The following is a 50,731-nucleotide window of genomic DNA, read 5'->3' on the forward strand; positions in this document are numbered from 1 at the left end:
TGTCGAGTTCTCCAGGGCAGAGGGGCTGGATATCAGCTTTATCGAGGAGATGCCGCTGGGCGATGTGTCCGACCATTCCCGTGCCGAGACCTATTGTTCAAGTGACGAGGTGCGCGAAAGGATCGAGCAGCGCTACCCCCTGATGGCCACGACGGAAGCCACCGCAGGGCCTTCTCGCTACTACCGTATGGAGGATAGCGAGACTCGGGTCGGATTCATCTCGCCCCATAGCCATAACTTCTGTGCTTCCTGCAATCGTGTTCGGGTCACGGTGGAGGGACGCCTGCTGCTGTGCCTTGGCAACGAGCATTCGGTGGATCTCAGGGCGGTATTGAGGCGCTACCCCGGTGACATGGAGAAGCTCAAGGCCGCCATCGTGGAGGCGATGCCGCTAAAGCCTGAGCGGCACCATTTCACCACCGATGGGGATGTTCAGGTGGTTCGCTTCATGAACATGACCGGTGGCTGACAGCGCTTTCGCCAAGTGACCGTTTGTTTCCTTACCTGCGCGGGCGCCTTGGGCGCCCGCTCTTTGTATCCTGGCCGCTGTCTTTTTTCCTCGAGGTGTCAGCGTTTCAACCAATATTGACCGGTCAAGGGGTGACTGGGCTCGTCCAATGAGCTCGCTGTTGACGTATAAAGACCGCCAATATTTCGGTAATTGACAAGGAAAAATCTCCAGCATTTCTTGCCAAGAGTGGCCGGTTGCATATACTTTTCTTCAAGTGAATTGCGGCGTGCGCCGCTTGGTGTCAAAGCTATGGAGTGAGCTATGTCCAGCGAATCATTGGAACGCATTGCGAGAAACAAGAACGTGGCACGGGCAGCGGCTCGTCAACTGAGCATGGAACAGCTGCAAAAACTGGCGGAAGTGGTCGAGGAGGTCATCGATCAGAAGCGCGACGAGGAGCGCCAGCGCCAGGAAGAAGAGATGCAGAAGGCCCAGAAGCTGGCGGAGATCCGTGAGCAGATCACCGAAGCCGGCCTGTCGCTGGATGATCTCGTATCGGAGCAGCCCAAGCGCAAGCGTGGACGTCCGCCCAAGAACGCCAAGTGATTCTGCTGGCGCAGGTGTGGTCACGCGAGTTCGGTTGACCTGACCTTGCACGGACGTGTCGCGTCGCCAGTGCAGCTTGGCCGCTGTGTCACCAAGGCGCGTGCATGACGCAAAGCGCGTGAATGGTGACGGCACGGCCACAAGTACGGCGAACGTCGAGCCGCGACCGGCCCTGGAAACGTCCAGGGCCGGTTGTTTTGTTTATAGGGGGGAGGCTCAGACGTCGCCGGCGATGCCTTCGATATCGCTCGCCATCAACTGGAGTTCGACCTGTGGCAGACGCTGCAAGTGTTCGCCCAGCCAGGCCTGAATACGAGGGTAGAGGCCACGACGGAGCGCCGACAGGGTATCGACGGCCAGGTCGTCGAGTTGTTCGTCGAGCCAGTCGATGAAATTGTCCTCGTCCAGGGGGCTGGTCTGGCTTGAGTCGATCATCAGCCGGCCAATTCTGGCCCAGCCGGTGTCGGTCGCCACCAGGCTGATGGCGAGGAAGAGTACGCCGTGGCGATTGCGCGCATGTGCCGGAGATTGACGCCGGTCGATGCCCCCGCGTTCGATGATGCACTGAGACAGAGGGAAGCTTTCCTCTCGGGTCAGGCCGCCCTGGTCGAAGCGGATCAGATCGCCGTTGCGAGGTGCCAGCGGAGCCTCGATGCCCAGGCGAGAGGCCAGTTCCTGATGCGCTGACTGATGGTTTTCCTCGCCATGGACCGGCAGTAGTCTGGTCGGCTGGAGCCAGCGATAGAAGCGTTCCAGTTCCTGCTGTGCGGGGTGCCCGGAGGCATGCAGTTCGGGGTGGCTGGCGTCATCGATGATGGTGACCTGAAAGCGCGCCAGGCCGCGCTTGAGCCGCTCGATAAGGTGCTCGTTGCCGGGAATGGCCTTGGCCGAGAAGATGACGGTGTCGCCAGTGGTCAGCTCGAAGTGAGGATGCCTTCCCTGGGCAAGGCGCGACAGCGCGGCGCGGGGTTCGCCCTGGCTCCCCGTGGCAATGACCAGCACTTCCTCGGGTGGTAGATAGCCCAGGTCGCTGACGGGCACCAGCGCAGGAAAGTCGTCGAGATAGCCCAGTTGCCTGGCATGGCCCACCATGCGCTCCATGGAGCGCCCGAGCAGGCTGACCCGGCGTCCGCAACGAGCAGCGGCGCGGCCGATGGCCAGGACCCGTGCCAGATTGCTGGCGAAGCAGGAAACGACAACGCGGCCCTGGCAGCGGGAGATGGTAGACACCATGGCCCTTGCGACCTCGCCTTCACTTCGTGAATGGCCGGCCACGTTGGCATTGGTGGAATCACCCACCACCAGATCGACCGGCGCGAGGGCGCGAAACAGATCTTCGTTCACCGGTTGGCCGATCAGCGGCTCTGGGTCCAGTTTCCAGTCGCCGGTATGCAGGATGCGCGAGTTGCCTGCCTGAATGAGCAGGGCGCAGCTTTCCGGGATGGAATGGGTCTGCGGCAGGAAACGAAGGGAAAACCCTGCGATGTCCCTGGCGTCCCCGGGTTCGATGACGTCTATCGCGTCGGTGGGAAGTCCCCGTTCGCTGAACTTGACGCGCAACATGGCGGCGACCAGAGGGGTCGCCAGAATAGGGCAGGCCCAGCGTGGCCATAGCCAGGCGGCGGCACCGATATGATCTTCGTGGCCATGGGTAATGAGCAGCGCCTGCGGACGGATGCCGCGGGTATCCAGTATCGAGGTGTCCGGCACCTGGAGCGGCTCACCTGGAAGGTCCTGGCGAATAAGCATGCCACAGTCGACGGCAATCCAGGCGTCCTGATAGCCGTACAGGCTTAGATTCATGCCGATCTCGCCACAGCCTCCCAGGGGCAGAAAATGCACCGGTGGGCGGCGTCGTGGTCGAATCTGGGCTCGCGGAATCGGCATCATGCTCGGCATCGTGGACGGTGTTCATTTCACTATACGGGATCGACCGCGCACGACTCAACGCGAGAGGTCAAAGGACCCGTGCAGCGGTCGTTCGCCATCTCACTTTTCGCTACAATGCATGCCCCGAATGGGCGTGCTCATCGCCCCTCCCCATGGTGGTGCAAGGTTGGTCACCGAGAGTTGGTCCAAGGATACAGGTGTTATGTCCCATTTCTATCGTCTGGTCGTGTCGTGTCCCGATCGACTGGGTATTGTCGCCAGGGTGTCGAACTTCATTGCTGGCCACGGTGGTTCCATCACCGAGGCCAATCAGCACTCGGACCTGGCCTCTGGTCGCTTCTTCATGCGCTACGAAATCCTGGCCGACTCCATCGGCATGTCGAAGGAAGCCCTGTGCGAGGCCTTTGCGCCGGTAGCGCGTGAATTCGAGATGGACTGGGCGCTGCGCGACACTCGTCAGAAGCGGCGCGTCGTGCTGATGGTTTCCAGGGAATCTCATTGCCTGGTGGATCTGTTGTATCGATGGACCGCTGGAGAGCTCGATTGCGAGATCGCGGCGGTGATTTCGAACCATGACGACATGCGCAAGATGGTCGAGTGGCACGGTATTCCCTACCATCATGTGCCGGTTTCGGCAGACGACAAGAGTGCCGCCTTCGCCGAGGTCGAGCGTCTGGTCGAGGCGTCCGAGGCCGACAGTATCGTGCTGGCGCGCTATATGCAGATTCTTCCGCCTGATCTGTGCGAGCGCTACAGTGGGCGAGTCATCAACATCCACCATAGCTTCCTGCCATCCTTTGCCGGGGCCAAGCCTTATCACCAGGCTTACCAGCGCGGCGTCAAGCTGATTGGTGCGACCTGCCACTACGTCACCGAGGAACTCGACGCCGGGCCGATCATCGAGCAGGATATTCACAGGGTCAGTCACTGTCATACGCCGGATGACCTGGTGCGTTTCGGGCGCGATGTAGAAAAGACCGTGCTGGCACGGGGGCTGCGTTGGCACCTCGAGGATCGGGTGCTGATCCACGACAACAAGACCGTCGTCTTTGCCTGAGCCAGTATCAAGGGCGCCGGCCCTTCTTTCGACGCCCGGCGCCTGGGCGGGAGTGGGGGAGCGCGGGAATGGGTGATCGAGGGAGTGTCGAAAGCCTGGTCCGGTCACTCGCCCAGGCATGCCTACCGAGCCGGAATCGCCCGCACAGGTAGGCAGCAGGAAGAGGAGGGGTCATGTCCTTTGCTCAGGTGATCCTTGCCCCCTGGCTGATCTGGGTTTGCGCGGGGGTGGCGTTGTCGGCCCTGGTGCTTGCCCTTTTCCAGCGTCCCTGGCGCGCCCTCTTTCAAGATACTGGCCTGCAGCATCGCTGGCTGGCGGCAACGCTGATGGTGGCGATGCTGTGGCAACTAAGGGCCCAGGCGGTCGATTGGCTCAGTCTGCACCTGCTGTTCACCACTCTGATGACGCTGGTCTTTCGAGGCCCCCTGGCGCTCTTGAGCTGTCTGCTGGTCAATCTGTCACTGGTGCTGACCGGGCGCGTCGCCTGGCCACTGCTGGGCGTCAATCTGGTGGTCACCGGCCTGGTACCGATGCTGGTGACGGTGCTGATATGGCGCCTGGTTGATCGACGGCTGCCATCTCATCCCATGGTTTTCCTGTTTATCGGCGGGTTCTGGTGCGCGGCGTTGTCGGCACTGGCTTCGGGGCTCGCGGTGCTGGGTTTGACGCGGCTCGGCGCCAGTGACCCGTCAGCGTTATTCCAGGCCAGTGAGTACGCGCGTTTCCTGCCGCTGCTGATGCCGTCGGAGGCCTTTATCAGCGGCATGCTGCTGAGCATTCTGATGTTCTACCACCCACACTGGGTCGCCACCTTCAATGACAGCCGTTACCTGGACGACGATGGTCGCGGTGGCCGGGGCCCGTGAGCTGAGCAGGGCCGGCGACCTTGCCTCAGGCCGGTTTGATCTGGCGTGACGGTTGCGGTGTCGGGTCCGCGTGGCGGGCGCAGTCCGGATTGTAGTGCAGCCCCCGGGATTCTCGCCTTGTGCAGGCGCTGGCGACCGTCAGACTGGCTAGAGTGAGCGCCTGGCGACAGGCGTGCAGCTCGACACTCGCGGCGCCGCCCCGAGTCAGGTCATGAAACTCCGATTCCAGTTGCTCGAGGGTAGTGCGTGCCTCGGCCAGCCCTTCGTCCTGGCGCACGATGGCGACCCTCGCGCTCATGATCTGGCGGACGCGCTGGCGCAACGAGGCGAGTCTCTCGCTGGAAACCTGTCGATCTCCAGTTGTTGCGCTCGGCCGTGGTGTCAAGGTGCGTCCCGGCGCCGGCTCACTCAGGTGGCGAGCGGCGGATCTGGCGTAGACCAGGCACTCGAGCAAGGAGTTGCTGGCCATGCGATTGGCGCCGTGCAGTCCGGTGCAGGCGACTTCGCCGATGGCGTAGAGCCCCGCCACGCGCGTGGCTCCCCGATGGTCGGTGGCGACGCCGCCGCAGCTATAGTGGGCCGCCGGCACCACCGGGATGGCCTGGGTGGTGATATCCAGGCCACGTGTGAGGCAGTGAGCGTGGATGGTGGGGAAGTGGTGACGTATGGCGGCGTCGCCGAGGTGACGGATGTCCAGCAGCACATGGTCGCTCGAGGTGCGCTGCATCTCGGCGTCGATGGCGCGGGCGACCACGTCTCGCGGGGCCAGTTCAGCGCGCTCATCGATGGCGGGCATGAACCGCTCGCCACGCACGTTCAGCAGCAGGCCGCCTTCGCCTCTTACCGCCTCGCTGACCAGAAAGGGCGGTCCCTGTGGATCGAACAGGCAGGTGGGGTGGAACTGCTGGAACTCCAGGTTCATCAGTTCGGCGCCGATCTCCCAGGCCATGACCATGCCCTCGCCACTGGCCGGGGCGGGGCTGGTGGTATGCAGGTAGAGCCCGCTGGCGCCGCCGGTAGCCAGGACGGTGTCCTGGGCGACAAGGTCGTGAGGACGCTGGTGGGCGTCCAGGCAGCGGGCACCGCAGCAGGCACCCAGGTCATCGGTGAGCAGTTCGACCGCGATCAGGTCGTCGCGCAGCGTGATCTGCGGATGGGCGCGCACCCGGGCCAGCAGGGTGTCGGTCACGGCCCGGCCGGTGGCGTCGTCGGCGTGGATGATTCGGCGAGCGTTGTGGCCACCTTCCCGCGTGAGGTGGTAGGGGTAGCCGCTGGCCGCCTCGGGATCCGGCGTGAAGGGCACGCCAAGGCTCAACAGCCAGGCGATGGCGTCGGGGCCGTTTTCCACGGTGAAGCGCACCGCCGCTTCATCGCACAGCCCGTCCCCGGCAATCAGGGTATCCTGGATGTGGGCCTCGATGTCGTCCTGAGGCGACAGCACCGCGGCAATACCACCCTGGGCCCAGCGACTGGCACCTTGCGCCTCGACACCGGGGCGCAGCAGGGTGACCGGCCGGCGATCGGCGATCTCCAGGGCCATCGCCAGACCGGCGACGCCGCCACCGATGATAAGGACGTCAAGAGGGGCGTTTGCCATGCGTGGTTCCTTCCTTGCGGTCGAAAGAGGGGGCTCGGTGGAGCCCGTGTCGGGGGGCGCGGCGGCGCAGGCGCCTGCTGGGTAGTCGCTCGAGTCCGCCCAGGCGGCGGGCGGTTGCTTCGGTCAGGCGGGCCAGTTCCCGGTTCAGCCAGAGATAACCGCTGGGGCTGAATAGCATTCTGCCATCCTCGGCGCGTGCCGTGGAGGCGAGGTCGGCGAAATCGTCCAGCGCGAAGGGGGTGACCTCGAGGGTGACCGGGCGTCCGGTGCGCACCTCGAAGGCGAGGGTGCCGAGATCCCGCGCCAGGGCGTGCTGCTGATCGCGCAGTCCTGCCATGGCATCGATCTGTTCGTGACCGGCGCGCGTAGTCCAGTGGGTCTCGAGCAATAGCTCCAGGGTGGACAGCATGCGTCGCTGGTAGGAGATCAGCTCGTCGACCTCGCCGCGGGTCAGGCGACCTTCGCGGTGGACCGCGTCGGTCAGTCCGCGCTGCTTGACCAGCAATTGGCTGGCGGCCTTGAACAGTGCCTGGGTATCGATGCCCGGTGCCGATGTGGCGCTGGTGTGGGTGTGATACAGCCGCGCCATGCGATCCAGACAGTCGGCCAGCAGGAAGCGCAGCATGTCGGTGGCCTTGTGGGGCAGGAAGACCAGGGTGGCGCCGATGCCGACCAGGGTGCCGAGCAGTACGTCGGCGCTTCGCCAGAGTGCCACGCTGAGCTGTTGCGAGCCGTCGCCGATCACCAGCAGCAGGCTGATGGCGAACATCAGTCCGCTGTAGGCCTGGCGACCGCCGAAGACCACCCAGGTGGCGATGGCGATGCCGATCAGTGCGCCGAGTTGTACCCCCCAGCCTGGCAGCGGGAGGATGATCAGCGCCAGGCCGAGGGCGGCGCCGATCAGGGTGCCGGCCAGGCGCTGGCGCCCCTTGTCCAGTACGCCCCCGATATGGGGAAGGTTGCCCATCACCATGACCGTGCTCACCAGCGCCCAGCCACTGTGCTGGAAGGGGAACGTCTGGACGATGGCAAAGGTCACGATCAGTGCCAGACTGACCCGGAGTACGTGGAAGAGGCGGCGATGGCGGTGATTGATGAAAGGGTCGCGCAGGCGTCCGAGCAGCATGGTTCAGCCTCTCTGTCGGCCTGGGGCCGGCTCTCGAGCCGGTTGAGGGTGGGCGGTGGGAGGCGCCGTCATACGCTGTCCGAGATCGTCGGGCAGGGGATCTCGGGGTAGAGAAGCATTGTCGCTCAAGATGCTGAAGACCGTGCAGTGCTGATGAAAATGGGGGTGAAGTTTACCACGCAGGCTCGCGTGCCGTCCCGAGCCAAATGATGTCTCGAGGGACGGTGTCCAGGTGGCTGACAACGGAAAGGGGCCCCGTCCCTGGGGCCCCTTTCATCATGGTGAGTCATTGTGGTGAGTCATGGTCGCACGTCATGGCCGCACGTCATGACTTGGCAAGGCTCAGCGCCAAAGGCTCAGGCGGCAGCGTCCTCTTCCATCATCTTGTGAATGAGCTCCTTGAGGTCCTCGACCTGTTGCTCGAGGGCTTCCACCCGGTCCTCTTCGCTGTTCTGCTGGGCTTTCTCCTCGATTTCCTGCATGTGCTCCTGCAGGGCTTCCGAATCCATGGCGAAGGTGCTGCCCGCCATCACAAATGCGGCGATCATGGTCGATCCGACTAGCGTGCGTTTCATGTGGCATCTCCTGGAAGTCGTCCCTGAACCCTGTGAAGGCCCGCGCTCACTCCATCGAGGCGATATGGCGCTCTGCCGTCCGTGAACTGAACTGGCACAATTCACTATAGGATGTATTTCTTTATTCGCCATTATTGATATTTCGGCGCAAGCGATGAGCAAGGATGTGGGGAACGATGAGAAGGCGATGACAAAGCGACAAGAGGGCGATCAGAGGACGATGAAAGACGGGGCGGGGCAGGGAAAGCGTCTGGCGTGCAACGCCAACGGCTAGATGGCTAAAGTGGGCTGCGCGACCAGAACGCGACCAGAACACCACCACAAGGCAGGTCATCGAGGGAGTGAGTCACGTAAGACATCGATAGGGTTGGTGCCCGGAGCCGGGCTCGAACCGGCACGGTGTTGCCACCGAGGGATTTTAAGTTCGATCTGATCTAATTGGCGGCCGCGCTTGCAATGCGGTTTTTATGAAAATCAGTCACTTAAAGTTGCGTAATGCTGGACATAGCTGCCTCTCAGGCATTGACTGTGCGACCAAATTGCGACCATATCAAGGTACGGTGAGATTTCTTGGTGACAACGACTTTTACTTAGGAACGGGACAAAGGCGTCTAGCAAAGCATCTGACTGGTATTTTCACAAGCAATGCACTAGAGATCTAGTCATTGCTTAGCTTCTTTTATGAGTTGTCTAGTTGATTTTTATTACTTTTACGGAGTGATTTTCCAGAATTGTGCAGGTGTGAGCAACGTTGTGGTCCTACGAGCTTTGCTATGTCAGCATATACTATATGAATTGCTGAAACAGGAACGCTTTTGTTAGAAGAAACTGATGGTTGCGAGCAAGATGAGCTTAAGGAAAAGTTAGAGCTGCTCAGGGAGATACTGTCTTCTATAGAAATTATATCTAAGTCTACCGATTGGCGAGATGATAGAAACAGGGTGAGAATTGGGCGATTGTCTCATACTGGCATGCTTCTCATCGATGTTATAGAAGACTTCACGTCACAGAGGCGGCGTGATGGTCATCAACAATGATGATGCAGGGAATGGAGATAGTTAAAGATAATGTATTGCCTATTTTTGCGTAGAAATTCCCACTGATTTCATATAAGTCTCAAAGGCAATGCAGGCTGCTTTGCAGCGAGCATCAACCTCACTTTCGAGTGTATCAAGTACATGTCGTTGGGCACCCGGCTTGTACTCCACAATGTCCCACTCGATTTCTGACCCAATCTCGCTGTAATGCGCTTCTACCTTGATGGATGTTGTGACATTCATAGCGTCTCTCCAAGTCTTCTATGTTCCTGAGTGTAACAGTATTTTGAGACATTGGGATGCTCACGCTCGGACCAGCATAGAGAAGTGAAAAAAGATAGTTTTAAGGCCTGGTTGCGGCGCTTTCGAGCACAGGTCAGTGAATTTTGGCTCGCAGGGGTAGGGCTCATGAGAGAAGAAATAATAAGCTTTACAGCTGTAGATGGTGGATGGGAGCTGTTCTGTAGAAACTGTTACACGCTAGAGTTTAACCACTACTCAGATTCTCCGTGGCTCCAATTCGAAATTCAGCCTGAAACAAAAAATGGGGGACGCTACACCGTCAGGTGCCGCGTATGCCGCCATGTATCGCGACGAAAATCGCTGCATCCGGATAGTCTTCGACCATCTTAGATTCGGGTTGCGAGCAAGGTAGTGGCGCTGGCGGAAAGGTTATAGCAGATCGTAGGTTGTGGATCGCACCTCGTACCGCTCTGATCTACGCTGAGCCAAGCACTTTGTTTTCAGGAGACAGGGATGCTCACGCAGATGATCAGTTACCAGGTTGTGGAGAGCGGGCTGGAAATGCGTTGCCTGGTGTGTCAGACCGTCGAATTTCAGGAGACAGGGCGGCAAGGCTGGAGGCTTTTCGAAGTGGTGCCAGACGGTCCTTGGGGCAGATGCTTCATCATTACGTGCAGGGCCTGTGGCCACAAGAACCTGCGCGCCTCTTTGCAGCCTGACTGGTATGGCTGAGGTGGGCAGTCAGCTACGACATCATGCTGTGACGCCATCTCAATGAGCCCCGGTGCTCGTGAGCCTGGTGTCTTTGGTAGTCGGCAGGCCGACGGCTGAGCCTGCGAAGACTTACTCGGCTAGTACCGCTTCGGCACAGAAGCTGACATTATGTTCTACGCTAAGCACTAGGAGGCTAGGCGTAGGATAGTCATGTTGGACATGCCGATGATCAATTTTGCGACCGTGGAGGGCGGCTGGGAAATGTACTGCCTGAAATGCCACTCTGCCGAGTTCAACGTCACGGATCGCTCACCGTGGAGCCAGTTCGAGATCCGGCCGGGTGCCCCGCATGGGAGGTGCTACATCATAAAATGCCGTTCATGTGGCCACGAGGCTATCCGGAACTCACTGCAACCGGATTGAGCGCCACTTTTCGTAGAGCTGACTCGTGCCCGTACTGATTGTCTCGCACGGCCATACCGGCCAGGGGCCAGCAAGACCCAGTGGTGCCAATGAGCGAGTACGAGATCACCCAGTGGCGCAAACGCCTCGAGCGCAAGGGCTGGCTCGGCCTGAGCCGGTCATCGCCGCCGATCGATAGGCTGGTCGAGTACCACGTTGTCTGGCAGGGCTGGCTGATCAGCGGTCGTTGCCGGCTGGGAGACGAGCCCAAGGACGACTGGTGGGAGCCAGGCACACCGCAGTATCTGCTTTCCCGCAAGCACGGCATCAGCGATGGAGTGTGGCGGCTGGCGAAGGATCAGCAGGCAGAAGTGGGGCAGGTGAGGAGGCGATGGTAGGGTAGCGTCATCCCTGGCGCCCCGGTTATTCCCAGCCAATCCCCTCAATAGCCGCGACGGCTTCGTCCAGCGACGGATAGTCGCTTAGCTCCACCGCCTCGATGGCGTCCTTGCGGTCCCAGCTCTGCGCCATCACGCCCTTGTAGTGCGCCAAGGCCGCATTGGTCAGGTCGATCATCTGTGCCGGCGTCAGCCAATGCCGGGCGTTGGATCTACCCCGAAACTCATGCACCGCTCCCGTTTCGCCTGCTGCCATCAAATCGCGGGCATCAATCGCCAGCCCCATCAGGTTCTGGCGGTCACCGGCCTGCATCTGGATAACGTCATTGGTGCCGTCCGGCATGGTGTACTGCAGTCCGTCAGCGAGCGCGGCATCACGGGCCGCGTTGATGCGGCGCGTGGCAGAATTTCTGGCTAGACTGAGGGCCTTCTGCTCGTCAACGCGTATTTCACCCGAGTCATAGTCAACGATCCATGTCGATACATCTGTGTCTGGCAGAGTTACAGGCTTAAATCCCTGTTCAATTAAGTCGTCCTGATCACCTTCTACGTTAAATGCATAAACTTTATTCAATATATCGATATAGTGTTTCATCTTAGTTCCATCCATGTCTCCATTGTATCTTGCGCCGAAGTAGAATAGGCACGGTAGCTACTGCCGTTAGGAACTATTCCACTGACTGCTGTTCTAGTCCCTCCGCCCGAAACCCCGCGAGTTGTCATTTCAATTATAACAACCCCGTCTACTTCAAGTTTTGAGTTGCCCGTGTCGTCACCACTATCAAATGTTACACAGACTGAAATCGGTCGCCCCGTGGTATTTGTGTATATGATGCTTGGTGCCCTGTCCGCTTTAACATCCTGCCAGGCTTGATCCTCACCTATAGAGAGCCCTATGTTCTTTCCGTTGACTTGAGGCATCGTGTCAAAATCGTTCGTCCCCGAAAGCCGCGCATACCGTGCATCAGCCTGCGATGTCTTGGGAACTTCATTCGCACCGGTGCCCACGTTGGCTGCAGCCGCCGTCCCAGCATCCGAGATAGTGCTCAGCGGCTGGTTGCCGGTGTGGTTGGCGCGCTGTACGGCGAAGTCTTTTGCGGCCTGCTCAGCACTGGCGGCTGATCCCGCAGGGTCGGCGCCGACCTGTGCGGGAGTATGAGCAGAGCTTTTTGCCTCGTGTGTCGCGACGGCAGATGAGGCTGTTCCAGCGGGGTCTGCGCCAACGTCGCCCGGAACGAGCGTGACGGCGCCAGTTTTGCCGGCAACGCTGGCCACGCTGTCGGTATTATCGATCTTCGACCAAGTGCCACCACCGCCGCTCTCGTTGGGCGTCCAGAGCAGCATGTCCTTGTTGCGGTACTCGACCCCACCGATGGTCTCGCCATTCGCCGCGCCAGTGACCAGCCAGTAGCTGGCCCCAGTCGGCTCGGGCGGCAGAGAGCCGGTGCTCGCATCCCAAGCGCCTTGGGCGACCATGGCGTTAACAGCACGCTGCCGGGAAACTTCCGCCCAGTGAGCGGCGGAGAACTGGGAGCCGTCACCCTCTGGCACCGGTGTATCGTTCGGGTATTGGGCCCAGTGCTGGGCCTCTAGGGCGGAGTCGCCTGCGGCGCTCTCTGATCCTGCGGCGTTTGATTCGCTGGCCGCAGCGGCGCTCGCCGAGCCCGCCGCGTTCGAGGCAGAGGTGGCCGCACTACCTTCGCTCGCTGCTGCTGCACTGGCTGAACTGGCGGCATTCGCCTCGCTGGTCGACGCGGCGTCGGCACTGTCGGAGGCGCTGGATGCCGATGCGCTGGCAGCGCTGGCCGAGCTGGCGGCATTCTGCTCACTCGTGGCCGCATTTGAGGCTGATTCGCTGGCCGCCGTAGCACTGTCGGCAGCGCTGGATTCGCTTGCGGCCGCCTCACCGGCAGAGGCTCCCGCCTCATCCCGGTACCCGCGGGCTTCGTCCACCAATGCCCGGAACTCGATCACGATGCCAGGCGTCAGGTCCTGTTCGCCTTGCCACTCGACCACCAGTTCATTGAGATCGGTGGCGGTGGAGTCGGCACGCACCTCCAGATTCTTGGCGAGCTCGAGGAATGACCGGCCCTGCATCACACGCACGTCGTAGCGACCCACCTCGACGGAGATGGAGTAGTCGCCCTGGGCGTCGGTGATAGCCTCGGCACGAATGTGGTTCAGGACGGTGGCGGATGTCCTGACGGCGTCAAAGCGGATGGTCGCCCCGGGCAGCGGCTGGCCATAGGGGTCTTTCAGTACGCCGGTAAGCGTCACTGCCATGGTGTGTCTCCCACAAAAAAGCCCGCGCTTGGCGGGCTGTTAGAGTGCGTTGCGAAAGCGGGCCAGGGCCCGGTGCATGTCGGCGGGGGTGCTTGATCGTCGAATATCGGCCTTGGCGGTGATGCGCGCCTCCTCGATGGTGCCGGCACGCTTTTCCCATCGGGTGCGAGCACGCTTGATGCGCTGGCAGACGGTGGTCACGTCAGCGTCTGTGGCGTCCGCCTCGGCTTCGACCATTGGCCCCGCGCCTTGGGCCGCCTCGGCCAGCTTGAGTTGGTAGACGGCCTCTTGGGCGGGTGAAACGCAGCGAGCAGCCTCGGCCTCGCTGTCCACCAATGCCAGATAGTGCCTCTCGGCCTCAGCCCGCGAGGAGAACCGGCGAATGCTCAGCCTATCCATCGATCGCCACCTCCAGGGTTTCATCGAGGCGCCAGGCGGGGCCGACCATCTGGATCTGGACGGTGCCCGGCACGTCGACATCGACCTGGGCGCTGTCGCCGGTGGTGACCATCTGGTGGCCGTCCATCGCCAGCAGGGTGCCAGGCTCCAGCCCGGTGATGGTGGCCGTTAAGCCCTCGACTGCAACCTGAGCATCTCGGCGCTGCTTCGGCTTGATCTGGCCGTCTGCCAGGTCCACGTAGTGGGCGGCATCGTCGAAGCCTGCCTCGACCTCGATATAGCCCTCGTCTTCGCCGCACTGCATCTCGACATGTTCTTCGGGGCAGTCTGTGACGCGCAGGATGGCGCCGGTCAGCTCGCAGTAGATTGCGACGATCATCGCTTTTTGCCCTCTGCAGTCAGAGTGGATTGCGTGGAATTGACGGTGCTGGCACCGCGGCACTGGATGGCGACGGTGACGCCATGGCGGTTGCCGACATCGAGGGTGCAGGCGTGGTTGAGCTCGCCGGTGCCCGTAGGGATTTCGAACCAGACGCCACCGTCGACCACCCAGCGGAAATAGGGCCGGCCGCCACCGCCTGTCGCATTCGTTGCTGCGAAGTTGGCGAAAACTCGGCCGCCCTCAGCATTGAGGTAAACCGACAGCCAGTTGACCCAGTTTCCGTTGCTTGCAGCGCCAGAGGTTCGTGACGTGCCGACTGGGATGGTCACCGCTTGCCCGGCAATCTGCAGCGTGTCGACCTGTGCATTACCAATCTTGGCGGTGGTGATCGCTGCATTGCCGATCTTGGCGTTGGTGATGGCGCCATTGCGGATGTGGGCGTTCTGCACGTCGATGTTGAACAGCTTGCCGTAATCCACATGGAGCTCATCGGCCTGGATGTAGCTGGCCTTGACCTTGCCGTTCTCCACAATGAACGAGCCATCGGACGCTTTCAGCTTGGTGAACGTCAGGTACTGGATCAGCGCTTCTTTGAGGTACAGCGTGCCATCGGTGAAGATGAACGGGATCACCTCGGCGGCGCCGTCACCTGGCTGGGCGATGTAGAACCGGTCCGCCAGCACGCCGAAGTCGAAGATAGCCTGATCTTCGTCGTAGGCCGTGCCGAAGCCCGCCACTCGACCGCCGCCAGTCACGTTCAGCACATAGCTGGAGTTGAGCCCGTCGATGTTCTGGCTCAGGTCCGTGAACAGATCCGTCTGTTTGATCTGGCCGCTGATCACCGACATGATCTTGTCGGGGTCGTTTTCAGTGGTGGCCTGCACCGGGTACCAACTCGAGACGCCGTAGGCGTTGATGCCGCGCACGTAGTAGTAATACGTGGTGTCGGGCTCGAGATCGGTGTCGGTCAGGGTAGGCGCCACACCGACGCGCACTGCATTCGACTCGATCAGTCCTGTGTCGAGTGCGACGTTGGAGCGCCAGAATTCCCACATCTGCCCAGGGTAGAGGCCATTCGGGATCAGCGTGATCTCGAAGGTTCCCGCTCGGATGTCCACGCTATCCGGCGGCGTCGGCAGCAGCAGGCCGGCCACGTTGGTGGTCCGGTACGCCCAGGGCGACACGGAGCCGGTACCAGTGATGCCGCGGACACGGACCTGCCATTCACCCGGCTCTGCATCGAGGATGTCGAACGACGTGCCCGGGCCTGTGAAGGCCTCACCCCATGACACGTCATTCGGCCCCTGCACCTCGGCAATGTAACGGACGACTCGAGCGTCATCGCTGGGCGTCCAACTGACGGTGATCTTCTGGTGCTCGGTGCCGCCGGCCAGGTACTTGGATGCCTCGACGGTAATGGAGTAGGGCGCCGCCACCGGGCCGGTCGGGATCAGCGTGTAATCCTCGTCCGGCAGGTTGAGGCCCTGCTCGACGCGATCGTACTTCGTCGGGTCATGCTCGACGGCGGTGATCTGGTAGATCGCCGTCTCCTGCTCAGCGACGGACAGCACCCGGAACTTGCGCGGCTCCACGTCCTGGCTCGACAGCATCCAGATGGCGCCACGGATCGGCTCAGCTGAGAGCGGGCTGACCAGCTCGACATGATCACCGGCGAACCGGTCGACCTGCCGGCGCTCAATCCCCCCGGTAGGCAGCAGCACGTCCAGATACCAGTCGCTGCCGCTGACCTGCTCGGGCACTTGGTCAAGCACCAGGGCAGACAGCCCAGGGCGAACGATCCGGCCAGAGAGCCGGGCGCCGGCCGTGGTCGGGTCGTTGACTGCGATAATGTCGCCCGGGCGAAGGTCGGCATGATCGACGCTTGCCTGGTAGGTGATCGTCTCGGTTTCAGCGCGCTCGCTGTAGAGCATCCACTTGCCAAGGCGGTGCGCCTGGCCGCGACTGGTGCAGCCTACGGCGGTGACGTCGATCTGCTTCCAGCCAAATTGCTGGATGGCATCGGCATCCTCGACGACCTCGACCTGGAGGCGGTAGTTGTCGCCAGGGTCGTTCCAGCTCACCAAGGCGACTGAGTGCCGGGCCTTCAGCGCGGTACCGCTCGTTTCGAACTCACCGTCGATGACATTGGCCGGCGACACCAGCTTGACCGGATCGGCCGGCATGTCGGCTGTCGCCATGACGGTATTGGCGCCCCAGTAGGTCATTCCACGGAACGCAGTCGCCAGGGTATCGAGCGCCTTGATGGCTTCCTCTCGGCTCGACAGCACGGTGTTGAAGGTGAAGCGCGGTTCTTGGCCGCCGAAGCCATCAGGGATCAGCTCGTCGCAGTATTGGGCGATCTGGTAGAGGCCCCACTTGTCGACGTTCTCCAGCCCGGCGCCGTACCGCTCGCTGGTGGCCAGGTCGAGGAAGCACCAGGCGGGGTTGTCGGTCCAGGCCAGCTTGAACGAGCCATTCCACAGGCCGGTGTATTCGCGAGTCTCGGGGTTGTAGTTGGTCGGCACCCGGACGATCAAGCCCTTGACGTCGTAGCTGCGCGAGGGGATCTGGCTGCCAAAATCCTGGGCATCGACCTCGAGCCCGACCAGTGCGGTATCGGGATACTGCAGCTTGGCGTCGATGATCTCGGTGTAAGTGGCCCAGTACGTCGCGTTGCGCAGGGTGGCGCTGCCGTTGTCGGGCGTCACTCGGCGCACGCGGATGTCACAGGGGCCATCACCGGTGAGCGGCACACGATAGGACCGCTGGTAGGGGCTGGTGGTCTTGCCCTTGATGATGTCGTAGCGCTTCTCGGACCAGCTGCCTCCATTGGGGCGAACATCGACGGCCACCGCCACCTCGGTGGGCAGCAGATCGCCATTCTCGACGTTCTGGTAGCTGAGCGCCTGCACCTGGACGGTAACGCGAGCGGCATCGGCCTCCGGGTTGGTGACGGTGCGAACGACTGGCGTGGCGTTGGTCACCTCGGTCGATACATCGTTGGCAGTCTCCACCGCAGGGAAGCCGGCGATGTGCGACTGATCAGGCTCACCAGTGCGGGTGTGAACGGTCACGCCTTGGAAGTTGAAGTCGCCGCCCTCGTCCTGCAACGGCGCCTCATCCAGATAGATGCTCTTGAGGCCATTGGTCAGGCCGACAATCGGCCCCTCGCCCAGAACGTCAATGATCCTGGCCTTGGAGGTGGAGCGAAGGGTGTTGGGCGCCTCGCGGGGAGTGCGGACTTCATCGCCACCGCCCTTGCCGCCTTTCGCGCCATAGACAACCAGATCGGTCATTCGTCCAGCTCCTCAGCAGTCATGCCGGCAGATGCCACAACGCTGCCGACCTTCACGCGGCCATAGATCACCGGCACCGGCAGGCCCTGGGTGCTGGTGTTGGTGGGTCCATCGAACAGGAAGGAAGGGCGCTCGTCGGGTCGCTCCCGCTCGCCGTAGTCGCCTGTCTGCGGGGTGGGCGACAGCATCTGTGCGACACCACCCAAGGCAAGAGCCAGGCCCGCATTGAACATCCCGGGCCCGAAAACGGGGCCAGCCCAGAAGCTGGAAACCATCAGGACGGCGCCCGCAATGGTCTGCCAGATACCATCGCCCCCAGCCCCGGCGACCGCCGGGAGTAGGTGAATCTCGGTGGCATCATCCATGCCGACCATCAGCCCTTCTTCGTCGAGCGACACGCCGTCATCGAGGGGGCCGCGCACGACATGCCAGTCGCCATCACGGATGACAGCCTCGAAGCCGGGAATCTGGATCAGCAGCGCACGGATGGCTTCGGCAGGATCACGGACGTCCAACGAAAAGGACTCGCCGAAGCGAGCCCCAAGAAAGCCATGCAGATAGAGCGTTTTCATCAGTCCCTCGACGTGTGACGGAGCCAGTGGGTGATGTAGGGGAGCCAGCGGGCGGCAGGGTCTCGGCGCGAGAGCCGAGTGGGGTCGACAGGCTGCCGGCCAGACGGGTGGTGGAGGCATAGCCCGTTCTCCACCAGGACACCGCCATGGTTGGGCACGTCGCTGCGAAGCTGGGCGAACCACATATCGCCGGGCATGGCCTCGTCCGCCTCAATGACGCGGAATCCCGCCTGTTCAAAGCCCTGGCGGTAGAGGTCTTGCCCCTTGAGCCACCATTCCCATGAGCGAGGAAACTCAGGGAGGTCGACGCCCAGTTCTATCGCGTAGTAGTCGCGGATCAGGGCATAGCAGTCGGTCACGCCGTGGACGAAGCCCCTGCCGACCAGCTCGGGCCGGTCGCCGTCGCCCCACCAGCGAATGGGTGTCGTGGTGTTGCCATCGGTGGCCACGATCCCCCACGGAACGCCCGAGGCAATCTGGCCGCGCATGTCGGCCTCGCTGGGGCAGTCCGGGTAGTCCGGGTGTGAGTGAACAATGGCCCGCAGGCCCTGGGCGGCGGCCGCTGCCATGTCGCGCTTGGCGATGGCGAAGGTGGACCGGGGGGCGTCTGCCACATTGGCTACCTGCCGGCAGCCGTGGTCGGTGATCAACCACACAGCCTCATCGGGATAGGCGGCCAGGGCTTCGGCGCGGATCTGGTTGTTGAATCTGCTGAACAACTGCGTCGCCTCGAGGTGCGCCAATATTCCATTCATCCAGACCAGTGCTACATTCGAGTTTCCACACGCGAAGTTTTACTGGAGCAAATGATGCAGGAATGGAAGTTGGCCAGGATTAGTTTTGAGAACCTCAACTACGAGGGATTCCTGAGTGCTCGCTATGTATGCGGTGAAGGGGCGAGCCTCGACGTTTCAATAGACCGCCCAGGCAACCTGGAGGAAATGAAGGTCCAAGACCTCATAGAGTCCCTCGGCGCCGAGCGCGATAGGCTGCTCGGGAGGGGGTAGCCTCGGCTTTCACATCTTGGCGAGCATCCCGCCTGGACGGGTCTCTCGCTCAAGCGCTGTTCGAACGGCCCGGTAAATAGCCCGGGCCGCTTCGCCCCCTGATGTGTCGCTTGGCTTGCATGACAGCGCGTCATAGAGATGCGTCTGCCGAGCTAGCTCCGCAGGACTTGTCGCCTCGCATTCTTTGATCTTGAGGGCGTCATTGACGCTGCTTTGCAGCCTTCGAAATTCGACCTTGTCGATGGCGCCTGCGCTGACGTAGACGTGTCCAGCCTCATCGATGATGAAAGGGATCTTTTCCATGTTCATTCTCCTATCGCACCCGGCCAACGCCGGGGAATGCTCGTGTTGGTAATACGCCGTTCTGCCCGAACCTCAACCGGCAGTCGCTCAACCGCTTGCCGCACACATCGCGCCCCATGCCGGGCAGAGCATCGGATCCGTCAGCCTCCCACTCGCCGGAGCCAGAGTAGGGGCAGGTCACGCCTTCATAGCGGTACTGCGTGCCGTCCCACCAGCGATAGCGATGCGTGCACGAGTCCCGTAGGATCTGCCGGTGGGGGATCATCCGGCCTTCTTGGTCCATCTGTACCGACAGCTCAAACTGGATCTGCCGGCGGTTCTGTGACGCCTTGCGCTCGATCACGTAGTAGTCGATCGGAAACAGAGCCTCGGGGTCGGGTAACGTACCGTCATCCAAGTGCCGTCGGTAGGTGCGCAGACGCTTGACCGGGGCGCCGACTAGGTCGTCTGCACTGATCACCAGCGACAGAAACGCGAGTTCCATGGCGGTGACCGATAGCGTCGGACGGGGCAGGGTGCCTTGGCCGTTCCACTCAAAGCCCTCGGCCTTGATCGGCACTGGCTGATATTCGTAGCCATTAAACCGAACCGGGCCACCATCGATCGGGCAGGGCGCGAAGCGCAGAATGCCATCACCGTAGTTACGAGCATCAAGCTCGAACATGGTGACGATAGCATCCTGCTCTAGGCGCTGGGCATCGGAAGCGATGATCTGGCTCATAGCCCGAAGTCCTCGGTGAACGTGGCTGTCAGGGTATGCCGCTTGAAGGTGTCCTCGGAGACCTTAGGGTGCTCTTTGCAGACCACGCGCCATGCCTCAGGCTCACCGGAGACCTGCCACAGGAAGGCATAAACACCCAGGCGTTGCACCAGGAAATCCCGCAAGCGCTCCATCTGCTCTTGGGTGATGAGGCTCCATGTCACGGTCCACTCTCGCCTAGACGAATTGATACCGGTAGGCCGGCGCTGCTCGTATCCATCACCAAAGCTCACCGCATCCACAGCAAACGAGCCGCCGCCGGTCAGCCCATAGTCAGGCTCCCGGCCAATATCGGGGAGGAAGTCGATCTCCATGGGTTACCTCTTGGCGAGCAGCCCGCCGGGGCGCATCTGGTTTTGAATGACTTGAACCATTGTTGCTTCAAGGGCTTTACCCGCAGCGCGCCCTTGGCGTTCTGCGTCTCGATCGCTTGTGCCCGGCTGTGCCTGCACGGTGATGGGGGCTTGAATGTTGATGGTGGTAGCAGTAGTAGCCGGAGTGGATTGCTGTGACGCTAGGAAACGATCGAGCTTGTCAGCCTGGGGTGAAGTCATAACGCGCTCACCCCCATCTAGCAGCCAGGTGCCTTCCCGGGGAACGCGGTCAATGCCATCGTGCGCCTGCCCAATAAAGGTTGCCCCGGTATCGATGGCTGATGTAAAGCCACCTTGGACAGGGCTGCCCCCGCCGAAGGCCCTGGCGCCTAATGAAAGCGCGGTTCCAAGCCAGTCCACCGCTGGTTCGGTGATGCTCTTGCGAACCGCAAGGCGAGCAATGTCCTCGGCAATGCCGGATAGGACGTCACGGAAGCCCTCGCCGCCCACGATGGCGTCCTCAAACGCACTAGAAAAGGTCAGCCCTAGATCCCGAGTGAGGTCGTCAGTCTCCTTGACTTTTTCCGCCAGCCCTCCAGTGGCGATCTGCTCCATAAAGCCGCCGGTCAGCTCTGCCGAATACTGTGTGCGCAGTCGCTCCTGGGCTTCAGCAAGGCGAAATGTTTTGTCAGCGGCAGCTTTGAGGTCGAGAAGATTCATTTCCTCCCGAAACTGCCGGTGGGCAGCTTCAAGGGGGAATAAGCGATCGATCAGGCGCTGCTGGGATTCAGCGAGCTCTTTTGTGGCTTTGTCTGCTTCACTCGTGCTCTCTGCCAGGGTTCTTAAGCTGTTGGTGGGCTTTATGCTGCTTTCGCCCAGCGATTCCAGGCGATTCTCAAGCTGGACAACAGCCTCGTCGTAGCTGGCAATCTCTGTTTCGATTTGCCGCACGGCTTCCACTGCCTGATTTCGCCCCGAGCCAGCGCCTGGGCCGATGCCGACATAGCCCGGCCCAGGGCCTTGCATCTGGATGGCATCTCGCTCCGCTCGCGCGGTCTGCGCAGCTCGTTGTAGGTCCGCGATATCAGCCGAGAGCTTGGATATGCCGTTCTTGAGCGCTGCCTCGCTGTTCATGTTGATTGAGTCTGTCAGCGCGTCAACAGTGGAGGTAACTGACTCAATTTTAGGCTGCACTAGGCCCAGTTCTTCTCGGAAGTAGTAGATGCCTCCGGCCGCCACAACGGCTGCGCCTACGGGGCCGCCAAGCAGTGCCATCGCACCTGATGCGGTCCTTACCGCAGCGCCCATCGCAAGCTGTGCAGTAGCCGCTGTACCACTGACTCCTGCCAGGCGGGCGAGAGCAGCCTGGTAGGCGAGGGTCTGTCCCAGGGCGGCCAGCTTGGCGGCGGTAGCAGTTGCCAATGCCCCGGACAAGCGGCCCGCCATCAGCACGGCCAAAAACTGCGCACCATCCACCAGCGTGTCTATGTTGTCCGATAGGCCAACAATGGCATCACCTGCGAGCCCGACAGCGTCGTTCAGCCCTTCGCTCGCTCCCACCCATTCGAGAATTTTGTTTCGTGACACAGCCATTTTCTGGCCAAACGTTGCAATCGACTGGCCAAACGCCTGGTCGATACTGACCGCTGCGCCCTCCATGGCGTCGATGATGACCTGGGCAGTGATGCCGCCCTCAGCGGCAAAGTCTTTCAGCTCACCAGTGGTCATGTCGAGAGAGTTAGAGATGGCCCTCATGATCTCCGGCGCTTGCTCAGCCACTGAGTTAAATTCATCACCGCGAAGCGCCCCAGCAGCCAGGCCCTGAGCAAGCTGAGTGATAGCGCCGGCAGACTCGTCCGCAGTAGCGCCGGACAGCGCGAACGACTTGTTGATGGAGTCGGTAATTCCGAGCAGGCGCTCGCTGGAAATGCCCAGCTCTTGGGTTGATTTCTCTAGGCGGGTATACAGATCGACGGTTGACTCGTAGGTAGAGCGCGAGTCGTTAGCGATCTGGAGTAGCTCGCGCTGTGTCTTGGCAAGCTCGTCGCTAGAGCTGGTCACCTGGCGAATCTGATTTGTGGTGTTGGACCAAGCATCGGCATATCGGATCACCTCGCCGGCACTGGCAGCGCCAACGAGACCGGCCAGCGCCCCGGATGCCGCAAGTGCAACGCCGCGAAGCCGGGACGTCTCCGCCGCCACTCCGCCGAGGCTCCCGGCAGCTCGATCTCCAGCCCGATCGACATCGACGAGCCCACGCTCCACGCGCTTTAACGACCGCTCACCGCTACGGCTATCGATCACCAGCTCAAGGCGGCTGGAATAAGGCATCACAATCTCCAAGCATAAAAAAAGCCCGCTATGAGCGGGCCTTATGGTTTTTCGGGAGGATGGCTAGAGTTCCGCCTTAAACCGGGTTAACTCGCCTGACGACGGGTCAAGATACCATCTGCGCGCAATGTTCTGAGGTTCGCCACAGAACATGAAGTAATATGGCTCCCCGGCTACTCGGGAGAATCCGCCATTATTCCGCATCACCTCAGCATCACAGTCATCTCTTCCGCTTAGTTCGACGATTGCTTCGGTAAAAGCATCTTTGTACTTCTCTGCGTCTTGTGACAAAGCCGCAATAGATGCGGCCTCTTCCTCGCTAATCGAGTCCCCACCACAACCTGTTAGAGCCATCGCGACTACTGCGGCGACAATACACCCTTTCATGACCAGCCCTCGCCATCCTCGCCAGCACGGGTATTTTTCCGCACTGCCTCGAAGTATATACGTGCGTACTGATCTCCGAGCCATAGAGACATGCGGGCCATCAACGTGCTTGAGTCAAAAAACTTTGCAATGATGTAGCGGCGCGCTGGCTGACCGTCGCGGGGGATTTCGTTCTCTACCTTCTTTTCGACAACTGCACCATTTTCCTCAGCCGCAGAGATGATCTTCTCGATCAAGGCCTCACCGTCACTGGGCGTTAGGCTCTTTATCTCAGCGAGCAGTTTGCGCTCCTCCTCTAGTTTCTCAACAAGGTCTTCGGGCACGAAACCATTCAGCTTGTCTTTGATCCGCAATCCGGCGGTTTCCGAGGTAACGTCATGGAAAGTTCGGTGAGCTTCGCTGTAGTCGCGGTAGTAGGGCGCATGCTTCTTTTTCATGATGCCTCCGTGCGTGTTTCCCCCAGCGTAGCGAATAGGGCAGGGCGAGGCTAGGTTCTGCCTTCCATGTATACCCAGTCCATCTCCCGAATGACAGAGATGAACTCGTCCGCTGAGCAGGGTAGCACCATCATCTGGCGCAAAGCAGCCATCTCAGACAACGGTATGGGCTGAATGGCGCCGAAGCCGGCAGGCCTTGATGGGGAGAGGAGGTCGAACAGGTGCAGCCAGAAGGCACAGCGCTCGTCGATCTCGGGCGGCTCAACCTGCTTGGTGAGATTGAGCGCCTTGGCGATCGTGGCGAGCTTGGTTTCTCGTCCGGCTGTTGTCAGGCGGTACTTGAGCGCTGCCGCGGCTTTTTTCCTTGGTCCTCAATGTCCTCACGACGAAAGTTGGACAGGTCGTTGGCCTGACTGAGAATGCGCGCCACCAGATCAGGGTTGTCCAGCATCACCTCAACGGCATTTTCGATGCTGTAAGGGATCGGTTCGCCGCTATCGTCTTCAACGCCGCTCCAGTCTCGCAGAACGCCGGTGGCGATGGCCGTGTACAGGGCGCGCTCTTTCTCAGCAGGCTCGATCTTCTTCCGATAACCGGATTCCTCCAGCGCCTGCTCGTAAATGGGGTTGCCAGCTCGGGCGACCTTGAACTGGCCGCCCATGATTGCTAGCCAAACGCCTTGAGTGAAGGCGTCAGGTGAGTATCGTTTTGCATTGAAAGCCATCGGGAATTCCTTATACCAGCACGCGGGTGACTTTGATGGGAGTGTTCTTGGCGGTGTAGTTGAGCGACACCTGGACGATGTCCTCGTTGCCACCGTCCGGCAGCTCGCCGTCGATCTCGATTTCCGGCAAGTCGAAGGTGTAGCTGTTGCCGGCGGCATCGGTCAGAGGGAAGGACACGCCGATAGCCTCGCGGGTCAGCATCTTCTTCCATTGGTTCCAGGCCGCCTTGCTCCAGGCCATGGTGAGCGAGCCGGAGACGTTGGCCGACGTGGCAATCAGAGCCCCAGGGCCAGCCTTGCCAAGGCAACGCTGTGTTTGCAGCGTGTTGTCGATGGACATGGAAAGGGCGCTGATGCAGGCCTCGCCAGCCAGCGTAGCGCCGTCGACCAGGATATCGCCCACACTGGTAGCTGAACCCATGGCAATGGTCGTCGTTTGTGGGTTCACTGTGCCAGCGGCAGTCGGATCGGTCTCGCCGTCCTCATAGCCGAGGCCCATCCCGGTGAAGCTGCAGGTCACCTTGCCTTCTTCGGGGATGTCGAGCTGCATGGCGCCAATGTGCACGCCCTTGAAGGTTGAGTAGACGCCGATATCCTTGAACGCCTTCACGATGGTGAAGGTGTGGCGGTCAGCACCAATCTCCAGCACATCAGTGGCCCAGGTGCCGTAGAAGGCCGCCTCGAGCAGCTTGTCGAACGTGCCCGCGCTCATCTCGCCGGCCAGGTCACCGGAGTAGTCGAGGCTGGTGATGATGCCGCCGCCCTGCATGCGCGTCTCGCGGATCTCGCCAGAGACCTCGGTGGAGACGTTGGGTGTCAGGGTGTTGCCGGTGAGGCGCAGGGTGTCCCAGGTCGCCGGATCGGGCGTTTCCCCAGGCGTGGACTCGGGAGCGAGGTAGGTTGCGATCTGAGAACCTGAGCTCATGATTTTCTCCAGGCATGAAAAAAGCCGCTCAAGGCGGCTCGGAGGTGGGCGGTGGGGCGGTTTAGCCGACGCGGAAGGGCGTCGATGCGTTCAGTTGATACCAGCCGTCAGAGGGGCCCGCGCGCTGCACTGACGAGGCGAGCGTCTCAAGGTGCCCGGTACGCCAGAACTGCAGGTGCGCAGCCAGGGAGTCGGCGATCTGGTACGCCTGCCGGCTGCCCTGATTGTCCTTGGTGAACACCTGGCACATGATCAGCCCGGAGCGGCGAACGCAGGGTTCGGAGCCGAGACCAGCGACGAAGCTGTCGCCGTGCTGGATGGTCAGCCTTACCCAGGGCTCCTGGTTGGTTATGGCCGCATCCACGCTCGGTCCGTTGGGGGCGCCGTCGAATGCCACGGGCACGCCATCCCATGCCACCATGCGCGACTCGATAGCGATGCGGATCTCGTCGAATCCCATGATCAGCCCCCATACTTTTCGCGCAGAGTGTTGGCCGCCACGGCATAGACACCTTCGCCGGCCTGGTCAGAACTGCCGACTTCGATGCGCTCGGCATATGGGAGGTTGTTCTGGATATAGATCACCGTGAACGGGACGTGCATGGGCGCGATCTTCGCGGCCTCGCGATTGAAGGTCTCGTTATCCATGCCGCCTTTGGGCGGCTGCGAGGCGCCCGCAGATTCGTCGAAGCTGGTGTCAGGGCTGCCCACAGAGACCCGGTGATTGCCTCGAAAAGCGCCAGAGTCAACGGGAGAGCCAAGGATTACCATCTGCAAGGCTTCGGTAGCCACGCGCTTCTGCATGTCGGTCAGGTCGCGCTCTACCTGCCGAGCGAAACCGGAAAGTGATTTGGACCATCCCTTGCGCGTCGTCATTTTTTCTCCAGGCGTAAAAAACCCAGCACGTCGGCTGGGCAAGTAGCGGCAGGCCCTAGCGTGATCGTAAGCCACCGTAAGGTTCCAAAGCTTGCTGTAAGTCCTCAATGAGGGCCACGCCAACTCCCTCCGTTCTGCGTAGCTCCTGGTGGGATAGCTTCACGGCTTGAGCAACGGTGGATATGCCAAAGTGACGGAGGAAAGACTTGGTCTTTGCGCGCTTGACGAGATCGTGAACGTTGATAGCGGACCATTCCTGCTCTTTGTGAGCCAACTCCCGCTCTTTCAACATCTCCGCCGCGATGCTGTACGCGGTTCTTGCAATCGCTGCCCGATGCCGGGTGTCGGAGCTGAGAAGCTCTACGCCCTCGGCCGTAACCAGAGACTTCATCGCCTCAACGGCAAATTGATCCAGCAACTCGTTGTCATCGCTCATTCTGTAACCGCCAGGTAGAGGTGGTGCAGCTATTGTAGCCGATTGTTCCAACTCAGTTTACGGTCTCCTGAGCTGCAGAGTCCAAGTGGCTTTGGCCGGATCCTGCCCTACATTCACCACCAGCATGCCGTCGATGGGGTCGAACTCGCCCGACACGACAGTGCGCGAGCCGGTGAACGTCGTCACCGCGTCGTCCAGGTCATCGTCGAATGCCTCGTCAAGATCGGCTTGCAAGTCGTCACGAAGGCCCATGATCACTCCAGCGCAGAATAGTCGGTCACCGTGCCACAGCCCTGGCAAAACACGCCGTAGGTCATGACAAAGAAGTGCTGGCAACCACATAAGCACGTGTATACGACATCATCTTCAGGCGGTGCATGATTGCCGTCGAACACGCCCTTGTGCAGCCCGCAACTGGGACACTCGAGATATTCCGGCGGGCCCGCCGGACGGACCGCCACCCATTCGTGCTGACATCCCAGGCATTTGGCCGGCCCGCGAAGGTGTGGCTTGCGATCCGAAAGGCTCACAACATTGTCCATGTCACGTCCTCCTCAGCCCGAGCGTCCACGTCGCACTAGCCGGGTCTTGCCCTATGCTCTTCACCGCCTTGCCGTCGAGTGTGTCATCGACCTTTGGTGTCGCAAGACTGCCGTCGCTGTCGAGTGTGAGCTCGGACTGCAGCACGATCAGCTTCACGTCGGTGCTCAAGATGTGTCGGCCGTCGACCTCCTCCTGGCGAAATGAGCCGAACACGCCGCGCCCGGAGTAGGTCACCGTTATCGTACTGCTGCCAGTCACTGGATCGTACTCGCCGGCTATCTCGCGGGAGCCAGTGAAGGGCCGCACGGCGTCACTCAGCTTGCCGTCGAACGCCTTGGGCACCTTGGCGTTGATCTTGTCCTGGATGTAGCCCATCACAACCTCTTGAGGATGGTGACCCCGTTGGTCTTCGGCAGGTACGGGGCCAGCAGGTCGGAGATCATCGACAGCGCGCCGGTCTGCGCCTGGGCGCCGTCCTGGTACTCGGTCTCCACCTCGACGGTGTCGGCCCTTACCCGCTCTTGCTTCACGGCGCCGTCGGTGTCGGCGTAGAGCCGGCCATTCGCTGCCTCCTGGGCTAGCAGGGCGCCGGCCATGACCACGTCATCATTGACAGGATCGGAGAGCCGGACCCGCCTGGCGGTCAGCCAGGTGTTGGCATCCAGCACGGCGCGCGTCTTGTCGCCCGTGCCTTCCCAGCCGGCGCCCAGTTTGGTGTCGACATCGTCAACGGTGACGTAGGTGGCCATGGGTTACTCCTGCCCGTCTTCGTCCTGGCTGCCGGACTCGATCTCGGCCATCCGCTGTTCCAGGGTCTCGGTCTTGGTGTTGGCACCGGGGCGCTTGCCGGTGGTCTGCTCGATGGCGTACATCAGGCGAGCACGCCGCTCCTGTTCGCTCTCGGCGGGCGCCGCGCCCTGATCCTCGGCCTCGATCTCGGCTTCCGGCTCCTGAGCGGGCTCCTCGGAGCGCTGTCGGCGCAGTCGGTTGAATGCTGCCAGTCCCATGGAAATCTCCTCTGGTGAGGGCGCCCCGAAGGGCGCCCGGGTGGATCAGCCGTTGGTGACGAGGCTCGCGATGCGGACCGACTTGCGCGCGTACACGCGATCCCAGTTGGTGGCCGCCTCCAGCTCGGAGTTTGTCGGCGCAGCGCCGGCCACAGAGCCAGAGGTGAACTGGATGCCGCGGGGGTGCAGCAGGAAGTGGCGGCGGGTGATCAGGTACTCCACGCCGGCCAGGGAGTCGCGATCGGTCTCGGTCGGCACCTTGGGTGCGCCCTCGCCGTACCCGATGGCGCCTTCGCCGAACAGGTAGGTGGTGTACTTGAATCCCGAGGTGCCGCCGGCCACTCGCTTGCAGCCGTCGTCGACGATCACGCGCTTGCCCATGAAGGTGGCAATCTGACCCTTGGCCTCGTCGTCGGGGACGAACTCGATCAGGCCGAGCTTCTTCATCCGGTTGTAGACGACGGAGTGCACACCCACGCCGACCACCGCGCCGATGGCGTCGCCGAAGGTGGCCTCGGCATCGATGAAGGCTTCGCCGGAGAACAGGTTGGCCTCAGCAGCGTTGTTGCCGTCCGCGATGGCGTTGTCGACGACCATGTCGCTGCCGTCGTTGGACACGTTATCGGCGAACACGCCGGTCAGGGAGGCGATCAGGGCAGCCTGCTGGCGACGCACCCAGTAGTCGGCCACCAGATCGCCAGCGGCCCGGATCGGGTCATCACCGGCCAGGGCGGCGGCCAGGTCGTTGACGGCCCACGCCTTGCCGCGCAGGTGCAGGACGGCTTTGTCCTGGCCCGCGGTGATCTTGGCGGGGTCCAGGGCGCCGGAATCGGACAGCACCTCGTCATCGCCGGTCAGGTCGTTCCAGAACGGCATGTTGATGACGGAGCCGCCGGACTGCGCCAGGCGGTTGAGCTCGTCGTTGTTGGAGACGATGCCGCCCATGCGCATGCGGGTCAGCTCGACGGTGCGGTTCCACACGTAGGGGTTGAAGACTTCCGGGACGATCACGTCCGCGATTTTGGTATCAGCCATGTCGGTATCCTTTCGGGTCAGTGGCGGAGTTCAGGGTCGGCGCAGCCGTGAAGGTCGGTCGGCGGCGCAGCCACCGACCCGGAGGGGGGGTTATTGCCCAGCTTCGGCCTTGAGGCGCTCGGCGCGGGCGGGGTCTTCGCGGATGATCCGTGCTTGCTCGGTCAGGTTGAGGGACTCCTGCTTCCAGGGGTTGGTCTTGCCGCCTCCATGGCCTCCGCCACCAGGGGCGCCGGTGCCGCGAGGCTGGGGGAAGATGTAGGGGTGCGACTCGCGCAGCTGCTCGCCAGCCCACTCTTCGAAGGTCAGGGCGCCCTGCTTGCCGGTGACGATGTTGCCGTCCTTGTCGCGCAGGACCGGCTCGCCGTCCTCAAGCTCCCACTGGCTCTTGGCCAGCATCTTGACGACGTCCATCGCCTCGGGGATCACGCCGGCCTTCGACGCAGCGGCCATGGCGCGGTTGTCCACCAGCTCCTGGGTCAGCTGTTGATTGAGGCCGTCGCGCTCCTCGGTGAGGTCGTCGATCTGCTTCTGGAGGGCGGATTCCGAGCTCTTGCGCTCGGCGTCCCATTTCTCGCGGTGCTTCTTGAGCAGCTCGTCGGTCTTGCCCTCGGCGGCCAGGCGGGCCATCTCGTCATTCTCGAGGCGATCCATCATCGCCTTGACGTCCTCGGGAGTGCGCTCACCGAAGGCGGACTGCAGCTGGGTCAGCGTGCCTTCCATCTTCTTGCGGGAGTCGCGCTCCTGCTTGAGCTCGTCGAGTACCTGCTGCTTGTTCGTTTCCAGACCGGCACGGTCCTTCTTGATGGCGTCGGTGATCGCCTGGCGCTGCTCCTCGTCCTCGACGGTCGATTCCAGCAGTTTCAGCAGTTCGTCCATTACATCCTCCCGGCGCAGCCGGTATTGCGAGTGGCGCCCGGAGCATCCGGGCATGAAAAAGCCCCGCTCGATGGCGGGGCTTGGGGTTGAATCGTTGTGGGCTACTCCCACTTCTCGATGCGTCGTCGTATCTCGTAGCTCATGAGCCACATGGCCTGCTCTTTAACCCGGTCCTCGGGCGCAGCGAGGCCGGCCTGCCGCCGAAGCCACAGGCGCCAGAACTCCTCGAACCAGGTGTCGCAGGGTTCATGATCCATGACGCCAGCCTACACTAGGCGGCATCGCCGAACACGGCCTCGAAGTCCTCGCGGTGCCGGCGGCGCAGCTCCTCGATGCTGTATCGGGAGCCATCGGCGCGGATCATTTGCTTGATGGTCAAGCGACCCTCTTTGAAAAGCCGGAACCGCTTCTCGCCGAAGTACTGCTTGGCGAATGCGGCATTGTCCGACCGCTTGAGGAAGTCGGCCATGCTCGTCGATGCGCGCACCTGGCCGACCATGCCGTCAGGGCGCTTGTCGCGTCGGATCTGGCGGATAGGCTTGAACGCCTTCACGAACGGCCGGTTGCCGGCGATGTCGCCACCGAAGTAGGGCGCGATAGTCGAGCGGCAGTTCCAGTGAAGTGGCGGCTTGGGATAGGTCCCGCCGACATCATAGGTCGCCTGGTCAAGGCTGGCACATTGGAGCGTCGTGCGTCCGTCAAGGGTGGCCACAAACACCACCTGCTCGACGCCGAGGGCGCGGTAGGTCTCGTCCTGAGCTGTCGTCGAAAGGTGCGAACGGCCAGTCCTGACGATGCTCGACAGGTTGTTCCGCGTCGTCTGGAGCGCACCGTCCTTGTAGCGAGCCCCAGGCGTGCCGCGCAGCGACCGGATGATCTCGCTGTTGGCCTGGCCGGCATTTATGCCCTCGCGGACCTTGGCGTAAACCCGCTCTCGCGTCTGCCGGGACACGTCACGAAGCGCGCCCTCGACAAACACGCCCAGGGCCGGCGTCTCCATGGCCTTGCGGTAGACCGCGTCAGCACTAACAGCCGCCGCATTTGACTCGACCAGGATGTTAGCCATCAGGCCGTTGGTGAAATCGATCTCGCTCTCGACGAACGCCACCGCCTCGGCCTGCCAGGTCGCCATGATGCCGGCGCCGAGCGACTCGACCCACTTGTCGATCAGCTTGATGACGCCTTGCACCCGGGTCGGCAAGCGATCGGTGCGCGTGCCGGCGCGGTAACGGGACAGCGCCATCAGCTCGCCATCGGTGAGGTTATCTAGGCGCTCGCCCAGATCGACGGCCAGCCGCTTCGAGGCGTCATCGACCACGGCGTTCATGTCGGCCACCAGGCCGTTGTTGTTGCGCTCGACGGCCAGGGCGTGGCGCAAGATGGCGTCGAACGCCTTCTGCTGGGCGATCTCCCGGCTTTCGTCGAACTCGGCCATCACATGCCCTCAGTTGGTGCCGGCGCGCCTGCCTCAGTCATGGACTCGAGCTCCTCGTCGCTCTTGTCCGTGAGCCCTGCCTTGCGGAGGGAGTCGAACAGCACCTCGCGGGGCGCGCTGCCGGACATGACGATGTTGTGGACGATCTGGAGCATCGCCGCATCCACCTCGTCCTTCGAGAACTTGGGCTCGACCTTGAACGCGATGGCATCGATGTCGGCCTGCGGCAGGTTCAGCCAGCGGCCGAAGTAGCGAAGCAGCTGCTCAATGCCCTCGGCCGCGGTAACCACGACGCTGTACAGGCTGGTGTGTTGATCGCTCTGGCGGGCCTTGCGGGCCTCGCCGGACTCGTCGGCCCCTGCATCAATCACTCTGGCCCCAGCCTCCAGCGCGGTGTTTCGCTGGTCCTGCATCGCTGTGCGGTTGGCCTCGATGCCAGCACCCTGGAATTCCAGATACCCGACCTTGCCGTCCTTGCCCACATTCCAGGCGGCCATGGGGCCGCTGACACTGAATTGCTCGTCCTCGCCCAGGTCCGCGGCGATCCACGGTTGGGGATGCGAGGTGTAATGGAGGCTGGTGTAGTAGTCCGCCGAGAGTTGGTAGCTCTTGAGCGCCGCCTTCGCCATGGTCAGCAGAGGAATCTCGTCGGTGTCGGCGTTGTTGTCGGTGCTGCCCAAGAAGACCAGGGGGATGAAGTCGAGCGGCGCCTGGTTAGTGCCCGGCATGTCTTCCTCGCCGACTGCTTCACCATGCTCATCCAGCAGACGCACCCGGTATCGACCCTCGTTGAGGTCGAGCACTCGGTAGCGGGCCTCACTGTCGTGACTGAACTCGTCACCCTGGTGTACGGCCTCGCGCAGCACGCTCAGCACCAGGTCGCGGCGCCCGTCGACGTCAGCTTCGCGCCAGTTGATGGCGTCGAGCGCGCCGTAGAGGGCCACATAGGGTCGGCCGTCGCCATCCCAGTCAGCGAGTAGAGGTTGTCGGCCATAGGCCAGCAGACCCAGCACTGAGCGAAGAAACAGCGTCTTGAGCGGGAAGCCATCGGCCGTGGCCTCGTCCTGAAGGGAGGCTAGGGAGGTCGGTAGGTTTATCTCGGGTTCCTGGCGAGACACAAGCCCCATCATCGTACGCAGTGAGTCCTTCACCCACAGCGGGTATTGGGCGCGCCGCTTGTAGGACTGGTAGATCTCCCGGGCCTCGTCGAGCGACAGCATCGCGCTTTCGTCGGTTTTCGCCTGGTGCTCGAGGGCCAGCTGACCGCTGGTCTTCGGCAGGTAGCCGATGCCAGCACCCTTGATAGCGCCTTCCCCTTCGATGCTGTCGCGCATCAGCTCCCAATCAGTGAGCTTGTCGTCGTATTGGGGGTGTGTCGTGGTGACAGGCATATCAGGCGAGTCCTCGAATGCGTTTCATGCCGACCTTCGGCTTGTTGACCAAGTAATCCTTCACAATGAAGTACCCGGCAGCGTCGTTGGGGTGATCCTTGTCGTTCTCTTTGTCAGGTTCGCCCTGTTTGTTCCATGCCTGCTGCTCTAACGCGTCGGTATAAGCTGGGCATGCATGGGGGTTTACCTTGTAACGGCGCTCGCCCTTGGCGTTGCAAAACGCCGCATTCATCGAGTTGACGCGGTCCTTGACGGGTGGGTTGCTGGCGTTCACCACCACCCGAAAGCCGGCGTCACGCAATTGAGCAATGTCCGTTGTCGACGCATTCACTGACCGGCGCGAGTCGCCCGAGGCGTCGGGGTATACGTGGATTTCGCAGGTCTTGATGTAATCGTCGCCGTCATAGCGCCAATAGCGCTCTTTGATGCGGCGGATCATGTCGGGGGTGTCGTGCCCCCCCATGATTTCGTCCACCGCACGAGGATCGCCGTCACGTTTCACATGGGTCACCGCCGCCATCTTGCCGACGTTGAAGTCCATGCCGATAAACAGCGGTTCGCCCTGCTGCACGGTGTCCATGCAAGCATTCAGCGCCCTATCGAACTGACGGTAGACAGTGCCAGTGGTCAGGTTGACGAATAGGCCACGCAGGTAGGCATCGATCAGCTGCGGCGGATAGGCCTCCAGCAGAGCATCGATGTAGTCATCTGGCAGGTTCGCCTCGTTGTCATAGGTCGATGCCTGAACCAGGCCGTAGCGCTGAGCCATGGTCGGCTTATCACGAAGCGCCTTGACGAACTGCTGGTGGACGAACTTGAACCCCTCGGGCGTCGTCGTAACGTCGATGCCGTTCTTGAGCCCGTCGACCTTGTAGCGCATCCGCGCCATGATTTTGCGCCAGGCCATTTCGGCCTTGGCAGTAGCCATCAGGTCGAGCTCGTCGACCAGGGCGTGTCCGATCTTGAAACCGACGATGCTGCCAGGCTTGTCCATCGAGCGGCATATCACCGTGGAGCGGTACTGCCGGCCGCTATACAGGTGGACCTCGCGGTTTGCCTCTCGCACCTCAGCGCGCAAGGCGAGTGAGTGCGCGACCTCCTCGATGGTCGGGTAGAAGATGTCCCGGATCTGAGGATAGGTCGGGGCGAAGTACCCCATATTGATGCGCGGGTGTTGCCAAGCGTGGGCGCCGATTCCGCTACAGCCGACCCACGTCTTGCCAGAGCCAAAGCCGGCCACGTAGGCCCGGAACTTCTGCTGCATCGCCAGGAACTGACCTTGCGGGCGATTAAGCGTCGCCTCGGTTTCGATCGGGGTCGCTGGCATCCTGCACCTTGAAGACGACGTTGACCGGTTGGGGCGCGTCGTCCTGTCCGTCTGGTTCCGGTTTGTTGCGCCACCTGTCTGGCTTGCGGTTGTTCAGCCATATGGCGGCGGCGGTAGTGTCAGGCGGGTAATGCTTGGTCGTCTGGTGAGTGACGATCTCGCCTTGGTTGTTGAACACCTTCTCTTCGGGGTGGCTATACCCGAGGGCGCGCTCGTACAGCCGGGAGGCCACTTCGGCATCGGCCATGACCTTGCCGTTTTTTATGGACTCCGAAAACGCCGCGTGATCCTTCTTCCACTTGTTGATCGTGGATTCGGTAACCTCGAAGAAATCGGCCATCTCGGCATCCGTGGCGCCCAGCAAGCACAGCTTGCGGGCCTGCTCGGCGAACGCAGCCTTGTACTTGGTTGGTCGTGCCATGGTTGCCTCATTGAATAAGCGGTGCTGAGCTCACGGCGGACGGACTTGCCAGCTACCGTGAGCAATACGGTCATGCAAGCAGGCGCAGTTGCATCTGATCCTCGAGCATGCGGACCTGGATCGTGAGGGGTGGTCAGATTGACCCCCGTTTGCTTATGCCACGTCCAGCTTGAGCTGCATCTGGTCGCGGAGATAGGCGACTCTCTGCTCCAGCGGCGGCTTGACCCAACGATGTCGGGCTAGCTCGCTGCCGGCCATACTGCCGCGCTGCTTCTGATCATCTAATGCCCGGCAAGCATCATCTAGCTGCTGGCGAAGAGTGGCGCGGCCATGAACAATGTCGTCGATGAGCATGTCTGCCCATACGCCGAAATCGACGTCAATCCAGCGAGCGAATGCCACGGCCAGCTTGGGGTGCAGCCAAGTGCCGCCGCCGCGCCCTCGCTTGGCTCGAATCAAATACCCGGAATCAGGGGTATTTAGATGCCGAGCCAGAGATTCCATGTAGCGTTGCGTCTCGGTGTTCTCGAGCCAGTGATCCAGGCGCTTTCCGTGGCGCTTGGCGATGTCGGTGGCATTGATCCAGCCGTCAGCGTTGAAGCGGACTGACTGGCCTTGGTAGTCGAAGGGGACAACGTTGCGCATGGTGCGTTTTCCTTTTAGCAAAGAGCCCAGTCGCACAGAAACGCCAGCCCCAAGAGAAGCTCGCCAGCTTTACCGACGCTTCACCTGGGCTCTTTCTGAAAGGCTCTTGGGTTATTACGCCGTGCGTGGCGCAGGTACAAAAAAGCCCCGGCGGGCGCCAGGGCTTGGGTGGTTCTGTTTACTTGACGCAAGGCGAATATATCGCCGGGGATTTATCCGTCATCCGCTGTCGGTGTAGTGGATTGCTCAACACGACAGACTGAATAGGGCCCTTGGGAGCTTTCTCCGAAGGGCGGTCACCGGGTGAATCGTCTATCGACGCCGGGCCTTGGTAGCCAGGGGATCACCTCCGGGTGCTGCAGGGTGTTTAGCGTGCTGAGCTAGGGCCTGGGTGGGTACGGAGCGACCGCTAAGCTCAAGCGTCTTACATCAGCCTTGGGCATGGGCGTGCATCGAAACTGTTGCTATACCGATGAGTAGGCTGTTGCCATAGGTTCGTTCTCAGCATACTCTGCCACCGCCTTAGTCGATCTGTAGGAGACCTGGAGGTGGACAAGTATTTGGTCGAGAGCTACCTAACCGCTAAGAGCCGGCGGGTGCGGTGGGCGGTAGTTAAGCTTTCTCAGCACTACAATGAAGAATCCAGAGAGGTTGTTTCGCGGCATGCCCTCGAGGAAGAAGCTCGTGCCGAAGCTGCAGCCCTATCTTTCAACTCACGGCCTGCCAGATAGAATCCTCGGGCAGCCCCTTCCATTGCGAGGTCGCTCCAGAATGCCTGCCAGATTCCAAGTTCGCTCAGTGCTCACCGACCCCGACAGCACCAAGGTCGATTACTGGCAGGTGGTCGATACGCATCTGAACGACGATGTGATTGCTTCCTACCACGACTGCGAAGCAGCGGAGCGAGAAGCCGAAAAGCTCAACCGCGATACTGACTCTTACTGAGTGAACACGAATTCACTTCGTAGCTGACAAGTCCATGAATGCGAGGAATTTCGGACGCACGCAACGCCCCAATGCCCTAGGGTGGGGCGCAACCCGCTATCGTCTCAGTAACTTCGAGAACGGTTTCGAAAACGCCCTACAAGACATAGGGCGTGAAAGGCCAACCGGTCGGCTATAGATCGAACCCAGTGGTGCAAGGGAACGCCGGGCTTTCGGTCGAATCGAGTGCTTTTGCTGACCCATTGATAGGAAGCTCAACACGGGTTCCGTCTGCTGTCACAGCAATGATGGTTTGCGCTTTTCTTAGTGCTTCCCAGGCATAGTAGAAAGTATCTGAGCCGACCCTAGAGTCAGTTTCGTAGGGGTGCTGAATTTCTTGCCCGTCGATAAGCAGTGAGAATCCGCCGCCGCTGTTAGCGCCATAGCTCCGTTCGCCCACTGTTAGGCTCATGGAAACGGGAGAGTATGGGTCACAAGCAATGTAAAGCTCATCGCCGTTGGAGTTCACCGCCACGTACTCGGTCACCCCTTGGCCCCAGCCCGTGGACCAGCTATTGAGTTCACCGAAGGCCTGGACATACGTAGCGCTCAGCAAGGCGGCCATGGCCGTGAGAGTAATTGCGGACTTCTTCATTCTGGTTCCTAAAGTGTGCTGGAGCTATACCCATCGGCCTATAGCCGCATTACTTTAGCCAAAATGGCACTGAAAAGTGGATCCTACTAGGTATCATTGCACACCCTACGTACGGCTTGGATTTTCCACTACCTCTTCTGGATCGCGTCCATGAACGTGCGGGGCGCTTGGCTCTCTTGCCGCTGTCGGCGCCCGAGGAAGAATCCGGTAACGCTACTGATCAAGCCTGCGGCAATACCCGTCACCGCGATGTCGGCATACCGTTCCCCGGTGGGCGTCAGCTCGACGAACGTCACCGCGCCGATGTAGGCGAACACTGCGACGATCACCAGAGTGCCGAGCAGGTACACGAAGTTGCGGGCCAGCCAGCCGGCGTTGTCAGCCTGCAGCGTGGCGACCTGCATTGCCCGGGCGTCCTGCTGATCCTGTAGGTAGAGCCGGGTCAGCTCGATGTCGAGTTCGCGCAGTTTCGCCTTGGCCGCTTCCGGGTCAGTCTGTACTTGGCTCACTACCGCCTGCGGCGTGGCCTCAGTGCCCAGAGCGTCAGCGACGCGCTTACCCAGAGCAGCACCGACCAAGCCACCAGCGCCAGGTACAACGGCATTGCCAGCCGCTGTGACGGCCACCTGCGCCATGCCAGGGGCAGCCTCTTTGAGCGCTTGGCCAACGCTCGGTGCGATCTCTGATAGGAATCCACCAACGTCGCTCCAGTTCATGCTTGGCCTCACTCGCCGCTGTAGAGCGACGTGATGGCGGGGAAGCGTCCGCATTCATGCCGGACGACGCCCCGGGTGTCGGGTAGTTGATCAGGGGGGACGCCAACGATCAGCGCCTGCCAGTGCTGTACGCCTTCGCCACGGATCATCGGAGCATCCTTGAAGAAGGCGTCGACCTTCACGTCCATGCCGGCCTGACCCTCGAGCGCCCATTCGACGCCTCGGAAGCTGCACTCCCGATTCTTGACTGCCGAACCGCTCACGATCGTGGCAGGGCGGCCCAGGTATTCCGTCTCGGCCAGGCTCTCGATCTGCATCTCTGTGACCACCGGGAGCACCGACCCATGGAGTCGTGCAGCGGTGTCTGTCTGCGAGAACAGCCCAAGCCAGCCCAGGGCCAGGAAAAAGGCGGGCCAGCTAAGGGCCCAGCGTGCTATCCGGTAAGCCATTTGCGTATCTCCTCGGCTACGGTCTTCCATGCCATCAGAGCGCCCGCAAGACTGGCCAGGATCATCGTCACCCACTTGGCGGCCCAACCGAGGGACTTCCAGCCGCGATAGGCTCGCAGCACCTCGTGGATCAGGGCGACGTCTTGTTCTGAAAACTGGGGGTCAGTGCAGACGCGGCGCTCCAGCCTTTCGAGAGGATCGTCTTGTTCAGCCATAAGGACTCTCGGGCTGGTGTGTTTTCCGCTTTCGCGGTCTGCGTATTCAAGCGTTGTGTCCGCGCCGCTCTTAGGCAGCGTCGGAATACTCGGGCTCGCACACCTCGGCGATCAGCACTTGGCCGACCTCGGTTACCAGGGCATCGAGGTTGTCGCGGTATGCAGCCAGGTCATTCGGGTTCGTGATGAAGAACAGCTCGACGATGATCCCGCCGGCACGGACGAAGGCCAGCCGGCTGTGCTGACCAGAGCCTTCGCCTTTCGCGCCTCGGTTATCGATGCCCATGACGCTCGCCATTGAGTGGCAGAGGAGGGCGCCTAGCCGCTTGCCGCTCGCATCCGACAGTGTTTCGACGCCGGTAGCGGCGGGCTTGGAGAAGGCGTTGCAGTGGAACTCGACAGCGACGTCGTGGCGCTTCGCCATCTCGCAGGCCTGACGTAGCGGCAGGTTCTGGCCTGGCTGGCCATCTCGGCCAAATACCAGCTTGTCGGTGAGGTAGTCACAGAGCCGGTCGCGGAAGTCGAGCACCACGTCAGCCTCGGTCAGGCCGTTACCGCTTGCGCCAGGATCCGACATCGAGTGGCCGGCGCTGATGAACAGCGTCTGTGTCTGGAGCGCCATCATCATGCACCTCGAATAAAACAGCCCGCAGGAACGGGCAAAGACACCAGGTGGCGGCGTCATCACGGGAAGGGGGCCGTAGATCGCGCTCAACGCCGTTGATATGCTCCAAGCTCACCACAAGCCATGGAGGCAACAATGACAGACGACGCAAGGCGACTGACGGCTCTGCAAGAGAAAGTCGATCAGCTTGAGCAAGCTCTGGTGGAGCAGCGGAACGTGAATGCCGCCGCGCAAATGGCGACGCTGCTTTCACTTACTGCGGTATCGCAGACTTTGCGCCATTCATATGGCATACAGCAGGAAATGCTGACTGGCCTGGGGTATCGGTACAAAGAGCTCTGGCCCTTTGGGAACCTTCCCGATACTGAAGCCGCTCGAGAGCAGTACAGTACCCTCATCAACACTCTGATCACGGATACGAAAGGCGAGTTTTACCCCCGTCCTGAGAAAGGCGTATAAGACCGGGTATCACTCGGCCATCGATGATCAGCCGCTTCCCATTGGCGTCAGTCATTTTCGACAAAGGGAGCGGCTTTACGCCGTGGTGCAAGTCAGCTGTGCTCATTGGTCAACTCCACGGGAAAGGGTGCCGCCCGACCAGGGCGAGGGAAGGCTCGCAGGGCGGCATAGCGAACTACGCCCCGGCGTGAGGCCAGGGCGCAGGATGTGGTGGGACTCCGGGTTTCGAACCCTCTCGCTCCGGTTAAGAGCCGGACGCTCTCGCCAAGTGAGCTAGAGGCCCAACGAAAAAGCCCGCCGGTGAGGGCGGGCCTTGGAGTGTGCTGGCTCTTGACGGTCGTACTGCGAGCTTACATGAATTGTATTTTGAGAATGGAAAATGTCAAGCGATTCCTGCTTTTGCCATCAGAATTGCTTCGATCCGCGCATTTTTGGCAGCATCCTTGATCGCCTGGCCGTCCTTGAACATCGGCTTTCGCTCTTTGGTCTCCCGTCGTTCCCTGCGTGGCTCCTTTGCGGCCTCGATGCGGGCCATCTCGCGCTCTGCGTCGTCAGGGCGCATTGGGAAGACGTGTTGGCTGTTGCGGTGACTGCGCGGCACTTTGGTCTCGACTACCGATACGACCGTCTGCGCCGCGTCGACACATGCACCAGGCCATCCAAGCATCTGGGCGTAGCTGCCCAGGGCGGCGGCCACCTGATCGAATGTGGCGCACCAGGGGCCCTCGAGCCGGCTATCCATCTTCGCCGCCTTGATCATCAGGGCCATCAAGCGGCGGGTGGGCAGTTTGCCCAGCACCACCCTGGCCACCTCGTGCCAGTAGCTGTTCGGGATTCCCTTCTCGTAGGCAACGAGCATCTGGTCGTGCCGGCCACCACCGCCGCCTCCGCAACCGATCATGGCCACGGGCGAGTGCGCGTGCCAGCCCGGGCGCCGATGGAGTAGGTCGAGGCGTCGCTCCAGCTCTAAGTCGATCAGGCGGTCAACGTAGGCCCGCGCTGCGTCATCCGTGTGTTCGGGGTGCGCCTGCTTGGCATGGTCGCGCAGTTCAATCATGCTCATCCGCCCGTAGTCGTACTGTCGTTGCTTGGTCGCTGCCATCATGCCGCGCTCTCCCGTTTTGCTCGTGCCTTGGCTTCGTTCGCCGTGCTGTGTTCGCTGATGCTTTGAAACCCTCGCCAGAGGGTGTAGCGGTCGACGCCGCTGTGAGTCGTCTTGCAGATCACGAATTCGCCGCTCTGGATTGAGTAGGCGCTTTTCCGTGACCACTTCACGACCATCCCCACGGCCTGCTGAATGCCCGCCGAGCCTTTCGCGCTGCTCGGCGCTGAAGTAAAGCTTGCATGTCGTCACCGCATCGGCGGGGATCGTTGAGGTAGCGACGATCTGGAGGGCGCTCGGATTGCTTATCGCTCATGTCCACTCCGTCAAAGGCCTAGCCCCAAAAGGCATCCAGTCGCGCCCGGGGCGTAGCAACTGCCCTTGGTGGTTGTCGTACATGTAACTGATGTTTACCGCCCACGGTTGGTCAGGGCAGTCACTGTTCGCGCACCCGAGCCGCATCCCAAAACCAATCTGCTCGCAGGTCCGGCAAAGCGTCACCACGCTTGGCTCCTGTTGGAATATCAGCCGCGCTTCACGCTCTTCCTCTTCTGTCGGCGGCTCAACCGACGGAAGATTGGCGAGCATCGCTCTTAGCTTGTCGCTCATGCGGCCTCCTTGATCTCGACCAGGCACTGGCCGCCAGCCATGCGCTCACCCCGGATTATCGTCAGGCGGTCAATCTGCTCGTCGTCTAGCCAGATGCCCGCGTGCGTCAGTGCGTCGAGAAGCGCCTTGCCGCCGTGGTTATCGATATCCCGCTTGCGGCGATCGGGCGGCAGTAGGGTGACGACTACAGATAGCCGGGCGGCCAAGGGCTCGCCCTGGTGCTGTCCGGCGACAGCGGTAGCCACGTCTTTGCGGAACTGCCGCCCCTTGCGGGACAGCAGCGTGCGGCCATGGACGTTGCGCCATACGGTGTTGGTGCTTGGCGGCCAGGGCAGGGTGAGGGTGATCATCAGTCCTCCCCGTCCATTTCATGAAAGCCGTGGGCCATTAGCTCCTCGGCTATTGCGATCCCGGCGTCCTTGACCTGGCTTTCCGTTTGCTTCCACACATGCCAGTTGTGTTTGCTCGGGTATTTGGCCCAATGGTCCAGCGCCGCAAGCTCTGACGCTCTTGCTCGGGCCAGCCTGCGACCAGCAGGGCTTGAGATGGTCATCATTGCTCCAGCTCCTGGGCGCGCTTGGCGCTCGCCACGATGTCGGCCAGATCCTGGTCGCGGGTCTTGTGCCCCCGTTCGCCGGGTTGCAAAGCCTTCTTGATCAGGTGCTGCAGCGCTGGGTTGTCGACGGCCCAGGCGGCGAGGACGTCGTAGACATCAACCCACACGCCAGGCTTGATCTCGCGGTGGTACTTGTTGCGCGGCTTCTCATCACCCATACGGATTGGCCGGGCAAGATCCCTGACGCTGACGAGCGTCTCCTCATGGCGGAGCAGGGCGTTGTCGATGTGGTCAGCCATGGGCATCCTCCTTGGCGGCGATGAACTCGAGGGCGTCGGCCAGGGCGCCGACGATGGGCTCGTCAGTGAAGTGGTCGAGGCCACGGTTGATGGTGTCGACTACCCATCCCGCCTGATAGGCCAGTGCTTCAGGGCGCGCATGAATCGCTTCATGACAGCTTCCCGGGCCATCACAGACAGGCATGGTGAAACTGTCAGGCGCCTTGAGGCCCATCCCGCTCAGCTGCCAGATGCCAATTACGTGGTGTGCTGAGTTTGCTGGCCCACCGCACAGGCAGCAGGGCAGGGAGCGGACGAAAGCCAGATAGGCTGAGCTGCGGAAACGCTGTTCAGATTTCGAGCCGGATTTTTTAACTCGTCGCTTGGGCGTTAAAGCCTTACGAGCCATTGGCGCCCGGTTGCGGAGCGGCGTTTTCCGCTGGAGGGCTGATCTCCTCATGAATCCCTCCTGTCGATCTGCTCCAGAAAGCTGCGCATTTCCTCGCGGGCCCGGCGCTTTTCCTCGCGCTGCGCCCATGCCAGGGCGGCACAGGCGCCGAGGCAGGACACGATGGCGAAGGCGAATAGGGCGAATGTCGGGTTCATGCGGCCTCCCGGTAGGTGTCGAACACAGCAAGCGCCTTCTCGCTCCACTGAACGTCGTTCGCGGCGCCGTAGGCGTAGATCAGCTCGATCAGATCGCTGAATTCCTTTTTCTTCATCCGGCTGGTTCGAGCGCCCAGCAACACCACGCCGCCGTCGATTCCCTTGGCCATCCGCTGGTGTTTGCGGAGCGAGTGCGTGAAAACCTCTTTCCAGTCTTCCGGCGCGGCCCACTCCGGCACGCCATCAATGACAAGCTGCTGCTGTTCCGCGACGTCGCTCAGCATCGGCCAGAGCTTGCGGTTTTGGCTCAGGCTGCGAATCTCGGTGGGCCGGCGAAGCACCAGCTCGACAGGGCCCGCTTCCAGGCCCCGGCCAGCCATTCGGGCCGCCATCTGGATGACGCCGCCCAGGTCCCGCAGGGTGGCGATCTGGTAGGTCAGCTCTTTGCTGCTCATGCCACCTCCTCGCGGTACGCTTTGTCGTAGCTCCAGGAGGGCGTGATGATCTCCAGGGCGCTTTGAGGGCGGCCCTTGACGCGGCGGACGCGAAACTTGCCCTCACCGCATGAGAAAACGCCGTATCGCCTCCCGCTGATCTCGGCACGGTTCACAGCCATGTGCACGGCGTGCGCTGGGCAGTCAGTCATGGTTGATCGGTAGTTGCACTTGATAGCGGCGGAATCGGTGAAGGTGCTCATTGCGCGACACCCCCAATCCAGGCCGTCAGGCGATCCATGAAGCGCGGCTTCGCCATCTCTTGCAGGTCGCGCTTGGTGTACGTCTTCATGCCTTCCTTGGTGCGGCACCTCACGGTGCCGTCGGAATACTCGATGGTGACGATGACGCCCCGGCTGGCGAGCGTGGAGCGCTGGCTGTAGGACAGTCCGTGATCAAGCGAACGGGTCATTGGTCGCCTCCTGTGCCTGGACTTGCTGACGGTCGCTGAACGCAAGATCGCCGAAGGCGTACATGCGCAGATTGGCTTTGGTGAACACGGTCCCGGTCGGCCCGCCGCGGTGCTTGCGGACGATGACCTCGGCGACGCCTTTCTGGTCGCTGTGCTCGTTGTAGATCTCGTCGCGGTAGAGCATCAGGATCTTGTTGGCGTCTTGCTCCAGGGATCCTGATTCGCGCAGATCGGCCATCAGCGGGCGCTTGTCGGGACGCTTCTCCACGTCGCGGTTGAGCTGGGACAGGGCGAGGACCGGGCAGCCCAGGGACATGGCCAGCATCTTGAGGGCGCGGCTGTACTCGCCGACCTCTTGGGTGCGGTTGCCGAAGCGGCCAGCGTTGCGGGAGCTGATCAACTGCAGGTAGTCGACCACCACCAGATCAAGCGGGCGCTGCTGATGAAGCGAACGGCACTTGGCGACGATCCCTTCGATGTCGAAGATGTTGTCGAAGACGGTCAGCGACGCGGTCTTGAGCGACGTGACGGCTTTGCCGATGCGGTGGATGTCGTCCTGTCGCCCCTGAGGGTTGGCGAACCAGTCCGCCGGGAACTCGCCGCGCTGAACCATGAAGCGGTCGAACATCTCGTCCTCGTCCATCTCCAGGTTGAAGACGGCGACGTTCTTGCCATGGTCACAGGCCGCCTGCTGGGCGATCTGGAGGGCCAGGGCGGACTTGCCCATCGCAGGGCGTGCAGCCAGCAGGATCAGCTCGGACGGCTTGAAGCCGTAGATCTTGTCGTCTAGGTCTCGCAGCCCGGTAGTCAGCCCGATGTGGCTTTCCTCTCCGTTCATGCGGCGGTCGAGCGCAGCGATGCGGTCCTTCAGGATCTCGTTGGCAGAGCGCTTCGTCTGGACGGCGTCGCTCTCGATGCCCATCAGCATGTCGCGGGCTTGGCCCAGCAGTGCATCGGCGTCGGCGCCTTTCTCCTGAGCGCTGTTGAGCACGTCGGCCAAGCCGGTCGTCAGGCGGTGGATCCGCGCTTTCTGGCGAACGATGTTGACCCAGGTGGCCACCGAGTTGGCGTCGTGGCTGTAGGTACCACGCACCCACTCGGCCAGCAGGTCGATGGCCAGGCCACTGGCTTCTGACAGCGTCACCACGTCGGTGGGCTTGCCTTCACGCCACAGCTTCTGGAGGGATCCCCAGGCGATCTGCTGATCGGCCCCGGCGAAGTCTTCGGCGTGGAGCTGTTCACCGACCTTGATCATCAGGCTGGAGTCCAGGGTCACGGCGCCGATGATCTGGTTTTCGTACTGGATGACCTCAGTGTTCATCGGACAGCACCCCCTTGCTCGCGGAGGCTGCCGTTGACGGCGAGGCTGAAGGTGTCCGGGTTGAACAGGTTGCTCAGGGTGACGTCGGACTGCAGGAAGTTGCGGCTGCCGGCGAGGTGCTTGAACACCGATGACCACCACTGGACACCAGACTCGACGCTGTCATAGCGCACGGCGCCGGATGGGTTCTTCGCGTTCCAGCACTTGGCCCAGAGCGCTTCCAGCTTTCCGGCCATGCGAGTGCCTTCCCAGTCGACAGGAGCCGGAGCGCGGCCCTTCTTGGCGGCCAGATGGCGGTCCCATTCGGCCAGGATGGCGCCATGAGGGCAGGCGGGCACGTCGGGATTGGTGACCGGCTTGTCTGCACCACGGTTCCGCAGCCAGTCGGTGCGGACGGTCTTCCATCCGGCGCCGATGGCTTCATCGATCGCTTGTTCGGCAGTGATGCCCAGCTCGATCGCTGCCTTAGTGGCCGACATCACCGTCAACTCAAGGGCGCGCTGCGTGAGCGGGGAGCGGAGTGCACGACGGTGGTCGGCAAACGCCTGGAGGGTCTCGATGGAAACCTGGTCTGCAAAAGCGTTCAGGTCGAGGCGCTGCCGACGAGTTTTTGGCGCCTCTCTCTCTACGTCAGTAGAGAGAGTGTCTTTCTGTCTTTTATGTGACCCCGGTTTAGAGACACTTTTTGTCTCTGCTTTAGAGACACTGTCTCTAGTTTGTTTCAGGTTGTCTTTCTCGGGCCGAGCGGTGAAGTCCCACTCCGCGTATGCCTTGTTGACGCCTAGTTTCTGACCGTCAGTGAACAGCACGTTCATCGCCAGCAGCTCTCGCTTTGCGGCGTTCACGTTCTGCCGACTGATGCCGGTAGCTGCAGCCAACTGGCCGTCGCTGATCCGGTCAGTCTTCTTGTTGAACCCATATGTCTTGCGGATCACGGACAGGACGATGCGCATCTGGCGCAGGGTGATCGGGCAGGTGTGAGAGTTGGTCACTGCCTCGAAAAGCTCGTTGGCAATGCGGGTGTATCCGTCTTCCACCTGCGGGCCTCGCTTTTCCCTGGGCGCCTCGGGCGCGCTTGGGAACTGGAATATCTGAGCGGTATCTGTCATGATTCACCTATCACCTTGAGTTGTGATGAAGCCCCGTTATGGTTGGTCGCCGGCGGGGCTTCGTTGCATCAGGCCTTGGCCAGTCTCGGCTCGGCCATTTCCTTCAACTCGCTGCGCAGCGCGCACAGCTTCTCGATGGCTACGTCGACAGCACGGTCGATGGCCCACGCCTCATTGGCGTCAACCTTCCCGTCTGCCAGCGCGGCCTGAACCTCTTGGGCAACGTTGCCCACTGCCACCTGCTGGTGGATGATCCGGTCGCACAGGGATGCGTCGTCGTCCGGCTTGTCGGCAGGAACCGCCATCAGCCCCATGTCAGCCAGGATCTCGCCCAGGCAACGGGCGTCTTTGGTCAGCACGGCGATATTGATGAAGTCGTCGAGAGTCAGGCGGACAGGGCTATCCGGATCGACTTTCTTGTGCAGGCGGGAGTCGTCCATCTTCAGGCCACGGGCCACAGTGGCGAACCCGCGCTCCTTGACCACCTGCCTCATGCCTTCTGTATATAAATCCATGTCCGGACTCCCTACTGGTGCTGCCTCTCACTGTTTCGGTGGAGGGGCTAATCTGTGGTTGTGGTTAGGCGGCACGCTTCTTGAGCTTCGAGTGCATCAGGTCGATGGAGCGGCCAACCGAGTAGCTAGGATTGGCGATCGCGCCAGTGCGGATGCGATAGATGGTTGAGATGTCGCATCCGGCCTTCTCTGCGACCGCCTTGTAGGTGGCCCCGGATGCCAGAATGGCCTCCAGCTTCTTGGCCAGTTCTTCGCCAAACATGGCGGAGCCCTCTTGGTGTGGGTATATGCACAGGATATGCATTCATGCATTTAAGTCAAGGGCAAATGCATTTGCCGTATGCACCGCCTCGCGGGATCATTGCACTCATGCAAAACAAGCCCGTTCGAGAGATTCTTCAGCAGCTCATAGCTGAATCAGGTATGCGTGCCATCGATGTGGCGCGTGAGTCAGGCGTGGCGCAGTCGACGCTATCGCGAATCCTGAGCGGCAAGATCGAGCACCCTACGGACCGCCAGATAGCCAAGCTGGCGGAGTTCTTTGGCGTGTCCGGGGATCAGATGCGGGGAAGGGAGGCTTTGAAGCCTGGTGCTGCAAAAGTTTCAGAGCACCCGGCGTTCAAGGAGTCGAACGTTGCTCCGCCGCCGAAGATGGAGGGCTATGTGCCGGTCATCTCATGGGTCCAGGCCGGAGCCTGGACGGAAGTGTGCAACGTCGACTATCTGAGCGACGAAGTCGTGCCGCGCCCGCCGGCATGCTCCGACAGGACCTTTGCGCTGCGGGTGAAAGGGCAGTCGATGGCCCCCAGGTACAGCCCAGGAACCATCATCTACGTCGATCCCGATGTGATGCCATTCGATGGTGATGACGTGGTGGCCGTCCTCACGGACAGCAATGAAGCCACGTTCAAGCAGTACGTTGAGGAGCCTGGCGAATCCAAGATGCTCAAGGCACGCAACCCCAACTGGCCTGAGCCATGGGTGTCGATCAACGGTAATTGCGAGATCATCGGCGTAGTGATTGCTGACCTGAGAATGCGGGTTCCGCGGTCGCAGTGAGCAAGCTGTGGGGAGGAGGGGTAGCTTTGGACGCGAATGAGGTGGAGGTGGCGGCTAAGACGCACGCGAAGCTTATTCGCAATGAGGTCGCGAGGGAGATGATTGAATGCCCTGTCGGCAATGACGAAGAGCCGCCGATAACGATTCTTATGGCGGGCGCTCCAGGGGCCGGAAAGACCGAAGCATCCAAAGAAATGTTGAGAGATTTTAATATCTTGCGGCTTGATCCAGATGACCTTAGGTCGAGGTTTCCGCAGTATGACGGTGGAAACTCAAGCCTTTTTCAAGGAGCAGTCTCGCTCGTTGTTGAGCGTGTGTTCGACAAGCTGGTGAAGAGCAGGAAGAGCTTTCTCCTAGATGGGACCTCTGCTAATCTCAACAAGACGCGGAGCAACATCGCTAGGGCGGTGCGTGCTGGGAGGCACGTGAGGCTCTGGTATGTATACCAAGACCCTGCTCTGTCGTGGACGTTTGTCGAGGCTAGAGAGAAAACCGAAGGCAGAGGGATACCCTTGGAAGCCTTTGTTGATCAGTACTTTAACTCCCGCTTTGTCGTACGAGAGATGAAAGAGGAGTTTGGCGATGAATTGTATGTCGATGTGCTGGTCAAAGACCTTGATCAAGACGAAACTAAGTACTACGAAGACGTGGCGAGCGTGGATGATGTCTGTCCCAGTTCGCGAACACGCGATGAATTGAGAGAGATTCTCAATCAGAAGGAGGCTTGAGGTGATGTCATCACGGACCCAGGAATCAACACGCGGAGCTAGTCTCTCGCACTATCTGCGCACATCGTCTGCCGAGGAGAAGAGCCGGTACTTTGAGGCCGCCCTCAAGCGCGCAGCAGAGCAGCAACGGTCTGTCATTCGAGAGGCCCGCATGAGCTGCCCTAGATAGACGCTCAACAACTTCCAAAGACCCGCCCGCGAGGCGGGTTTTTTGTTCCCGCCTGTAGCGCTCCCGCTCGATAGACGCCCTTGAGGCGGTTTTTTTATGCCCGGAAAACAGGCGCCTGCATAAAGGGCGCATTTTTTTTGCCAGAAATATGCATTGATGCATTGACGTAGAATGCACGGATGCATATATTTGGAAGCGTGGACAGGGCAGCAGCCCATCACCGGCCACCTGGCCACGCTCTTTAACAATCTGACGTAGTAATCGCACAGCTATCCCGCATGCAGAGGCGTGAAGACCACCAGAAGAATAGGTCGGCGTCGCGGGGCATCCCCCTAAAACGGTTGGGGGCTGTAGGGCTGCTGGGGGACACCTGCCTCAGGGGCTACCGATGGCGACATCGGCGGTGCGAGAGAAACGAATTCCGACGCCCTGCACAGCGGGGCGTCATCCACCAGCCTTCTCGCCGAGAGGGCTGATGGATGACAACGGACAGGAGAGCACGATGGTAGACGCAGCAGATTTGAAAGAAGACGGCCTCGACATGGAGCAGATGCAGGTCGTCATTGAGCGGGCCATGACCGGCCTGCATGGCTGCACGAGCAAAGAGGCGGAGGCGCTCGGCAACATGCTGGAAGGGCTTCGCGACGACTGCGAGATGAACGAGTAGCGAGGGGAGCACGATGCACATCACCGAGGACATGGTATCTCCGCACCACCTGCTTGCCGCCGAGCGCTGGATAAGCGAGAACGGCATGCCGGAGACCGATGCGGAAATGGCCCGGATGGGTCGGGAAGTGGCGCAAGAGGCGCAGCGGGTCGTCGAGCACATGGCGTGCAAGACCTTCGAAGCGCTGGATGCCCACAAGGAAGATCAGAAGGCGGGCGTCGAGACGCTGGCTGGAATGCAGGGCCGGGAGTTCATGCAGGACATCTACAGCGAGCTGCGCCGCAGAGCGTGACAACCAGGGTTACGTGATCCGCTACGCAGTGCGGCCCAGCGCCCCGCCCCGGGCCAGAGTACGGGGCCATCGGAGAGGGTTGTGAGTGATGGCGTGGCGCAGTGTTAACCGACGGCCCGGCATTTCGCGAGTGCGGTGATCGGTTGCGTAGCGATTGGCAATAACCCAGGGGTAGCGCTGCCCCTGGAGCGGTTGCCAGACGTGAGGCTTAGCGCACCTAACCATGGAGTTGGGAGGTCGCCCGTTGTGGGCCGCCATCACTCACAGTCTTCCCCGATGCACCCGCATCACCATCTGTTCCCTGCATTTGCCCGCCACCGTGCGGGCTTTTTTCTTTCAGGAGGTCGCATGACCGCAGACACAGCACGCCGTCGCCTCGGGCTGCGGCCTCTCATCGGCGAGCAATGGGCCGACAAGATCATCACGAGCGAGCACCGCAAGCGGTGGTTGCGCAAAGAGCGCTGGCAGCGTCGCAAGGCCATGGCGGCCCAGGGCGTGACGCCGCCGATTGAGATTTGGAGGGCGGTATGAGCGAGACCAAATTCACACCGGGGCCGTGGTTCGCGCATGACGACCACCCTCAGCACGCCTGCTACCACATTGCGCCGGCTGACTATTGGCATGACGAGCTGGCCACCATCTATTCACCGGGCGACCCCGAGGCGGACGCAAACGCCAGCCTGATCGCGGCGGCGCCGGAGCTGTATGAGGCGCTTGAGGTGTTTGGGAGATTGGCCGACCAGCTTGATGGAGATGATGAGGTGGAGCGAACACCCGACGACGAGTGGGCAAAATTCAGGCTATTAGCCTCGGACTACAGGAAGGCTCGCGCCGCTCTAGCCAAAGCCCGAGGCGAGCAATGACTCCCGATAAATCCTGGCTGGTGGTGTTCGCCATTCTGTACGCCCTGGCATTCATCGGCGCTGTGATAAGCAGCAGGAGGTAGGTATGTGCACGAGTGGATGGAGCAAACACTCGAGGGACATCGAGGCGCTGCGAGACGCTGGCCGAGAGCCGGGGGCGCACCCGATCGATGACGACATCAAGGCCATTCTGCTGGCCGACCCGCTGTCGATGGATCGGTTGGTCATGGCCGCTGTCGAGGCGTTTTTGACCAACGGGTACCGGGGCGGGCCCGACGTCAACACGGCGATCGAGATTGCCCTGGACCAGCACTACCGGAGGAGGGCGGCGGCATGAACTTCACGACCACCGTTGCCGGTATTCCGTGCCGGTGCCGGGTGACGTTCTACAGCCCTGGGGCGCCGATGCGCAACACCGGCTGGGGATTCGGCGATTGCGATCCCGACGAGCCGGAGGAATTCGAGTTCGACATCCTCGACCGCCGCGGTTATCCGGCGGCGTGGCTCGAGGCCAAGCTCACCGACGACGACAGCGAACGACTGCTCGAGGAGTACCGCAGAGAGCGGGCCGCCTGGGCAGCATGAAGATGCCCCGGCCGATGGCGGTCGGACTGGGGCGGATACCAACAGTATCGAGGAGAGGGTAGATCAATGAGCACCGAATTGGCTACACGACAGGACGGAGCGGTTCAGGCTCCCGCGCAGCAGGTGAGTGAGTCGGCAGCGATCATCCAGGTGATCGAGCGGGCGGCCATGAACCCCGACGTCGACATCGACAAGATGGAGCGGCTGCTGCAAATGCAGGAGCGCGTCATGGAGCGCCAGGCGGCCATG

General features: G+C 61.4%; 71 protein-coding genes (2 of these 71 running past the window's edge). 17 read left to right on the forward strand and 54 right to left on the reverse strand.

Annotated elements, in window-relative coordinates; translation table 11 throughout:
* A protein-coding gene (gene moaA / locus NFI08_RS16115; RefSeq protein ID WP_108448781.1) for a GTP 3',8-cyclase MoaA crosses the window boundary here: on the forward strand, positions 1 to 469 show its 3' end. 524 nt of this gene lie to the left of the window's left edge; the window shows 469 of its 993 coding nt (coding positions 525-993); its start codon lies off the left edge, out of view; its stop codon occupies positions 467 to 469.
* A 303-nt stretch (positions 470 to 772) separates the two neighbouring features.
* Positions 773 to 1,057, forward strand: a complete 285-nt coding sequence (locus tag NFI08_RS16120; protein WP_045994196.1) for an H-NS family histone-like protein — start codon at positions 773 to 775, stop codon at positions 1,055 to 1,057.
* A 216-nt stretch (positions 1,058 to 1,273) separates the two neighbouring features.
* On the opposite strand, the gene NFI08_RS16125 is transcribed toward NFI08_RS16120, so the two are convergent.
* On the reverse strand, positions 1,274 to 2,860 hold the full coding sequence (locus NFI08_RS16125) for a ribonuclease J (RefSeq protein WP_349591294.1): 1,587 nt from the start codon (positions 2,858 to 2,860) through the stop codon (positions 1,274 to 1,276).
* 289 nt (positions 2,861 to 3,149) lie between these two features.
* Here NFI08_RS16125 and purU point away from each other — a divergent pair, with 289 nt between their 5' ends.
* Both purU and NFI08_RS16135 read left to right on the forward strand, forming a co-directional pair.
* Positions 3,150 to 4,004, forward strand: coding sequence for a formyltetrahydrofolate deformylase (gene purU, locus NFI08_RS16130; RefSeq protein WP_045994195.1), 855 nt, complete (start codon positions 3,150 to 3,152; stop codon positions 4,002 to 4,004).
* Between the two features lie 173 nt (positions 4,005 to 4,177).
* A complete protein-coding gene (locus NFI08_RS16135; RefSeq protein ID WP_045994194.1) occupies positions 4,178 to 4,870 on the forward strand; it encodes an energy-coupling factor ABC transporter permease in 693 nt (230 codons plus the stop codon).
* Positions 4,871 to 4,895: 25 nt separating this feature from the next.
* Here the strand turns inward: NFI08_RS16135 and nadB are convergent, their stop codons facing one another.
* The 4 genes from nadB to NFI08_RS16155 all read right to left on the reverse strand — a co-directional run bounded on the left by nadB (position 4,896) and on the right by NFI08_RS16155 (position 9,448).
* A complete protein-coding gene (gene nadB, locus NFI08_RS16140) occupies positions 4,896 to 6,467 on the reverse strand; it encodes an L-aspartate oxidase (RefSeq protein WP_124804848.1) in 1,572 nt (523 codons plus the stop codon).
* Entirely contained in the window at positions 6,448 to 7,593 is a 1,146-nt protein-coding gene (locus NFI08_RS16145; RefSeq protein ID WP_045994192.1) for an FUSC family protein, read from the reverse strand. Before NFI08_RS16145 ends, nadB begins: the two co-directional genes overlap by 20 nt.
* Before the next feature lie 356 nt (positions 7,594 to 7,949).
* The gene (locus tag NFI08_RS16150) at positions 7,950 to 8,168 is read right to left on the reverse strand and encodes a hypothetical protein (RefSeq protein WP_045994191.1); all 219 of its coding nucleotides are present in this window, start codon (positions 8,166 to 8,168) and stop codon (positions 7,950 to 7,952) included.
* A gap of 1,076 nt (positions 8,169 to 9,244) precedes the next feature.
* Positions 9,245 to 9,448: a hypothetical protein gene (locus NFI08_RS16155; RefSeq protein WP_213227044.1), complete on the reverse strand. Its 204-nt coding sequence runs from the start codon at positions 9,446 to 9,448 to the stop codon at positions 9,245 to 9,247.
* 1,226 nt (positions 9,449 to 10,674) lie between these two features.
* Between NFI08_RS16155 and NFI08_RS16160 the strand changes: the two genes are divergently transcribed.
* Positions 10,675 to 10,962: a hypothetical protein gene (locus tag NFI08_RS16160; RefSeq protein WP_349590625.1), complete on the forward strand. Its 288-nt coding sequence runs from the start codon at positions 10,675 to 10,677 to the stop codon at positions 10,960 to 10,962.
* A gap of 25 nt (positions 10,963 to 10,987) precedes the next feature.
* On the opposite strand, the gene NFI08_RS16165 is transcribed toward NFI08_RS16160, so the two are convergent.
* Genes NFI08_RS16165 through NFI08_RS16195 form a run of 7 tightly spaced genes read right to left on the reverse strand, consistent with a single transcriptional unit; the run spans position 10,988 to position 18,613 of the window.
* Positions 10,988 to 11,557, reverse strand: a complete 570-nt coding sequence (locus NFI08_RS16165) for a DUF4376 domain-containing protein (protein WP_349590628.1) — start codon at positions 11,555 to 11,557, stop codon at positions 10,988 to 10,990.
* Complete coding sequence (locus NFI08_RS16170; RefSeq protein ID WP_349590631.1) at positions 11,554 to 13,245, reverse strand: prophage tail fiber N-terminal domain-containing protein; 1,692 nt, start codon at positions 13,243 to 13,245, stop codon at positions 11,554 to 11,556. Before NFI08_RS16170 ends, NFI08_RS16165 begins: the two co-directional genes overlap by 4 nt.
* 39 nt (positions 13,246 to 13,284) lie before the next feature.
* Positions 13,285 to 13,644: a hypothetical protein gene (locus NFI08_RS16175; protein WP_349590634.1), complete on the reverse strand. Its 360-nt coding sequence runs from the start codon at positions 13,642 to 13,644 to the stop codon at positions 13,285 to 13,287.
* A complete protein-coding gene (locus NFI08_RS16180; protein WP_349590637.1) occupies positions 13,637 to 14,023 on the reverse strand; it encodes a hypothetical protein in 387 nt (128 codons plus the stop codon). Before NFI08_RS16180 ends, NFI08_RS16175 begins: the two co-directional genes overlap by 8 nt.
* Positions 14,020 to 17,322, reverse strand: coding sequence for a TipJ family phage tail tip protein (locus tag NFI08_RS16185; RefSeq protein WP_349590640.1), 3,303 nt, complete (start codon positions 17,320 to 17,322; stop codon positions 14,020 to 14,022). The genes NFI08_RS16180 and NFI08_RS16185 overlap by 4 nt, the downstream gene beginning before the upstream one ends.
* Positions 17,319 to 17,894: a tail assembly protein gene (locus NFI08_RS16190; protein WP_349590643.1), complete on the reverse strand. Its 576-nt coding sequence runs from the start codon at positions 17,892 to 17,894 to the stop codon at positions 17,319 to 17,321. The genes NFI08_RS16185 and NFI08_RS16190 overlap by 4 nt, the downstream gene beginning before the upstream one ends.
* Positions 17,894 to 18,613 carry an NlpC/P60 family protein gene (locus NFI08_RS16195; RefSeq protein ID WP_349590646.1) on the reverse strand — a complete coding sequence of 240 codons (720 nt, stop codon included), beginning with the start codon at positions 18,611 to 18,613 and terminating at the stop codon, positions 17,894 to 17,896. Before NFI08_RS16195 ends, NFI08_RS16190 begins: the two co-directional genes overlap by 1 nt.
* 90 nt (positions 18,614 to 18,703) lie before the next feature.
* On the opposite strand from NFI08_RS16195, the gene NFI08_RS16200 reads away from it, so the two are divergent.
* Positions 18,704 to 18,901, forward strand: a complete 198-nt coding sequence (locus NFI08_RS16200) for a hypothetical protein (protein ID WP_349590649.1) — start codon at positions 18,704 to 18,706, stop codon at positions 18,899 to 18,901.
* Positions 18,902 to 18,910: 9 nt separating this feature from the next.
* Here NFI08_RS16200 and NFI08_RS16205 read toward each other — a convergent pair whose 3' ends face one another.
* The 23 genes from NFI08_RS16205 to NFI08_RS16315 form a co-directional block, all read right to left on the reverse strand.
* Positions 18,911 to 19,204 carry a hypothetical protein gene (locus NFI08_RS16205; RefSeq protein ID WP_349590651.1) on the reverse strand — a complete coding sequence of 98 codons (294 nt, stop codon included), beginning with the start codon at positions 19,202 to 19,204 and terminating at the stop codon, positions 18,911 to 18,913.
* Between the two features lie 10 nt (positions 19,205 to 19,214).
* Entirely contained in the window at positions 19,215 to 19,925 is a 711-nt protein-coding gene (locus NFI08_RS16210; RefSeq protein WP_349590654.1) for a phage minor tail protein L, read from the reverse strand.
* The gene (locus NFI08_RS16215) at positions 19,922 to 20,278 is read right to left on the reverse strand and encodes a phage tail protein (RefSeq protein ID WP_349590657.1); all 357 of its coding nucleotides are present in this window, start codon (positions 20,276 to 20,278) and stop codon (positions 19,922 to 19,924) included. Before NFI08_RS16215 ends, NFI08_RS16210 begins: the two co-directional genes overlap by 4 nt.
* A 3-nt stretch (positions 20,279 to 20,281) precedes the next feature.
* A complete protein-coding gene (locus tag NFI08_RS16220; RefSeq protein ID WP_349590660.1) occupies positions 20,282 to 22,609 on the reverse strand; it encodes a tape measure protein in 2,328 nt (775 codons plus the stop codon).
* 383 nt (positions 22,610 to 22,992) lie between these two features.
* The gene (locus NFI08_RS16225; RefSeq protein ID WP_349590663.1) at positions 22,993 to 23,433 is read right to left on the reverse strand and encodes a hypothetical protein; all 441 of its coding nucleotides are present in this window, start codon (positions 23,431 to 23,433) and stop codon (positions 22,993 to 22,995) included.
* A 328-nt stretch (positions 23,434 to 23,761) separates the two neighbouring features.
* Positions 23,762 to 24,157, reverse strand: coding sequence for a phage-derived protein YdaY family protein (locus NFI08_RS16230; RefSeq protein ID WP_222561347.1), 396 nt, complete (start codon positions 24,155 to 24,157; stop codon positions 23,762 to 23,764).
* Between the two features lie 10 nt (positions 24,158 to 24,167).
* Positions 24,168 to 25,082, reverse strand: a complete 915-nt coding sequence (locus NFI08_RS16235; RefSeq protein WP_349590667.1) for a phage tail tube protein — start codon at positions 25,080 to 25,082, stop codon at positions 24,168 to 24,170.
* A 61-nt stretch (positions 25,083 to 25,143) separates the two neighbouring features.
* Entirely contained in the window at positions 25,144 to 25,542 is a 399-nt protein-coding gene (locus NFI08_RS16240) for a phage tail terminator-like protein (RefSeq protein WP_349590670.1), read from the reverse strand.
* A 2-nt stretch (positions 25,543 to 25,544) separates the two neighbouring features.
* Positions 25,545 to 25,958 (reverse strand): hypothetical protein, encoded by a 414-nt coding sequence (locus NFI08_RS16245; RefSeq protein ID WP_222568914.1) that lies wholly within the window; start codon positions 25,956 to 25,958, stop codon positions 25,545 to 25,547.
* Between the two features lie 55 nt (positions 25,959 to 26,013).
* A complete protein-coding gene (locus NFI08_RS16250) occupies positions 26,014 to 26,394 on the reverse strand; it encodes a hypothetical protein (RefSeq protein ID WP_108448752.1) in 381 nt (126 codons plus the stop codon).
* A 57-nt stretch (positions 26,395 to 26,451) separates the two neighbouring features.
* Positions 26,452 to 26,646: a hypothetical protein gene (locus NFI08_RS16255; protein ID WP_349590675.1), complete on the reverse strand. Its 195-nt coding sequence runs from the start codon at positions 26,644 to 26,646 to the stop codon at positions 26,452 to 26,454.
* 2 nt (positions 26,647 to 26,648) lie between these two features.
* A complete protein-coding gene (locus NFI08_RS16260; protein ID WP_349590678.1) occupies positions 26,649 to 26,936 on the reverse strand; it encodes a hypothetical protein in 288 nt (95 codons plus the stop codon).
* Between the two features lies 1 nt (position 26,937).
* A complete protein-coding gene (locus NFI08_RS16265; protein WP_349590681.1) occupies positions 26,938 to 27,312 on the reverse strand; it encodes a hypothetical protein in 375 nt (124 codons plus the stop codon).
* Positions 27,312 to 27,686, reverse strand: coding sequence for a DnaT-like ssDNA-binding protein (locus NFI08_RS16270; protein ID WP_349590684.1), 375 nt, complete (start codon positions 27,684 to 27,686; stop codon positions 27,312 to 27,314). The genes NFI08_RS16265 and NFI08_RS16270 overlap by 1 nt, the downstream gene beginning before the upstream one ends.
* A 3-nt stretch (positions 27,687 to 27,689) precedes the next feature.
* Positions 27,690 to 27,944: a hypothetical protein gene (locus NFI08_RS16275; RefSeq protein ID WP_349590687.1), complete on the reverse strand. Its 255-nt coding sequence runs from the start codon at positions 27,942 to 27,944 to the stop codon at positions 27,690 to 27,692.
* A 45-nt stretch (positions 27,945 to 27,989) separates the two neighbouring features.
* Positions 27,990 to 28,979 carry a hypothetical protein gene (locus NFI08_RS16280; protein ID WP_349590689.1) on the reverse strand — a complete coding sequence of 330 codons (990 nt, stop codon included), beginning with the start codon at positions 28,977 to 28,979 and terminating at the stop codon, positions 27,990 to 27,992.
* A gap of 90 nt (positions 28,980 to 29,069) precedes the next feature.
* Complete coding sequence (locus NFI08_RS16285) at positions 29,070 to 29,855, reverse strand: hypothetical protein (protein ID WP_349590692.1); 786 nt, start codon at positions 29,853 to 29,855, stop codon at positions 29,070 to 29,072.
* Between the two features lie 101 nt (positions 29,856 to 29,956).
* Positions 29,957 to 30,112, reverse strand: coding sequence for a hypothetical protein (locus tag NFI08_RS16290; protein ID WP_349590695.1), 156 nt, complete (start codon positions 30,110 to 30,112; stop codon positions 29,957 to 29,959).
* A gap of 14 nt (positions 30,113 to 30,126) precedes the next feature.
* Positions 30,127 to 31,290, reverse strand: a complete 1,164-nt coding sequence (locus NFI08_RS16295; RefSeq protein ID WP_349590698.1) for a phage minor head protein — start codon at positions 31,288 to 31,290, stop codon at positions 30,127 to 30,129.
* Complete coding sequence (locus tag NFI08_RS16300; RefSeq protein ID WP_349590700.1) at positions 31,290 to 32,681, reverse strand: DUF4055 domain-containing protein; 1,392 nt, start codon at positions 32,679 to 32,681, stop codon at positions 31,290 to 31,292. Before NFI08_RS16300 ends, NFI08_RS16295 begins: the two co-directional genes overlap by 1 nt.
* A 1-nt stretch (position 32,682) precedes the next feature.
* Entirely contained in the window at positions 32,683 to 34,008 is a 1,326-nt protein-coding gene (locus NFI08_RS16305; RefSeq protein ID WP_348826514.1) for a terminase large subunit domain-containing protein, read from the reverse strand.
* Positions 33,971 to 34,429, reverse strand: coding sequence for a terminase (locus tag NFI08_RS16310; RefSeq protein WP_108448743.1), 459 nt, complete (start codon positions 34,427 to 34,429; stop codon positions 33,971 to 33,973). Before NFI08_RS16310 ends, NFI08_RS16305 begins: the two co-directional genes overlap by 38 nt.
* Positions 34,430 to 34,582: 153 nt before the next feature.
* Complete coding sequence (locus NFI08_RS16315; RefSeq protein ID WP_349590705.1) at positions 34,583 to 35,074, reverse strand: KilA-N domain-containing protein; 492 nt, start codon at positions 35,072 to 35,074, stop codon at positions 34,583 to 34,585.
* A gap of 684 nt (positions 35,075 to 35,758) precedes the next feature.
* Here NFI08_RS16315 and NFI08_RS16320 point away from each other — a divergent pair.
* On the forward strand, positions 35,759 to 36,019 hold the full coding sequence (locus NFI08_RS16320) for a hypothetical protein (protein ID WP_349590708.1): 261 nt from the start codon (positions 35,759 to 35,761) through the stop codon (positions 36,017 to 36,019).
* A gap of 172 nt (positions 36,020 to 36,191) precedes the next feature.
* Here NFI08_RS16320 and NFI08_RS16325 read toward each other — a convergent pair whose 3' ends face one another.
* The 5 genes from NFI08_RS16325 to NFI08_RS16345 all read right to left on the reverse strand — a co-directional run bounded on the left by NFI08_RS16325 (position 36,192) and on the right by NFI08_RS16345 (position 38,655).
* Positions 36,192 to 36,653 (reverse strand): YfjT/YkfB family phage-associated protein, encoded by a 462-nt coding sequence (locus NFI08_RS16325; protein WP_349590711.1) that lies wholly within the window; start codon positions 36,651 to 36,653, stop codon positions 36,192 to 36,194.
* Between the two features lie 128 nt (positions 36,654 to 36,781).
* A complete protein-coding gene (locus NFI08_RS16330) occupies positions 36,782 to 37,369 on the reverse strand; it encodes a hypothetical protein (RefSeq protein ID WP_349590714.1) in 588 nt (195 codons plus the stop codon).
* Between the two features lie 8 nt (positions 37,370 to 37,377).
* On the reverse strand, positions 37,378 to 37,818 hold the full coding sequence (locus tag NFI08_RS16335) for a hypothetical protein (protein WP_349590715.1): 441 nt from the start codon (positions 37,816 to 37,818) through the stop codon (positions 37,378 to 37,380).
* Positions 37,803 to 38,033: a hypothetical protein gene (locus NFI08_RS16340; RefSeq protein WP_045995096.1), complete on the reverse strand. Its 231-nt coding sequence runs from the start codon at positions 38,031 to 38,033 to the stop codon at positions 37,803 to 37,805. The genes NFI08_RS16335 and NFI08_RS16340 overlap by 16 nt, the downstream gene beginning before the upstream one ends.
* 70 nt (positions 38,034 to 38,103) lie before the next feature.
* Positions 38,104 to 38,655, reverse strand: coding sequence for an N-acetylmuramoyl-L-alanine amidase (locus tag NFI08_RS16345; protein ID WP_349590718.1), 552 nt, complete (start codon positions 38,653 to 38,655; stop codon positions 38,104 to 38,106).
* A gap of 138 nt (positions 38,656 to 38,793) precedes the next feature.
* Here NFI08_RS16345 and NFI08_RS16350 point away from each other — a divergent pair, with 138 nt between their 5' ends.
* Entirely contained in the window at positions 38,794 to 39,117 is a 324-nt protein-coding gene (locus NFI08_RS16350; protein WP_045995098.1) for a hypothetical protein, read from the forward strand.
* Between the two features lie 382 nt (positions 39,118 to 39,499).
* On the opposite strand, the gene NFI08_RS16355 is transcribed toward NFI08_RS16350, so the two are convergent.
* The 14 genes from NFI08_RS16355 to NFI08_RS16420 all read right to left on the reverse strand — a co-directional run bounded on the left by NFI08_RS16355 (position 39,500) and on the right by NFI08_RS16420 (position 46,381).
* Entirely contained in the window at positions 39,500 to 40,222 is a 723-nt protein-coding gene (locus NFI08_RS16355; protein WP_349590721.1) for a hypothetical protein, read from the reverse strand.
* A gap of 309 nt (positions 40,223 to 40,531) precedes the next feature.
* Positions 40,532 to 40,828, reverse strand: coding sequence for a hypothetical protein (locus NFI08_RS16360; protein ID WP_349590723.1), 297 nt, complete (start codon positions 40,826 to 40,828; stop codon positions 40,532 to 40,534).
* Positions 40,825 to 41,178, reverse strand: a complete 354-nt coding sequence (locus tag NFI08_RS16365; RefSeq protein ID WP_349590726.1) for a RusA family crossover junction endodeoxyribonuclease — start codon at positions 41,176 to 41,178, stop codon at positions 40,825 to 40,827. Before NFI08_RS16365 ends, NFI08_RS16360 begins: the two co-directional genes overlap by 4 nt.
* Positions 41,178 to 41,384, reverse strand: a complete 207-nt coding sequence (locus NFI08_RS16370; RefSeq protein ID WP_349590729.1) for a hypothetical protein — start codon at positions 41,382 to 41,384, stop codon at positions 41,178 to 41,180. The genes NFI08_RS16365 and NFI08_RS16370 overlap by 1 nt, the downstream gene beginning before the upstream one ends.
* Positions 41,381 to 41,683: a hypothetical protein gene (locus tag NFI08_RS16375; protein ID WP_349590732.1), complete on the reverse strand. Its 303-nt coding sequence runs from the start codon at positions 41,681 to 41,683 to the stop codon at positions 41,381 to 41,383. Before NFI08_RS16375 ends, NFI08_RS16370 begins: the two co-directional genes overlap by 4 nt.
* Complete coding sequence (locus NFI08_RS16380) at positions 41,676 to 42,122, reverse strand: DUF968 domain-containing protein (RefSeq protein WP_349590735.1); 447 nt, start codon at positions 42,120 to 42,122, stop codon at positions 41,676 to 41,678. Before NFI08_RS16380 ends, NFI08_RS16375 begins: the two co-directional genes overlap by 8 nt.
* Entirely contained in the window at positions 42,119 to 42,268 is a 150-nt protein-coding gene (locus tag NFI08_RS16385) for a hypothetical protein (RefSeq protein WP_222569950.1), read from the reverse strand. The genes NFI08_RS16380 and NFI08_RS16385 overlap by 4 nt, the downstream gene beginning before the upstream one ends.
* A complete protein-coding gene (locus tag NFI08_RS16390; protein ID WP_349590738.1) occupies positions 42,265 to 42,723 on the reverse strand; it encodes a recombination protein NinB in 459 nt (152 codons plus the stop codon). Before NFI08_RS16390 ends, NFI08_RS16385 begins: the two co-directional genes overlap by 4 nt.
* Positions 42,720 to 42,965: a hypothetical protein gene (locus NFI08_RS16395; protein ID WP_349590741.1), complete on the reverse strand. Its 246-nt coding sequence runs from the start codon at positions 42,963 to 42,965 to the stop codon at positions 42,720 to 42,722. The genes NFI08_RS16390 and NFI08_RS16395 overlap by 4 nt, the downstream gene beginning before the upstream one ends.
* Positions 42,962 to 43,174 (reverse strand): hypothetical protein, encoded by a 213-nt coding sequence (locus tag NFI08_RS16400; protein ID WP_213226975.1) that lies wholly within the window; start codon positions 43,172 to 43,174, stop codon positions 42,962 to 42,964. The genes NFI08_RS16395 and NFI08_RS16400 overlap by 4 nt, the downstream gene beginning before the upstream one ends.
* Entirely contained in the window at positions 43,158 to 44,495 is a 1,338-nt protein-coding gene (locus NFI08_RS16405) for a replicative DNA helicase (RefSeq protein ID WP_349590746.1), read from the reverse strand. The genes NFI08_RS16400 and NFI08_RS16405 overlap by 17 nt, the downstream gene beginning before the upstream one ends.
* On the reverse strand, positions 44,492 to 45,604 hold the full coding sequence (locus NFI08_RS16410) for a replication protein (RefSeq protein WP_349590749.1): 1,113 nt from the start codon (positions 45,602 to 45,604) through the stop codon (positions 44,492 to 44,494). The genes NFI08_RS16405 and NFI08_RS16410 overlap by 4 nt, the downstream gene beginning before the upstream one ends.
* A gap of 68 nt (positions 45,605 to 45,672) precedes the next feature.
* On the reverse strand, positions 45,673 to 46,089 hold the full coding sequence (locus tag NFI08_RS16415) for a phage regulatory CII family protein (RefSeq protein WP_349590752.1): 417 nt from the start codon (positions 46,087 to 46,089) through the stop codon (positions 45,673 to 45,675).
* A 94-nt stretch (positions 46,090 to 46,183) separates the two neighbouring features.
* Positions 46,184 to 46,381 carry a helix-turn-helix domain-containing protein gene (locus tag NFI08_RS16420; RefSeq protein ID WP_045993444.1) on the reverse strand — a complete coding sequence of 66 codons (198 nt, stop codon included), beginning with the start codon at positions 46,379 to 46,381 and terminating at the stop codon, positions 46,184 to 46,186.
* Positions 46,382 to 46,488: 107 nt separating this feature from the next.
* Here NFI08_RS16420 and NFI08_RS16425 point away from each other — a divergent pair, with 107 nt between their 5' ends.
* From NFI08_RS16425 to NFI08_RS16465, 9 genes are all read left to right on the forward strand, one after another.
* Positions 46,489 to 47,178, forward strand: coding sequence for a LexA family protein (locus NFI08_RS16425; RefSeq protein WP_253551667.1), 690 nt, complete (start codon positions 46,489 to 46,491; stop codon positions 47,176 to 47,178).
* 26 nt (positions 47,179 to 47,204) lie between these two features.
* Positions 47,205 to 47,906 (forward strand): zeta toxin family protein, encoded by a 702-nt coding sequence (locus tag NFI08_RS16430; RefSeq protein WP_253551665.1) that lies wholly within the window; start codon positions 47,205 to 47,207, stop codon positions 47,904 to 47,906.
* Positions 47,907 to 48,550: 644 nt separating this feature from the next.
* Complete coding sequence (locus NFI08_RS16435) at positions 48,551 to 48,742, forward strand: hypothetical protein (protein ID WP_349590757.1); 192 nt, start codon at positions 48,551 to 48,553, stop codon at positions 48,740 to 48,742.
* 13 nt (positions 48,743 to 48,755) lie between these two features.
* Positions 48,756 to 49,034: a hypothetical protein gene (locus NFI08_RS16440; protein ID WP_349590759.1), complete on the forward strand. Its 279-nt coding sequence runs from the start codon at positions 48,756 to 48,758 to the stop codon at positions 49,032 to 49,034.
* A 348-nt stretch (positions 49,035 to 49,382) separates the two neighbouring features.
* A complete protein-coding gene (locus NFI08_RS16445) occupies positions 49,383 to 49,565 on the forward strand; it encodes a hypothetical protein (RefSeq protein WP_349590762.1) in 183 nt (60 codons plus the stop codon).
* Complete coding sequence (locus NFI08_RS16450; protein ID WP_349590765.1) at positions 49,562 to 49,897, forward strand: XkdD/Y8K6 family phage-associated protein; 336 nt, start codon at positions 49,562 to 49,564, stop codon at positions 49,895 to 49,897. The genes NFI08_RS16445 and NFI08_RS16450 overlap by 4 nt, the downstream gene beginning before the upstream one ends.
* 85 nt (positions 49,898 to 49,982) lie before the next feature.
* Positions 49,983 to 50,234, forward strand: a complete 252-nt coding sequence (locus tag NFI08_RS16455) for a hypothetical protein (protein WP_108448728.1) — start codon at positions 49,983 to 49,985, stop codon at positions 50,232 to 50,234.
* On the forward strand, positions 50,231 to 50,482 hold the full coding sequence (locus tag NFI08_RS16460; RefSeq protein ID WP_349590769.1) for a thioredoxin domain-containing protein: 252 nt from the start codon (positions 50,231 to 50,233) through the stop codon (positions 50,480 to 50,482). The genes NFI08_RS16455 and NFI08_RS16460 overlap by 4 nt, the downstream gene beginning before the upstream one ends.
* 66 nt (positions 50,483 to 50,548) lie before the next feature.
* On the forward strand, positions 50,549 to 50,731 hold the 5' end (the start) of the coding sequence (locus NFI08_RS16465; RefSeq protein ID WP_349590771.1) for an ERF family protein. The gene runs 564 nt beyond the window's last position; 183 of the gene's 747 nt are visible here — the first part of the coding sequence; the start codon lies at positions 50,549 to 50,551; the stop codon falls past the right edge of the window.

It is taken from the genome of Halomonas sp. EF61, from assembly GCF_040147045.1.
In the GTDB taxonomy this organism is placed as follows: domain Bacteria; phylum Pseudomonadota; class Gammaproteobacteria; order Pseudomonadales; family Halomonadaceae; genus Halomonas; species Halomonas litopenaei.

What these genes read in the sequence shown, in the direction of transcription:
- NFI08_RS16290 (WP_349590695.1), bottom strand. Translation starts at nt 30,112, where the DNA reads ATGGATCATGAACCCTGCGACACCTGGTTCGAGGAGTTCTGGCGCCTG.
- NFI08_RS16450 (WP_349590765.1), top strand. Translation starts at nt 49,562, where the DNA reads ATGAGCGAGACCAAATTCACACCGGGGCCGTGGTTCGCGCATGACGAC.
- NFI08_RS16125 (WP_349591294.1), bottom strand. Translation starts at nt 2,860, where the DNA reads ATGAATCTAAGCCTGTACGGCTATCAGGACGCCTGGATTGCCGTCGAC.
- NFI08_RS16445 (WP_349590762.1), top strand. Translation starts at nt 49,383, where the DNA reads ATGACCGCAGACACAGCACGCCGTCGCCTCGGGCTGCGGCCTCTCATC.
- NFI08_RS16350 (WP_045995098.1), top strand. Translation starts at nt 38,794, where the DNA reads ATGACAGACGACGCAAGGCGACTGACGGCTCTGCAAGAGAAAGTCGAT.
- NFI08_RS16170 (WP_349590631.1), bottom strand. Translation starts at nt 13,245, where the DNA reads ATGGCAGTGACGCTTACCGGCGTACTGAAAGACCCCTATGGCCAGCCG.
- NFI08_RS16365 (WP_349590726.1), bottom strand. Translation starts at nt 41,178, where the DNA reads ATGATCACCCTCACCCTGCCCTGGCCGCCAAGCACCAACACCGTATGG.
- NFI08_RS16185 (WP_349590640.1), bottom strand. Translation starts at nt 17,322, where the DNA reads ATGACCGATCTGGTTGTCTATGGCGCGAAAGGCGGCAAGGGCGGTGGC.
- NFI08_RS16305 (WP_348826514.1), bottom strand. Translation starts at nt 34,008, where the DNA reads ATGCCAGCGACCCCGATCGAAACCGAGGCGACGCTTAATCGCCCGCAA.
- NFI08_RS16330 (WP_349590714.1), bottom strand. Translation starts at nt 37,369, where the DNA reads ATGAACTGGAGCGACGTTGGTGGATTCCTATCAGAGATCGCACCGAGC.
- NFI08_RS16400 (WP_213226975.1), bottom strand. Translation starts at nt 43,174, where the DNA reads ATGACCCGTTCGCTTGATCACGGACTGTCCTACAGCCAGCGCTCCACG.
- NFI08_RS16150 (WP_045994191.1), bottom strand. Translation starts at nt 8,168, where the DNA reads ATGAAACGCACGCTAGTCGGATCGACCATGATCGCCGCATTTGTGATG.
- NFI08_RS16390 (WP_349590738.1), bottom strand. Translation starts at nt 42,723, where the DNA reads ATGAGCAGCAAAGAGCTGACCTACCAGATCGCCACCCTGCGGGACCTG.
- NFI08_RS16255 (WP_349590675.1), bottom strand. Translation starts at nt 26,646, where the DNA reads ATGGGCCTTCGTGACGACTTGCAAGCCGATCTTGACGAGGCATTCGAC.
- NFI08_RS16280 (WP_349590689.1), bottom strand. Translation starts at nt 28,979, where the DNA reads ATGGCTGATACCAAAATCGCGGACGTGATCGTCCCGGAAGTCTTCAAC.
- NFI08_RS16440 (WP_349590759.1), top strand. Translation starts at nt 48,756, where the DNA reads ATGCACATCACCGAGGACATGGTATCTCCGCACCACCTGCTTGCCGCC.
- NFI08_RS16460 (WP_349590769.1), top strand. Translation starts at nt 50,231, where the DNA reads ATGAACTTCACGACCACCGTTGCCGGTATTCCGTGCCGGTGCCGGGTG.
- NFI08_RS16165 (WP_349590628.1), bottom strand. Translation starts at nt 11,557, where the DNA reads ATGAAACACTATATCGATATATTGAATAAAGTTTATGCATTTAACGTA.
- NFI08_RS16145 (WP_045994192.1), bottom strand. Translation starts at nt 7,593, where the DNA reads ATGCTGCTCGGACGCCTGCGCGACCCTTTCATCAATCACCGCCATCGC.
- NFI08_RS16355 (WP_349590721.1), bottom strand. Translation starts at nt 40,222, where the DNA reads ATGATGGCAGCGACCAAGCAACGACAGTACGACTACGGGCGGATGAGC.
- NFI08_RS16360 (WP_349590723.1), bottom strand. Translation starts at nt 40,828, where the DNA reads ATGAGCGACAAGCTAAGAGCGATGCTCGCCAATCTTCCGTCGGTTGAG.
- NFI08_RS16310 (WP_108448743.1), bottom strand. Translation starts at nt 34,429, where the DNA reads ATGGCACGACCAACCAAGTACAAGGCTGCGTTCGCCGAGCAGGCCCGC.
- NFI08_RS16455 (WP_108448728.1), top strand. Translation starts at nt 49,983, where the DNA reads ATGTGCACGAGTGGATGGAGCAAACACTCGAGGGACATCGAGGCGCTG.
- NFI08_RS16245 (WP_222568914.1), bottom strand. Translation starts at nt 25,958, where the DNA reads ATGACGACGCGCAAGGGATGGTCCAAATCACTTTCCGGTTTCGCTCGG.
- NFI08_RS16250 (WP_108448752.1), bottom strand. Translation starts at nt 26,394, where the DNA reads ATGAGCGATGACAACGAGTTGCTGGATCAATTTGCCGTTGAGGCGATG.
- NFI08_RS16380 (WP_349590735.1), bottom strand. Translation starts at nt 42,122, where the DNA reads ATGAGGAGATCAGCCCTCCAGCGGAAAACGCCGCTCCGCAACCGGGCG.
- NFI08_RS16435 (WP_349590757.1), top strand. Translation starts at nt 48,551, where the DNA reads ATGGATGACAACGGACAGGAGAGCACGATGGTAGACGCAGCAGATTTG.
- NFI08_RS16175 (WP_349590634.1), bottom strand. Translation starts at nt 13,644, where the DNA reads ATGGATAGGCTGAGCATTCGCCGGTTCTCCTCGCGGGCTGAGGCCGAG.
- NFI08_RS16420 (WP_045993444.1), bottom strand. Translation starts at nt 46,381, where the DNA reads ATGTTTGGCGAAGAACTGGCCAAGAAGCTGGAGGCCATTCTGGCATCC.
- NFI08_RS16395 (WP_349590741.1), bottom strand. Translation starts at nt 42,965, where the DNA reads ATGAGCACCTTCACCGATTCCGCCGCTATCAAGTGCAACTACCGATCA.
- NFI08_RS16375 (WP_349590732.1), bottom strand. Translation starts at nt 41,683, where the DNA reads ATGGCTGACCACATCGACAACGCCCTGCTCCGCCATGAGGAGACGCTC.
- NFI08_RS16425 (WP_253551667.1), top strand. Translation starts at nt 46,489, where the DNA reads ATGCAAAACAAGCCCGTTCGAGAGATTCTTCAGCAGCTCATAGCTGAA.
- NFI08_RS16235 (WP_349590667.1), bottom strand. Translation starts at nt 25,082, where the DNA reads ATGAGCTCAGGTTCTCAGATCGCAACCTACCTCGCTCCCGAGTCCACG.
- NFI08_RS16160 (WP_349590625.1), top strand. Translation starts at nt 10,675, where the DNA reads ATGAGCGAGTACGAGATCACCCAGTGGCGCAAACGCCTCGAGCGCAAG.
- NFI08_RS16120 (WP_045994196.1), top strand. Translation starts at nt 773, where the DNA reads ATGTCCAGCGAATCATTGGAACGCATTGCGAGAAACAAGAACGTGGCA.
- NFI08_RS16225 (WP_349590663.1), bottom strand. Translation starts at nt 23,433, where the DNA reads ATGAAAAAGAAGCATGCGCCCTACTACCGCGACTACAGCGAAGCTCAC.
- NFI08_RS16300 (WP_349590700.1), bottom strand. Translation starts at nt 32,681, where the DNA reads ATGCCTGTCACCACGACACACCCCCAATACGACGACAAGCTCACTGAT.
- NFI08_RS16295 (WP_349590698.1), bottom strand. Translation starts at nt 31,290, where the DNA reads ATGGCCGAGTTCGACGAAAGCCGGGAGATCGCCCAGCAGAAGGCGTTC.
- NFI08_RS16275 (WP_349590687.1), bottom strand. Translation starts at nt 27,944, where the DNA reads ATGGGACTGGCAGCATTCAACCGACTGCGCCGACAGCGCTCCGAGGAG.
- NFI08_RS16180 (WP_349590637.1), bottom strand. Translation starts at nt 14,023, where the DNA reads ATGATCGTCGCAATCTACTGCGAGCTGACCGGCGCCATCCTGCGCGTC.
- NFI08_RS16270 (WP_349590684.1), bottom strand. Translation starts at nt 27,686, where the DNA reads ATGGCCACCTACGTCACCGTTGACGATGTCGACACCAAACTGGGCGCC.
- NFI08_RS16240 (WP_349590670.1), bottom strand. Translation starts at nt 25,542, where the DNA reads ATGGGATTCGACGAGATCCGCATCGCTATCGAGTCGCGCATGGTGGCA.
- NFI08_RS16205 (WP_349590651.1), bottom strand. Translation starts at nt 19,204, where the DNA reads ATGGAAAAGATCCCTTTCATCATCGATGAGGCTGGACACGTCTACGTC.
- NFI08_RS16215 (WP_349590657.1), bottom strand. Translation starts at nt 20,278, where the DNA reads ATGGAGATCGACTTCCTCCCCGATATTGGCCGGGAGCCTGACTATGGG.
- NFI08_RS16220 (WP_349590660.1), bottom strand. Translation starts at nt 22,609, where the DNA reads ATGCCTTATTCCAGCCGCCTTGAGCTGGTGATCGATAGCCGTAGCGGT.
- purU (WP_045994195.1), top strand. Translation starts at nt 3,150, where the DNA reads ATGTCCCATTTCTATCGTCTGGTCGTGTCGTGTCCCGATCGACTGGGT.
- NFI08_RS16410 (WP_349590749.1), bottom strand. Translation starts at nt 45,604, where the DNA reads ATGACAGATACCGCTCAGATATTCCAGTTCCCAAGCGCGCCCGAGGCG.
- NFI08_RS16340 (WP_045995096.1), bottom strand. Translation starts at nt 38,033, where the DNA reads ATGGCTGAACAAGACGATCCTCTCGAAAGGCTGGAGCGCCGCGTCTGC.
- NFI08_RS16325 (WP_349590711.1), bottom strand. Translation starts at nt 36,653, where the DNA reads ATGAAGAAGTCCGCAATTACTCTCACGGCCATGGCCGCCTTGCTGAGC.
- NFI08_RS16210 (WP_349590654.1), bottom strand. Translation starts at nt 19,925, where the DNA reads ATGAGCCAGATCATCGCTTCCGATGCCCAGCGCCTAGAGCAGGATGCT.
- NFI08_RS16200 (WP_349590649.1), top strand. Translation starts at nt 18,704, where the DNA reads ATGCAGGAATGGAAGTTGGCCAGGATTAGTTTTGAGAACCTCAACTAC.
- NFI08_RS16190 (WP_349590643.1), bottom strand. Translation starts at nt 17,894, where the DNA reads ATGAAAACGCTCTATCTGCATGGCTTTCTTGGGGCTCGCTTCGGCGAG.
- NFI08_RS16135 (WP_045994194.1), top strand. Translation starts at nt 4,178, where the DNA reads ATGTCCTTTGCTCAGGTGATCCTTGCCCCCTGGCTGATCTGGGTTTGC.
- NFI08_RS16405 (WP_349590746.1), bottom strand. Translation starts at nt 44,495, where the DNA reads ATGAACACTGAGGTCATCCAGTACGAAAACCAGATCATCGGCGCCGTG.
- NFI08_RS16155 (WP_213227044.1), bottom strand. Translation starts at nt 9,448, where the DNA reads ATGAATGTCACAACATCCATCAAGGTAGAAGCGCATTACAGCGAGATT.
- NFI08_RS16315 (WP_349590705.1), bottom strand. Translation starts at nt 35,074, where the DNA reads ATGCGCAACGTTGTCCCCTTCGACTACCAAGGCCAGTCAGTCCGCTTC.
- NFI08_RS16230 (WP_222561347.1), bottom strand. Translation starts at nt 24,157, where the DNA reads ATGGCTTTCAATGCAAAACGATACTCACCTGACGCCTTCACTCAAGGC.
- NFI08_RS16335 (WP_349590715.1), bottom strand. Translation starts at nt 37,818, where the DNA reads ATGGCTTACCGGATAGCACGCTGGGCCCTTAGCTGGCCCGCCTTTTTC.
- NFI08_RS16345 (WP_349590718.1), bottom strand. Translation starts at nt 38,655, where the DNA reads ATGGCGCTCCAGACACAGACGCTGTTCATCAGCGCCGGCCACTCGATG.
- nadB (WP_124804848.1), bottom strand. Translation starts at nt 6,467, where the DNA reads ATGGCAAACGCCCCTCTTGACGTCCTTATCATCGGTGGCGGCGTCGCC.
- NFI08_RS16260 (WP_349590678.1), bottom strand. Translation starts at nt 26,936, where the DNA reads ATGGACAATGTTGTGAGCCTTTCGGATCGCAAGCCACACCTTCGCGGG.
- NFI08_RS16385 (WP_222569950.1), bottom strand. Translation starts at nt 42,268, where the DNA reads ATGAACCCGACATTCGCCCTATTCGCCTTCGCCATCGTGTCCTGCCTC.
- NFI08_RS16265 (WP_349590681.1), bottom strand. Translation starts at nt 27,312, where the DNA reads ATGGGCTACATCCAGGACAAGATCAACGCCAAGGTGCCCAAGGCGTTC.
- NFI08_RS16370 (WP_349590729.1), bottom strand. Translation starts at nt 41,384, where the DNA reads ATGATGACCATCTCAAGCCCTGCTGGTCGCAGGCTGGCCCGAGCAAGA.
- NFI08_RS16285 (WP_349590692.1), bottom strand. Translation starts at nt 29,855, where the DNA reads ATGGACGAACTGCTGAAACTGCTGGAATCGACCGTCGAGGACGAGGAG.